The sequence below is a fragment of the Bradyrhizobium sp. MI1.3 genome (genome assembly GCF_055811695.1).
The window spans coordinates 97,708-153,661 of the sequence record NZ_JBVVPQ010000002.1 but is presented as its reverse complement, the minus strand read 5'-3'; the positions used below and the strand labels follow the sequence as shown (position 1 = coordinate 153,661).

55 protein-coding genes and 1 pseudogene (1 of these 56 cut by a window edge) are annotated in these 55,954 nt (G+C 64.5%); 29 read left to right on the top strand and 27 right to left on the bottom strand.

Features of this window, described 5'->3' with window-relative positions; genetic code table 11:
• From lptF to AC0L3A_RS01860, 9 genes are all read left to right on the top strand, one after another.
• Window positions 1-376, top strand: partial view of an LPS export ABC transporter permease LptF gene (gene lptF, locus AC0L3A_RS01900; protein ID WP_007591970.1) — the final stretch only. 794 nt of this gene lie to the left of the window's left edge; the window shows 376 of its 1,170 coding nt (coding positions 795-1,170); the start codon falls outside the window, past its left edge; it ends in the stop codon at window positions 374-376.
• On the top strand, window positions 373-1,470 hold the full coding sequence (gene lptG, locus AC0L3A_RS01895; RefSeq protein ID WP_007591971.1) for an LPS export ABC transporter permease LptG: 1,098 nt from the start codon (window positions 373-375) through the stop codon (window positions 1,468-1,470). The genes lptF and lptG overlap by 4 nt, the downstream gene beginning before the upstream one ends.
• Window positions 1,470-3,959 (top strand): LPS-assembly protein LptD, encoded by a 2,490-nt coding sequence (locus AC0L3A_RS01890; protein WP_473253506.1) that lies wholly within the window; start codon window positions 1,470-1,472, stop codon window positions 3,957-3,959. The genes lptG and AC0L3A_RS01890 overlap by 1 nt, the downstream gene beginning before the upstream one ends.
• A 69-nt stretch (window positions 3,960-4,028) precedes the next feature.
• Window positions 4,029-4,955: a peptidylprolyl isomerase gene (locus AC0L3A_RS01885; protein WP_473253505.1), complete on the top strand. Its 927-nt coding sequence runs from the start codon at window positions 4,029-4,031 to the stop codon at window positions 4,953-4,955.
• Window positions 4,955-5,971 carry a 4-hydroxythreonine-4-phosphate dehydrogenase PdxA gene (gene pdxA / locus AC0L3A_RS01880; protein WP_473253504.1) on the top strand — a complete coding sequence of 339 codons (1,017 nt, stop codon included), beginning with the start codon at window positions 4,955-4,957 and terminating at the stop codon, window positions 5,969-5,971. Before AC0L3A_RS01885 ends, pdxA begins: the two co-directional genes overlap by 1 nt.
• Window positions 5,968-6,828 (top strand): 16S rRNA (adenine(1518)-N(6)/adenine(1519)-N(6))-dimethyltransferase RsmA, encoded by an 861-nt coding sequence (rsmA, locus tag AC0L3A_RS01875; protein WP_473253503.1) that lies wholly within the window; start codon window positions 5,968-5,970, stop codon window positions 6,826-6,828. The genes pdxA and rsmA overlap by 4 nt, the downstream gene beginning before the upstream one ends.
• Before the next feature lie 16 nt (window positions 6,829-6,844).
• Window positions 6,845-7,903 (top strand): alcohol dehydrogenase, encoded by a 1,059-nt coding sequence (locus tag AC0L3A_RS01870; protein WP_473253502.1) that lies wholly within the window; start codon window positions 6,845-6,847, stop codon window positions 7,901-7,903.
• 268 nt (window positions 7,904-8,171) lie between these two features.
• Complete coding sequence (locus AC0L3A_RS01865; protein WP_007609339.1) at window positions 8,172-8,408, top strand: hypothetical protein; 237 nt, start codon at window positions 8,172-8,174, stop codon at window positions 8,406-8,408.
• A 366-nt stretch (window positions 8,409-8,774) separates the two neighbouring features.
• Window positions 8,775-9,497, top strand: coding sequence for a Crp/Fnr family transcriptional regulator (locus AC0L3A_RS01860; RefSeq protein ID WP_473253501.1), 723 nt, complete (start codon window positions 8,775-8,777; stop codon window positions 9,495-9,497).
• Window positions 9,498-9,500: 3 nt separating this feature from the next.
• Here AC0L3A_RS01860 and AC0L3A_RS01855 read toward each other — a convergent pair whose 3' ends face one another.
• Window positions 9,501-10,238 (bottom strand): Crp/Fnr family transcriptional regulator, encoded by a 738-nt coding sequence (locus AC0L3A_RS01855; RefSeq protein ID WP_473253500.1) that lies wholly within the window; start codon window positions 10,236-10,238, stop codon window positions 9,501-9,503.
• Between the two features lie 173 nt (window positions 10,239-10,411).
• On the opposite strand from AC0L3A_RS01855, the gene AC0L3A_RS01850 reads away from it, so the two are divergent.
• Complete coding sequence (locus AC0L3A_RS01850; protein ID WP_473253537.1) at window positions 10,412-10,651, top strand: hypothetical protein; 240 nt, start codon at window positions 10,412-10,414, stop codon at window positions 10,649-10,651.
• A gap of 17 nt (window positions 10,652-10,668) precedes the next feature.
• On the top strand, window positions 10,669-11,370 hold the full coding sequence (locus AC0L3A_RS01845) for a Crp/Fnr family transcriptional regulator (protein ID WP_007591990.1): 702 nt from the start codon (window positions 10,669-10,671) through the stop codon (window positions 11,368-11,370).
• 64 nt (window positions 11,371-11,434) lie between these two features.
• Here AC0L3A_RS01845 and AC0L3A_RS01840 read toward each other — a convergent pair whose 3' ends face one another.
• From AC0L3A_RS01840 to AC0L3A_RS01830, 3 genes are all read right to left on the bottom strand, one after another.
• A complete protein-coding gene (locus AC0L3A_RS01840; RefSeq protein WP_219683186.1) occupies window positions 11,435-12,049 on the bottom strand; it encodes a cupin in 615 nt (204 codons plus the stop codon).
• Between the two features lie 319 nt (window positions 12,050-12,368).
• Complete coding sequence (locus tag AC0L3A_RS01835) at window positions 12,369-12,779, bottom strand: hypothetical protein (RefSeq protein WP_473253499.1); 411 nt, start codon at window positions 12,777-12,779, stop codon at window positions 12,369-12,371.
• 111 nt (window positions 12,780-12,890) lie between these two features.
• Complete coding sequence (locus AC0L3A_RS01830) at window positions 12,891-13,427, bottom strand: REP-associated tyrosine transposase (RefSeq protein ID WP_473253498.1); 537 nt, start codon at window positions 13,425-13,427, stop codon at window positions 12,891-12,893.
• A gap of 942 nt (window positions 13,428-14,369) precedes the next feature.
• On the opposite strand from AC0L3A_RS01830, the gene AC0L3A_RS01825 reads away from it, so the two are divergent.
• From AC0L3A_RS01825 to AC0L3A_RS01815, 3 genes are all read left to right on the top strand, one after another.
• Entirely contained in the window at window positions 14,370-15,716 is a 1,347-nt protein-coding gene (locus AC0L3A_RS01825) for a caspase family protein (protein ID WP_007591998.1), read from the top strand.
• A gap of 28 nt (window positions 15,717-15,744) precedes the next feature.
• Entirely contained in the window at window positions 15,745-16,233 is a 489-nt protein-coding gene (locus tag AC0L3A_RS01820) for a hypothetical protein (RefSeq protein WP_473253496.1), read from the top strand.
• Between the two features lie 149 nt (window positions 16,234-16,382).
• Window positions 16,383-17,582, top strand: coding sequence for a hypothetical protein (locus tag AC0L3A_RS01815; RefSeq protein ID WP_473253494.1), 1,200 nt, complete (start codon window positions 16,383-16,385; stop codon window positions 17,580-17,582).
• Here AC0L3A_RS01815 and gmk read toward each other — a convergent pair.
• The 9 genes from gmk to AC0L3A_RS01770 form a co-directional block, all read right to left on the bottom strand.
• A complete protein-coding gene (gmk, locus tag AC0L3A_RS01810) occupies window positions 17,515-18,174 on the bottom strand; it encodes a guanylate kinase (protein ID WP_007592001.1) in 660 nt (219 codons plus the stop codon). The two genes, AC0L3A_RS01815 and gmk, sit on opposite strands and share 68 nt — an antisense overlap.
• Before the next feature lie 3 nt (window positions 18,175-18,177).
• Complete coding sequence (locus AC0L3A_RS01805) at window positions 18,178-19,065, bottom strand: YicC/YloC family endoribonuclease (protein ID WP_473253492.1); 888 nt, start codon at window positions 19,063-19,065, stop codon at window positions 18,178-18,180.
• A gap of 117 nt (window positions 19,066-19,182) precedes the next feature.
• Window positions 19,183-20,457, bottom strand: coding sequence for an endolytic transglycosylase MltG (mltG, locus tag AC0L3A_RS01800; protein ID WP_007592003.1), 1,275 nt, complete (start codon window positions 20,455-20,457; stop codon window positions 19,183-19,185).
• A 124-nt stretch (window positions 20,458-20,581) separates the two neighbouring features.
• On the bottom strand, window positions 20,582-21,847 hold the full coding sequence (gene fabF / locus AC0L3A_RS01795; RefSeq protein WP_219683193.1) for a beta-ketoacyl-ACP synthase II: 1,266 nt from the start codon (window positions 21,845-21,847) through the stop codon (window positions 20,582-20,584).
• A gap of 108 nt (window positions 21,848-21,955) precedes the next feature.
• Window positions 21,956-22,195 carry an acyl carrier protein gene (locus AC0L3A_RS01790; protein WP_006020277.1) on the bottom strand — a complete coding sequence of 80 codons (240 nt, stop codon included), beginning with the start codon at window positions 22,193-22,195 and terminating at the stop codon, window positions 21,956-21,958.
• A gap of 308 nt (window positions 22,196-22,503) precedes the next feature.
• Entirely contained in the window at window positions 22,504-23,241 is a 738-nt protein-coding gene (fabG, locus tag AC0L3A_RS01785) for a 3-oxoacyl-[acyl-carrier-protein] reductase (RefSeq protein ID WP_007592006.1), read from the bottom strand.
• A 102-nt stretch (window positions 23,242-23,343) separates the two neighbouring features.
• Window positions 23,344-24,303 (bottom strand): ACP S-malonyltransferase, encoded by a 960-nt coding sequence (gene fabD / locus AC0L3A_RS01780; protein WP_473253491.1) that lies wholly within the window; start codon window positions 24,301-24,303, stop codon window positions 23,344-23,346.
• 187 nt (window positions 24,304-24,490) lie between these two features.
• Window positions 24,491-25,516: a fatty acid desaturase family protein gene (locus tag AC0L3A_RS01775; protein ID WP_473253489.1), complete on the bottom strand. Its 1,026-nt coding sequence runs from the start codon at window positions 25,514-25,516 to the stop codon at window positions 24,491-24,493.
• A gap of 3 nt (window positions 25,517-25,519) precedes the next feature.
• Window positions 25,520-26,224, bottom strand: coding sequence for a TetR/AcrR family transcriptional regulator C-terminal domain-containing protein (locus AC0L3A_RS01770; RefSeq protein WP_473253488.1), 705 nt, complete (start codon window positions 26,222-26,224; stop codon window positions 25,520-25,522).
• 346 nt (window positions 26,225-26,570) lie between these two features.
• Between AC0L3A_RS01770 and rpsF the strand changes: the two genes are divergently transcribed.
• From rpsF to rplI, 4 genes are all read left to right on the top strand, one after another.
• On the top strand, window positions 26,571-27,086 hold the full coding sequence (gene rpsF / locus AC0L3A_RS01765; protein ID WP_007592015.1) for a 30S ribosomal protein S6: 516 nt from the start codon (window positions 26,571-26,573) through the stop codon (window positions 27,084-27,086).
• A gap of 5 nt (window positions 27,087-27,091) precedes the next feature.
• Window positions 27,092-27,331, top strand: a complete 240-nt coding sequence (rpsR, locus tag AC0L3A_RS01760; protein WP_007592020.1) for a 30S ribosomal protein S18 — start codon at window positions 27,092-27,094, stop codon at window positions 27,329-27,331.
• Between the two features lie 129 nt (window positions 27,332-27,460).
• Window positions 27,461-28,426 carry a DUF2232 domain-containing protein gene (locus AC0L3A_RS01755; protein ID WP_007592022.1) on the top strand — a complete coding sequence of 322 codons (966 nt, stop codon included), beginning with the start codon at window positions 27,461-27,463 and terminating at the stop codon, window positions 28,424-28,426.
• 63 nt (window positions 28,427-28,489) lie between these two features.
• A complete protein-coding gene (rplI, locus tag AC0L3A_RS01750; protein ID WP_007592024.1) occupies window positions 28,490-29,095 on the top strand; it encodes a 50S ribosomal protein L9 in 606 nt (201 codons plus the stop codon).
• Window positions 29,096-29,136: 41 nt separating this feature from the next.
• On the opposite strand, the pseudogene AC0L3A_RS01745 reads toward rplI, so the two are convergent.
• Window positions 29,137-29,388: pseudogene (locus tag AC0L3A_RS01745) on the bottom strand (hotdog family protein); the annotation flags it as partial.
• 70 nt (window positions 29,389-29,458) lie between these two features.
• Entirely contained in the window at window positions 29,459-30,466 is a 1,008-nt protein-coding gene (locus AC0L3A_RS01740) for a hypothetical protein (RefSeq protein ID WP_473253487.1), read from the bottom strand.
• 280 nt (window positions 30,467-30,746) lie between these two features.
• Between AC0L3A_RS01740 and AC0L3A_RS01735 the strand changes: the two genes are divergently transcribed.
• The 3 genes from AC0L3A_RS01735 to alr all read left to right on the top strand — a co-directional run bounded on the left by AC0L3A_RS01735 (window position 30,747) and on the right by alr (window position 35,593).
• A complete protein-coding gene (locus AC0L3A_RS01735) occupies window positions 30,747-31,997 on the top strand; it encodes a cyclopropane-fatty-acyl-phospholipid synthase family protein (RefSeq protein ID WP_354129085.1) in 1,251 nt (416 codons plus the stop codon).
• A gap of 755 nt (window positions 31,998-32,752) precedes the next feature.
• Window positions 32,753-34,261 (top strand): replicative DNA helicase, encoded by a 1,509-nt coding sequence (locus AC0L3A_RS01730; protein ID WP_219683201.1) that lies wholly within the window; start codon window positions 32,753-32,755, stop codon window positions 34,259-34,261.
• Between the two features lie 51 nt (window positions 34,262-34,312).
• Window positions 34,313-35,593 carry an alanine racemase gene (gene alr, locus AC0L3A_RS01725; protein WP_473253536.1) on the top strand — a complete coding sequence of 427 codons (1,281 nt, stop codon included), beginning with the start codon at window positions 34,313-34,315 and terminating at the stop codon, window positions 35,591-35,593.
• A gap of 12 nt (window positions 35,594-35,605) precedes the next feature.
• On the opposite strand, the gene AC0L3A_RS01720 is transcribed toward alr, so the two are convergent.
• The gene (locus tag AC0L3A_RS01720) at window positions 35,606-35,824 is read right to left on the bottom strand and encodes a hypothetical protein (protein WP_007592035.1); all 219 of its coding nucleotides are present in this window, start codon (window positions 35,822-35,824) and stop codon (window positions 35,606-35,608) included.
• 40 nt (window positions 35,825-35,864) lie between these two features.
• Between AC0L3A_RS01720 and AC0L3A_RS01715 the strand changes: the two genes are divergently transcribed.
• Window positions 35,865-36,635: an exodeoxyribonuclease III gene (locus AC0L3A_RS01715; protein ID WP_473253486.1), complete on the top strand. Its 771-nt coding sequence runs from the start codon at window positions 35,865-35,867 to the stop codon at window positions 36,633-36,635.
• A 1-nt stretch (window position 36,636) separates the two neighbouring features.
• Here the strand turns inward: AC0L3A_RS01715 and AC0L3A_RS01710 are convergent, their stop codons facing one another.
• From AC0L3A_RS01710 to AC0L3A_RS01695, 4 genes are all read right to left on the bottom strand, one after another.
• Window positions 36,637-37,452, bottom strand: a complete 816-nt coding sequence (locus AC0L3A_RS01710; protein WP_473253485.1) for a hypothetical protein — start codon at window positions 37,450-37,452, stop codon at window positions 36,637-36,639.
• 97 nt (window positions 37,453-37,549) lie between these two features.
• Entirely contained in the window at window positions 37,550-37,918 is a 369-nt protein-coding gene (locus tag AC0L3A_RS01705; protein WP_354129088.1) for a GFA family protein, read from the bottom strand.
• A gap of 301 nt (window positions 37,919-38,219) precedes the next feature.
• Window positions 38,220-38,915, bottom strand: a complete 696-nt coding sequence (locus AC0L3A_RS01700; RefSeq protein WP_007592043.1) for an alpha/beta fold hydrolase — start codon at window positions 38,913-38,915, stop codon at window positions 38,220-38,222.
• Between the two features lie 432 nt (window positions 38,916-39,347).
• Window positions 39,348-40,214, bottom strand: a complete 867-nt coding sequence (locus AC0L3A_RS01695; RefSeq protein ID WP_473253483.1) for a L,D-transpeptidase — start codon at window positions 40,212-40,214, stop codon at window positions 39,348-39,350.
• Window positions 40,215-40,407: 193 nt separating this feature from the next.
• On the opposite strand from AC0L3A_RS01695, the gene AC0L3A_RS01690 reads away from it, so the two are divergent.
• From AC0L3A_RS01690 to AC0L3A_RS01660, 7 genes are all read left to right on the top strand, one after another.
• Window positions 40,408-41,133, top strand: coding sequence for a sulfite exporter TauE/SafE family protein (locus AC0L3A_RS01690; RefSeq protein ID WP_473253482.1), 726 nt, complete (start codon window positions 40,408-40,410; stop codon window positions 41,131-41,133).
• Window positions 41,134-41,328: 195 nt separating this feature from the next.
• The gene (gene radA / locus AC0L3A_RS01685) at window positions 41,329-42,774 is read left to right on the top strand and encodes a DNA repair protein RadA (RefSeq protein WP_007592053.1); all 1,446 of its coding nucleotides are present in this window, start codon (window positions 41,329-41,331) and stop codon (window positions 42,772-42,774) included.
• 166 nt (window positions 42,775-42,940) lie between these two features.
• Window positions 42,941-43,570 (top strand): CvpA family protein, encoded by a 630-nt coding sequence (locus tag AC0L3A_RS01680; protein WP_007592055.1) that lies wholly within the window; start codon window positions 42,941-42,943, stop codon window positions 43,568-43,570.
• 28 nt (window positions 43,571-43,598) lie between these two features.
• Entirely contained in the window at window positions 43,599-45,104 is a 1,506-nt protein-coding gene (gene purF / locus AC0L3A_RS01675; protein WP_219683207.1) for an amidophosphoribosyltransferase, read from the top strand.
• Between the two features lie 145 nt (window positions 45,105-45,249).
• A complete protein-coding gene (locus AC0L3A_RS01670; RefSeq protein ID WP_473253481.1) occupies window positions 45,250-45,990 on the top strand; it encodes an SDR family NAD(P)-dependent oxidoreductase in 741 nt (246 codons plus the stop codon).
• A 78-nt stretch (window positions 45,991-46,068) separates the two neighbouring features.
• The gene (locus tag AC0L3A_RS01665; RefSeq protein ID WP_473253480.1) at window positions 46,069-47,217 is read left to right on the top strand and encodes an NHL repeat-containing protein; all 1,149 of its coding nucleotides are present in this window, start codon (window positions 46,069-46,071) and stop codon (window positions 47,215-47,217) included.
• A gap of 168 nt (window positions 47,218-47,385) precedes the next feature.
• A complete protein-coding gene (locus tag AC0L3A_RS01660; RefSeq protein ID WP_473253479.1) occupies window positions 47,386-48,612 on the top strand; it encodes an ABC transporter substrate-binding protein in 1,227 nt (408 codons plus the stop codon).
• 99 nt (window positions 48,613-48,711) lie between these two features.
• On the opposite strand, the gene AC0L3A_RS01655 is transcribed toward AC0L3A_RS01660, so the two are convergent.
• From AC0L3A_RS01655 to AC0L3A_RS01625, 7 genes are all read right to left on the bottom strand, one after another.
• Window positions 48,712-49,968 carry a TCR/Tet family MFS transporter gene (locus AC0L3A_RS01655; protein ID WP_473253478.1) on the bottom strand — a complete coding sequence of 419 codons (1,257 nt, stop codon included), beginning with the start codon at window positions 49,966-49,968 and terminating at the stop codon, window positions 48,712-48,714.
• On the bottom strand, window positions 49,965-51,347 hold the full coding sequence (gene der, locus AC0L3A_RS01650) for a ribosome biogenesis GTPase Der (protein WP_473253477.1): 1,383 nt from the start codon (window positions 51,345-51,347) through the stop codon (window positions 49,965-49,967). Before der ends, AC0L3A_RS01655 begins: the two co-directional genes overlap by 4 nt.
• A 104-nt stretch (window positions 51,348-51,451) precedes the next feature.
• Window positions 51,452-52,003: a hypothetical protein gene (locus AC0L3A_RS01645; protein WP_219683212.1), complete on the bottom strand. Its 552-nt coding sequence runs from the start codon at window positions 52,001-52,003 to the stop codon at window positions 51,452-51,454.
• Window positions 52,004-52,029: 26 nt separating this feature from the next.
• A complete protein-coding gene (locus AC0L3A_RS01640; RefSeq protein WP_473253476.1) occupies window positions 52,030-52,683 on the bottom strand; it encodes a tetratricopeptide repeat protein in 654 nt (217 codons plus the stop codon).
• A gap of 168 nt (window positions 52,684-52,851) precedes the next feature.
• Window positions 52,852-54,444, bottom strand: coding sequence for a class I adenylate-forming enzyme family protein (locus AC0L3A_RS01635; protein ID WP_473253474.1), 1,593 nt, complete (start codon window positions 54,442-54,444; stop codon window positions 52,852-52,854).
• Window positions 54,445-54,523: 79 nt separating this feature from the next.
• A complete protein-coding gene (locus tag AC0L3A_RS01630; protein ID WP_007609254.1) occupies window positions 54,524-55,108 on the bottom strand; it encodes an NnrU family protein in 585 nt (194 codons plus the stop codon).
• A 71-nt stretch (window positions 55,109-55,179) separates the two neighbouring features.
• Window positions 55,180-55,758: a hypothetical protein gene (locus tag AC0L3A_RS01625; RefSeq protein ID WP_007592076.1), complete on the bottom strand. Its 579-nt coding sequence runs from the start codon at window positions 55,756-55,758 to the stop codon at window positions 55,180-55,182.
• Between the last annotated feature and the right edge of the window lie 196 nt (window positions 55,759-55,954).

The window sequence follows — 55,954 nt, the reverse complement described above, 5'->3', positions numbered from 1 at the left end:
GCAGATTCCCGGCCAGTTCCGCTCGGCATTGCATGACAGCCTGCTGGCGCCGATCTATCCCTTCGCCTTTGCCGTGCTGACCTTCGCGTTTCTGGGTGCGCCTCGCACCACCCGCCAGAGCCGCAATTTCTCGATGGGCTCATCGATCTTCGCCGTGTTCGGCCTGCGCATGGCCGGCTTTGCCTGCTCGGTGATGGCGGTGAAATCGCCCGGCGCGGTGCTGGTCCAATATGCGATGGTCATTGGTGCCATCGGCATCGGGATGGCGATCATCATCGGCGGCCTTGTGGTCGAACCGCCGCCGCGCCTCATGGAGGCCATCAACAGGTCGAACGCACGCATCGCGCGGCTGTTCAGACGGCCGGCCACCGCATGAGCATGCTCACCAACACACTCGGGCGCTATTTCGCCGGCCGTTTCGTGGTCGCGGCGCTCGGCGTGTTCGCCAGCATTTTTTTGTTGCTGGTGCTGGTCGATTACATCGAGATGGTGCGCAAGACTTCGGGCCTCGCATCCGCCTCCGCGGTCATGGTGGCCGAGACCTCGCTGTTCCGCGTGCCGCAGCTGCTGGAGAAGCTGACGCCGTTCTGCATGCTGATCGGCGCCATGACCTGCTATCTCGCCCTCTCCCGCCGGCTCGAGCTCGTGGTCGCGCGCGCCGCCGGCGTCTCCGCATGGCAATTCATCTCGCCGGCGCTCGGCAGCGCGCTCCTGATCGGAGTGATCGCCACCGTCGCCTACAATCCGATGTCGGCCAATCTGCGCGAGCTCTCCAAGCGCATGGAAGCCGAGCTGTTCGGCTCGGCGCCCGGCGGCGGCATTCAGGACGCCTCCGGCTTCTGGCTCAATCAGGTCACCAATGACGGCCAGACCATCATCAACGCGGCGCGCAGCGAGCAGCAGGGTATCCGGCTCACGGGACTCACGCTATTCCGGTTTGACACAGAGCAGCACTTCAAGGAGCGCATCGAGGCGCGAGAGGCGACACTCGAGGCCGGCCGTTGGCTGTTCAAGGGCGTCCGCCGCTTCTCGTTGGATTCGCCCCCGGTCGATCAGGCCAGCCTGGAGATTCCGACGACGCTGACCGAGGCGCAGGTCCGCAACAGCTTTTCCACACCCGAGACTGTGTCCTTTTGGCAACTACCGAGCTACATCCGCTCTTCCGAAAGCTCGGGCTTCGCGACAGCCGGATACCGACTCCAGTATCAGAAGCTTCTGGCACAGCCGTTTTTGCTTGCGGCCATGGTGATGCTCGCGGCTTCCGTGTCGTTGCGCTTCTTCCGGATGGGCGGCGTGCAGAAGATGGTTTTGAGTGGCGTGGGCGCAGGCTTTCTGCTCTACGTTCTGTCGAAAGTGACTGAAGATTTGAGCAAGGCTGAGTTGATGCATCCGATCGCTGCGGCGTGGTTGCCCGTGGTGGTGGGCGGCCTCACCGGCTTTTTGGCCTTGCTGTATCAGGAGGACGGATAGTGACGGCCGTCCACCGAGGACCCGTGTCTCGTTTGACGCGGCGCACATTGGTGCGCGCGAACGGGTGTGGCTTGTCCATTCGCAGGTTCCTGCTTGCTGTCGCCGCCGTGGCATCGCTCGGTGGCCTGATGGACGTTGCCGCCGTGGCGCCGGCCTCCGCCCAGAGCTTCACCTACAATCCGCTGCCGCCGCGTGCGAAGCCGCCGAAGGCCGTCAACGACAACCAGATGCTGGTTCAGGCGACCGAGGTCGACTACGACTACAACAATTCGCGCGTCTCCGCGGTCGGTAACGTCCAGCTGTTCTACAACGGCACCAGCGTCGAGGCCGACAAGGTCATCTACGACCAGAAGACCAAGCGGCTCCATGCCGAAGGCAACATCCGGATGACGGATGCCGACGGCAAGATCACCTATGCCGAGATCCTGGACCTTTCCGACGACTACCGTGACGGCTTCGTCGATTCGCTGCGCGTTGACACGGCCGACCAGACCCGCATGGCGGCGAGCCGCTCCGATCGTTCCAGCGGCAACTACACAGTGTTCGAGAACGGCGTCTACACGGCCTGCGCGCCGTGCAAGGACGACCCGAAGAAGCCGCCGCTATGGCAGGTCAAGGGTGCGCGCATCATCCACGACCAGCAGGAGAAGATGCTGTATTTCGAGACGGCGCAGCTCGAATTCTTCGGCGTGCCGATCGCCTATATGCCCTATTTCTCGACGCCCGACCCGACCGTGAAGCGCAAGACCGGCTTCCTGATGCCGGGCTTCACGTCGAATACGCCGTTCGGCTACGGCGTCGAGGTTCCGTTCTACTGGGCGATCGCACCCGACATGGACGCGACCTTCAGCCCGCGCATCACGTCCAAGCAGGGCGTGCTGTTCCAGGCCGAATTCCGCCAGCGCCTGATGGACGGCGCCTATCAGATCCGCGTCTACGGCATCGACCAGCTCGACCGCAGCGCGCTCGCCGGCCAGCCCGGCGACAAGCAGTTCCGCGGCGCCGTCGACACCAAGGGTCAGTTCGCGCTGAACGACAAATGGGTCTGGGGTTGGGACGGTGTCCTGATGTCCGACTACTATTTCTTCTCGGACTATCGGTTGTCGCAATATCGCGATCCGCTGGGCTCGTTCCTGTATCTGCCGACGGATGCACTCTCGCAGCTTTACCTGACCGGTGTCGGCAATCGTAGCTTCTTCGACGCGCGCACGATGTACTGGCTGAGTTACTCGGGCAATCAGAGCCAGGTGCCGGTCGTCTACCCCGTGATCGACTACTCGAACGTGCTGAACTATCCGGTCTTCGGCGGCGAGTTCAGCTACAAGACCAATTTCGTGAACCTGTCGCGTGACACCGCGGTGTTCGATCCGATTACGACGCTCGCCAACACCAATGGCCTGTGCACGACGGTGTCGGCCGATCCGCTCGCGCGCACGCCGTCGCAGTGCCTGCTGCGCGGCTTCCCCGGCACCTACACCCGCCTGACGGCCGAAGCGCAGTGGCGCAAGTCCTTCACCGATCCATTCGGTGAAATCTGGACCCCGTTCGCCATTCTCCGCGCCGACGCGATCAACTCCTCGGTCTCCAACCAGCCGGGCGTGTCGAACTATCTTCCTGTCGGCGACACCCAGGCGTTCCGCCTGATGCCGACCGTGGGCCTCGAATACCGCTACCCCTTCATCAACGTTCAGCCTTGGGGCTCGACCACCATCGAGCCGATCGCGCAGATCATCATCCGGCCGAACGAGACCTATGCCGGCAAGCTCCCCAACGAGGACGCGCAGAGCATGGTGTTCGACGCCTCGAATCTGTTCAGCGTCGACAAGTTCTCCGGTTACGACCGTGTCGAGGGCGGCGGCCGCGCCAATGTCGGCGTGCAGTCCACCACGCAATTCGACAGGGGCGGCGCCATCAAGACGCTGTTCGGCCAGTCCTACCAGCTGTTCGGCATGAACTCCTTCGCGGTCCAGGACTCCATCAATACTGGCGTGGATTCCGGTCTGCAGAGGCCGCGCTCCGACTATGTGGCGAGCGCCGCCTATTCGCCCAACAGCACCTATACGTTCAGCGTTCGCTCGCGCATGGACGAGCAGACCTGGAACATCCAGCGCTTCGAGGCGGAAGGCCGCGCCAACTTCAACCGCTGGTCCGTCAGCATGCTGTACGGCAATTACGCGGCCCAGCCGGAACTCGGCTATCTGACCCGCCGCGAGGGCATCCTGACGTCGGGCTCGATCAAGGTCGCGGCCAACTGGGTGGTCACGGGCTCGGCGCGCTGGGACCTGGAGGCCAACAAGATCAATCAGTATGTGCTCGGTGCCGGCTACGTCGACGATTGCTTTGTGCTCGGCTTGAACTATGTAACTGCGTATAGCTATTCCGCAGGCGCGGCGCCGCCCGTGCTGAACCACGCGATCATGTTCCAGATCGGCCTGCGCACGCTGGCGAACACAGCGACGACCAGCAGTTCCGGCGGCGGTCTCCAGTGAACGGTTTGAAGGTGCCGGCCGCGTGTTCCCGATCGCAGGTTCACCGCGGCTGACATGCGAGCGACAAATATGACGATCCCATTGCCTGTCTTCCGCCTCTTCCTCGTCCTCGCCGCCCTGCTCCTGGCCGGCGCGCCGTCGCGCGCGCAGAACATCGTCGTGATGGTCAACGGCGATCCCATCACCGACTTCGACGTCGAGCAGCGCTCCAAGCTCGACCAGCTGACGACGCAGAAGACACCGGCCCGTCAGGAGGTCATCAACGAGCTGATCGACGACCGGGTGAAGATGAAGGAAGGCAAGAAATACGGGGTCGACCCCGGTGTCTCCGACATCAACCAGTCCTACGAGGGCATGGCGCAGCGCATGCGCATCTCGCCGGACCAGCTCACCAAGTCGCTCGAGGTCAAGGGCGTCCGCCCCGAAACCCTGAAGAACCGCATGAAGGCCGAGATGGTCTGGACCAGCCTCGTGCGCGGCCGCTTCAAGGAGAAGTTGTTGGTCGGCGAGAAGGACGTCGCGCAGGCCGTGCAGGCCCAGACCGGCGACAAGCTGCAGATCGAGGGGACCGAATACAAGATGCAGCCGATCGTGCTGCTCGTGCCGCGCGGCTCGTCGCCGGCGTTCCTGGAGACGCGGCATAAGGAAGCCGAGCAATATCGCTCGCGCGTCGGAAGCTGCGAAGAAGCCAATTCGTTGTTCCGCTCCACGCCGAACGCCACGATCCGCGACACCGTCACCAAGACCACGGCGGAATTGCCCGAGGCGTTGCGCAAGGTCCTCGACGACACGCCGATCGGCCACCTGACCGCTCCCGAGACGACCAAGGCGGGCGTCGAGATGGTGGTGCTGTGCTCGCGCAAGCCGACCATGATCGACACGCCGAAGAAGCGCGAGGTCCGCGAGAAGATGTATCAGGAGAAGTACGAGAAGACCCAGAAGGCCTATCTCGAGGAGCTCCGCAAAGCGGCGATGATCGAGTATCGCAACCGCTGATGGCCCAGCAGCCTGCCAAGCCTCTCGCCCTGACGCTGGGAGAACCTGCCGGCATCGGCCCCGACATCACCATCGCAGCCTGGCTCAAGCGCCGCGAACTGGACCTGCCCGCCTTCTATCTGCTCGGCGACGAGGCGCTGATCGCCCGCCGCGCCAATGCGCTCGGCGCCGACGTCAGGATAGCTTCGGTAAGCGCCGGCGAGGCCAAGGCCGCCTTCCCCGAGGCCCTGCCCGTGGTTGCGACCGGCGAGCCCGCGAGCGCCGAGCCCGGCAAGCCGGACGCATCGAGCGCGCCCGCCGCCCTCGCCTCGATCCGCCAGGCGGTCACGGATGTCCGCGAGGGCCGCGCCGGTGCCGTCGTCACCAATCCGATCGCCAAGAGCGTGCTCTATCGCGCCGGCTTCCGCCATCCCGGCCATACCGAATTCCTCGCCGAGCTCGCCGCGGAAGACGGCCGCGTGCCGCAGCCGGTGATGATGCTGTGGTCGCCGCGGCTCGCCGTGGTGCCCGTGACCATCCACGTCTCCTTGCGCGATGCACTGGCCCAGCTCACCAGCGAGCTGATCGTCTCGACCGTGCGCATCGTCGCGACCGAACTCAAATCCCGCTTCGGCATCGCGAATCCGCGCATCGCGATTTCCGGCCTCAATCCGCACGCGGGCGAGGACGGCTCGCTCGGCCACGAGGAGCAGACCGTGATCGCGCCGGCGATCAAGACGTTGCGCAGCGACGGGATCGAGGCGAAGGGACCGCTCCCCGCCGACACCATGTTCCACGAAGCCGCGCGAAACAGCTATGACTGCGCCGTCTGCATGTACCACGACCAGGCGCTGATCCCGATCAAGACGGTGGCCTTTGACGACGCGGTCAACGTCACGCTCGGCCTGCCCTTCATCCGTACCTCGCCCGACCACGGCACCGCCTTCGACATCGCCGGCACTGGCAAGGCCAATCCTGCAAGCCTGATCGCCGCCTTGAGGCTCGCGAGCCGGATGGCGGCAGCGAAAACCCGATGAGCGCGATCGACGACCTCCCGCCGCTTCGCGAGGTCATTCGCCAGCACGCCTTGTCGGCGCGCAAATCGCTCGGCCAGAACTTCCTCCTCGACCTCAATCTCACCGCGCGTATCGCGCGTGCGGCGGCTCCGCTCGAGGACTCCACCATCATCGAGATCGGCCCTGGCCCGGGCGGGCTGACGCGCGCCTTGCTCGCACTCGGCGCCAGACGCGTCATCGCCATCGAGCATGACGAGCGGGCAATCCCTGCCTTGCAGGAAATTTCCGCGCGCTATCCCGGCCGTCTCGAGATCGTGCATGGCGACGCCATGAGCTTCGACCCGCGCCCGCTGCTATCCGGCGAAAGAGCAAAAATCGTCGCGAACCTGCCCTACAACATCGCGACCCACCTCCTCGTCGGCTGGCTCACCACCGAGCCCTGGCCGCCCTGGTACGACATGATGGTCCTGATGTTCCAGCGCGAGGTCGGCGAGCGTATCGTGGCGCGCGAGGACGAGGAGGCCTTCGGCCGGCTCGGCGTGCTCGCCAACTGGCGCTGCGAGACCAAGATCCTGTTCGACATCGCGCCGTCCGCCTTCGTGCCGCCGCCGAAGGTCACGTCTTCCGTCGTGCGACTGATCCCGCGCGAAAACCCTCTCGCCTGCGATCGCAAGCTGCTCGAACAGGTCGCCGCCGCCGCGTTCGGCCAGCGCCGCAAGATGCTGCGACAAAGTCTGAAGTCGCTCGGCGCCGATCCCGCGCGGCTGGCCGCAGCTGCCGGCGTCGATGCGACGCGGCGCGCCGAGACCGTTCCGATTTCCGGCTTTGTTGCCATGGCCCGTGAATTGGCCAATATACGCAGCGAAACAGAGAGATAATTTCGGAGGAAGAAATATGGCGTTGATGCGTCGGCAGTCCCTCGTCAAGTTCGATGCGCCGCTCTGCGAGACCATCGTCGACACGCCGAAGCCGCAAGGACGCGAGGTGCTGGTGCGCATCGAGCGCTGCGGCCTCTGCCACTCCGATCTGCACATCCAGGACGGCTACGCCGATCTCGGCGGCGGCAAGAAGCTCGACACCACGCGCGGCATGACGCTGCCCTTCACGCTCGGCCACGAGATCGCAGGCGTGGTCGACGAAGTCGGCCCCGAAGTGTTCGCCGGTCTCGTCGGTAGCAAGAAGGCGGTGTTTCCGTGGATCGGTTGCGGCCAGTGTCGCGACTGCGCCAATGGCGACGAGAACCTCTGCGCCAGGCAGCGCTTTCTTGGCGTCTCCATCGACGGCGGCTTCGCCACCCACGTGCTGGTGCCTGACGCGAAATATCTGCTCGACTACGATCCCCTGCCCGTCAACCAAGCCGCGACGCTGATGTGCTCCGGCGTCACCGCCTATGGCGCGCTCAAGCGCCTGGTCGACCGACCGCGCCAGCGCAATCTCCTGCTGATCGGCCTCGGCGGTGTCGGCATGATGGGCCTTTCCTTCGCGGCGGCCATGTTCAAGCAGCCGATCACGGTCGCCGACCTCAGCGGTGCCGCGCGGGAAACCGCGCTGAAGAACGGCGCGGCGGCGGCCTACGATCCGGCCGAGCCCGACGTGATCAAGCGCATCCTCAAGGAAACCGATGGCGGCTTCGACGAGATCGTCGATTTCGCGGGCAACGAGAAGTCCATGGCTTTCGCGGTCGCCGTCGCCGCGCGCGGCGGCAAGATCGTGGTCTCCGGCCTGATGGGCGGCCAGTTCACGTTGCCGATGGTGCAATGGGTCTACAAGCGCATGACCATCGAGGGCTTCATGGTCGGCACGCTCACCGAGGCTCACGAGCTGATGGCGCTCGCCCGCGCCGGCAAGATCAAGCCGACGCCGATGCGCGAGGAGCCGATGGGCGACGTGCAGACCTGGATCGACGAGCTTCGCGCCGGCAAGGTCGTCGGCCGCATCGTGCTCAAGAATTAGCATGCGCGAGAAGCGCGAGGCGGCGGGGTCATCTCGCCGCCGGCTTCAATCATCGCGATTCACTCGAAATTGACGCAAGCCGGTGTTCCAAATTGGGGAACCTGATCTCTGCAGATTATGGTCCTCGCCCTCGTCAACAATCTCGGCGCGACGCTGAACAAGAAGTTCACCTCGATCAGCAGCTCGCTGAAGTAACGCGGGCACGCGCGCCAATTCACGGCATTCGTCTGTCCCGCGGAACGGCAATGGCCGCGCCGCGTTGGCAGCCATGTCCATTCGCTGCACCGTCGAGAACGCATTCTTCATCGCCTGGAGCTTCCTGGAGCAGAGCGGAGAGCTCGGCTCTCCGGACGAGACGGCGAACGTCCTGCTCGACGCCATTGAGGCCCAGCTCAGGACCGGTGAACGCCGGCAACTGATGCTCGCCAACAGGGCGATCGATGCCTATCGCGCCCACGCGGAAAAAAGCCGGCCCGCGCACGATTGCGAAGCACGCTTCGGGTGACGAACGTCGGGTGATGAACATCCTGGCCGCCCTCGGGCCCGCCGGCCCGGCGGCGTTTGAGATATAGGCCGGCGGTCCGTCGGGCAGAGCGCACGGGCTGCGGCGCTCCGCGACGAGCACGCTACGCTGATCCGCGCTCCTGCTGTGTGCACTCCTGCACAGAGCTCGTAAAGTTGAAGGCCGCTGGGTTCGGCTGCGCCATTTGCCTCGCGTGCCATGCGCCGCGCCAGAATTTTCCGGAATTCCGTAAGCCGGAGGCCATCTTTTCAACGCTTGAAAACGCCTTGTGTGCACTTTGGAACCGTCGGCTCCGTCATGGAAACGTAGGGTTCTGGCCGGCGCCGATTCCCGGCCAGAGCAAGACATGTGACCGGTCGGCCCCAGAACGATCTTCTCCAGCGGCTCAGCCGCACGGATTTCGAACTGTTCGCGCCGCACCTCCAGCCGGTCGAACTCGAGGCGAGCCACATCCTGTATCACGCCGGCGACGAGGTCGCGGCGGTCCATTTTCCTTGCCGCTCCACGCTCGTGTCATTCGCCGTGCCAGTCGAGGACGATCGCGAGGTTGAAAGCCTGCTGGTCGGGCGCGAGGGCGCGGTGGGCATTGCCGCCGGCCGCAGCGCCTCGCTGGTCTATTCGCGCATCGTCGTGAAGCTGGGCGGGACCCTGATGCGGTTGCCGCACCGCGCGCTAGAGCAGGCCCAGCAGAGGTCGGCCACGCTCCACCAGGTCTTCTCGCGCTATGGCGACTGCCAGTTCGCACAGCTGCTCCAGACCGCGGCCTGCAATGCCGCGCATTCGATCGAGCAGCGCGCCGCCAAGTGGATCATCTCCGCGCAGGAGCACGTCGGCGGCCCCGAGATCCCCCTCACCCATGAGCAGCTTGCCGGGATGCTTGGCGTGTCCCGCAGCTATGCCAGCCGCGTCATCCAGATGTTCAAGGCGAGGCAGATCCTCGCGACACGCCGTGGCGCCATCCTGATCCTCGATGCGCCGGCGCTCGAAGCCAGAGCCTGCTCCTGCAACGACTGGGTGAAGAAGCACTTTGACGAGGTGATGGGACGCACGGCCGCGGACGGTTCGCTTTAGGTCTCACGCATGCGGCGGCGATTGGCGCTTCAAGTGCAGATAGGTCGGACTGAAGCCTCCGAGCCGCTGCAGTTCGCGCCATTTCAGGACGATCAGCTCGCCGTCGCGCATGTCCATGGTCCCGCTCCGCCTGAGCTCGGAGAGCGTCCGGTTCACTGTCGCGATCGCCATGCCCAGCGTCTCGCCGAGCTGCGCCAGGCTGATCGGCAGACGGCAGCGATTGCCGCGGACGAGCTGCGCGGCCCGCGCGCGGTAGAACAGCTCGCAGAACAGGTGCGCCATGCGCGCGTGCATCGGCCGGGCGCTATTGTTGGTGATGGCCTCGCGAAAGATAGCGGCATCGAGCAGCGTCTCGCGCCAGACCGACAGTGCGAAGGTCGGTCGTCGCCGAAAGGCAATGAACAATTCGCGATGCGGGATGAACGCCACCGAGGCAGGCCCGAGCGCACACAGCCCATGGTCCATCTGGTCGATGAACAGTCCCTGGGAGTCCGGCAGGTCTCCAGACAAATGGAACGCGAGATATTGCCGCCTGCCGCTGTCGAGCAGATGGTAGCGGGCGATCATGCCGGAGACGACCAGCGCCGAATGCTCGGGTTCGTCGCCCTGACGGATGAAATCCTCATTCGGCGCGAACTCGCGCTGCACAAAAGTCAGCCCGCGAATTTCGGCGACATCCTCCTGTGCAAGCGCGGTGTGCTCGCCGAGGTTCCGGATCAGCACGTCATGGGCTTTTTCCATGTGTCCCGTTCCATGCGTCCCGCCAAAAATCCTGCCGGTTCGATCAAATGATACATCTGGCCCGAATCCAGCGGACTAGAACGCGAGACGGAAGCACAGGTTGCTACCGGTTTGCGACGGTACAGGGTCGCAGCCCCACCATCCCTCGATTGCTGACTGCCCCCGCCCTTCGCATGAGCCCTACGACGATCCTGAAACGCATTCGCCACCTGTTCGCTACGGATTCGGGCGAGCACCTGGACAGTATCAGCGCTGCCTTCCTGCAAGGCAGGTTGAACCAGCCGGCGCGGCCGATGTCGGATCAGGAGCTTGCGCACGCCATCCGCGAGTTCCAGGCGGTTCCCGTGTCCGATTGGACCATCGCAAAACTCTCCCAACACCTGCTCGAACCGGCCGTGCCGCGTGACGACTGAAACCCCTCCTCCTCACCATGCCGCACCCGAAGTTCATCGCGCATCTCCAGGCGATTGAAGGCCTCTCAGAAGACGAACGCCGCCAGATCGCGGGTCTGCCGTCCACGCTGCGCCAGGTCTCCGACGGCGAGATCGTGCTGCGCCAGGGTGAAGATGCCTCCCGCTGCGTTTTCATCGTCAGCGGCTTCCTCTACCAGGCTCGCATCGTCGGCGATCGCAGCCAGATCCTCGCCTTCCACGTTCCCGGCGACATGCCGTGCCTGCACACGCTGCTGGTGTCGCCGATGGATGCGGACCTCGTCGGTCTTGGACCCTCGATCGTCGGCTACGTCGCACACAGCCAACTCAAGCAGCTGCTCGACAGCTCCATTCACCTGACCCGCGCGTTCTGGCGCGAGACGCTGATCGATGCGGCGATCTCGCGACAATGGATCGCGCGCCTCGGCGCACAGGCGGCGTTGCCGAAGGTGGCGCATCTGATCTGCGAACTCGCCGCAAGGCTGGAGGTCGTGGGCCTCGTCAAGAACGGCCGCTTCCAAATGCCGATGACGCAGCGGCATGTCGCCGATGCCTGCGGACTGTCGATCGTCCACGTCAATCGCACCATCCAGGAGCTGAGAGGGCGCCGATTGATTGCCTGGGAGGGAAGCGAGATCGAGCTGTTGCAACCCGACGAACTCCGCGCGCTCGCGGATTTCACGCCGGATTATCTGACCTGACCGAGACGGCCGGCGTTCCAACGAACGACACCTCGAACCGGCACAGCGAAAGCGATCCCCCGCGTCACGATCGCGATGGCTTTATCCGCCATGATTTGAGCAACGGGCCGCCGGCACCCAGCACGGGATCGGTCTTCGGCTTACGGACCTTGGCGATGCGTTTGCTGGCGTCAGGACGCTCTCGCGTGTCGGTGCACTCGTCATACGTCCCCTCCTGCGGATACGCTCCGACGACCAGGAAGTCCCGGCTGGACTCGATCAGCCGGTGTCCGGTCCCTGCGGGAAGAACCAGAACGTCTCCGGCCTTCACGCTCAGGATTCGCCCCTTGATCCCGCCGCACTCGATCCTAGCCGTGCCGCGTGCCACGCCCATCACTTCGTGGATCTGCGAATGGTAGTGGACAAAGTCATACACCGTATCGCGCCAGGAGCGGCCCCAGCCATGACTATCGAACAGCGTGTCGACGATGACCTCTGGAGCAAAACGCCGGGTCTTCAGATTCACCGCGCCGCGATAGAGCAACACTGGAAAATGCGGGTTATTCGGCACGATGCCATCGTCCTGGAAGCGGATGGCTGTCGGCTTCCGAGCCCGCACGAGCGCCCGCAGCGTTGCCGCGTCGGGGTGATCCTCGACGAGCTTCTTGGCGAGATTTTTGATCTGGTCCTTGATCGGCATGGCGTCTCCTCAGCCGCAATTAAACGGCGGCCGAGGTGATAAGTTTCTCAAGCTGGGGCCGGGTGGGACTCATCTCCGTTGGCAACGGAGATTCAGAGCCGTAGGATGGGTTGAGCCCTTGCGAAACCCATCGCTAACGAATAGCCACCAGCCCGAGACGCCGCACCAGAACATCCAGACACTCTCGTCAGCAAGATTGCCGGCAAAGAAAGAAGCGTCCAGCCGGGGCGAAGTTGCGACGGTGCGGTATTGACGCTACGTCACCACGCGCGAGGATGATGCGTTTCGCAAAGGCTCAATCCACCCGGCGGCCTCTCGCTTATTCTCTGGGGAATAGCCCACCGAACAGTGAAGTGCCCGGATGCTGCGCTTTCATGATCTCTTTTTGGAGGTCGACAAGCTCAAGAACAAACGCCCTTATCTCGGCAGACAGACCATCAATTTCAGATGGAGAAATTGGTTTGGCTTCATAAGGTATCCCACCGGTCCTGGGCACGGGAGTTCGCAGCATAATATAAACTTGGTCATTAAAGCTTCTTCCAATCGGATTGTGCAAAAGCTGATTGCGGCCCTCAGCAAGGGCTGCATATGTCTTGAGGGCGTGAGTAAGACGGTCCCGCAAATCCTGCGTCATGAAGGGCGAGATTTTGGCGAGTTTCTTTAGAACGGCGCTCTGAGTACTCGTTGATTTGAAAAAACTGAAGACCGTCACAGCGATAGTTTGGAGCATCGCCCGATGGCGGATGCCATCATAGGATCGTCGTCGACGGGATGCATCGTATTAAGTCCCTGCTATCAGCGCATAGAAAGGGTTTTGCTCCGCGATACCCATCATTTGCTTCTATCCTCTTTCACCATAGTCGTGGATGCCGTCGGAATGGTCGCCCGCCCAGTCCACCGGGTAATTTCCAAGTTTCACATGGCGATGAAACGACGACAATGCCCAATCGCTCACCCGCGTGACGAGACCATGCTTGACCGGGTTGATGTGGACATAGTCGACATGCCGAGCGAAGTCGCCCTCGTCCCGAATGGTATGCTCCCAATAGCGGCGCTGCCAGATACCGCGCTCACCCTTGGCGGCACGGCTCGAAGATATGCGCTCGCCGCGCGCGACGCCGCGTGAAAATGTCGATTTAATCAACCGCCAGCGCGTGGCGTAGTTGGCATCGCCTTCAGGCAGTGTCCAGACCGCATGGAGATGATCGGGCAGCACAACGATGCCATCAATCGTAAATGGATGACGCTGGCGCGTTTCGCGAAACGCGGCGCGCAATATCTCGACATGATCCGTCAGTAAGGAATGCCTCCGCTCCGCCAGATTGACGGTGAAGAAGAAGCTGCCTCCGGGGGTAAAGTTGCGACGATAACCCGTCATATGGAGAATGATTAAAGGAGGAAAAGATGGGTTTCGCAAGGGCTCTACCCATCCTACGGACTCACGCAAGCCGGAATGACAGGCGGAGATCGGGGCGCCCCTCGCGATCCGTCGGGCAAAACACCCCGTCAAGCCATCGGCGCAAAAACATTTCGCTTTTCCGAATTTCGGATTTGTGGCATACAGCCCGCATCCTGGCCCTGCCAAAGGGGCGTTCGCGACCGTCACGACATGCGGGCCGGGTGGCGGTGGACGCGGCAGCGACGGCGCGGGCGGCGTGATGACCGGGCGGGCAACCGTGAGTCCTCACGCGACGCGTACGACACGGCGCTGGAGAGCGGGCTTGTCGGTCATCGGGGGTGAGCACACGCAAGCCCTCGACGATTTCGGCGGGACCGTCCGCGGACGGAGAAGTCGTGTGGTCCTGACGCCCGGGGTCTGTGCGTCAAGCCTCGCGGTGATGTGGCGGCCCAACCGGGCGCGCGCATCAGCGATCGGCGGGGCGACGGGGGCAATAGTGCATCGCTCCCCGGGGAGAGCACGAAGGACACCGTTAAAACCATCCGCGCAGGGAAGGCCGGGCGATCGGCCACCCAATCGGTCCACCCCGTGTGCATTCCTGTAGCGCACGGACCAAACGGGTGCCGCCGGCGCCCGGCCTTCCCTGCGCCCTTTGGCTTCCATTGGGCGATGAACGGCAGCAAGGCTCGGGCAGAACCTGCCGCGGGAACGCGCGGCCATGGCCCCTCGCCTGCGAAATATGCAACGCGGCCTATCCGCGTCATGGCCGGGCTTGTCCCGGCCATCCACGCCTTGCCACGCGGCACGAAGAACGTGGATGGCCGGGACGAGCCCGGGCATGACGGACAGTACGCATGTGGCGCCGCTTTTCGCCGGCGCGCCGGACTGTTAGACTGGCGTCATTATTTTTGGGGAATTTTGATGCGCGCGAGGATTTTCAATCGCGTCCCGGGGCTGGCGACGCTGGTCGCAGCCCTGCTCGTCGTCGCCACGCAACCTGCATCGGCCGAGAAGCGCATCGCGCTCGTGGTCGGCAACTCCGCCTACAAGAACATCACGCCGCTCGACAATCCATCCAAGGACGCGAGCCTGATGGCGGACACGCTTGGCTTGCTCGGCTTCACGCTGGTCGGAGGCCGCGCCCAGCTCGATCTCGACAAGGGCGCTATGGATCTGGCGGTGCAGAGCTTTGGCCGGCAGGTGCAGGGCGCCGACGTCGCGCTGTTCTATTATGCCGGTCACGGCGTGCAGGTCTCGGGCGCCAACTATCTCGTGCCGGTCGGCGCCAATCCGACCCGCGAGGCCGACGTCGACTTCCAGATGACCGATGTCAATCTCGTGCTGCGCCAGATGCAGGGATCGGGCACGCGCCTCAACCTCGTGATCCTCGACGCCTGCCGCAACAACCCGTTCGGCTCGCGCGGCCTGCGCGCCTCCGATGGCGGCCTCGCGCAGATGCGCGCGCCCGAGGGCACGCTGATCTCCTACGCAACGCAGCCCGGCAATGTCGCCCAGGACGGCAGCGATGGCCACAGCCCCTACACAAAAGCATTGGCCGCGACGGTCCGGACCGCGGGCCTCGACGTGTTCCAGACCTTCAACCAGGTCGGCCTCGCGGTGAAGCGCGCCACCTCCGGCGCGCAGCAGCCCTGGGTGTCGTCCTCGCCGATCGACGGCACCTTCTATTTCGTAGCCCCGACGCAAACCGCCCCGCCGCAGGTCGCAGCGATGCAGCCAGATCCTTTGCCGGCGGATCGGCTGCGCGCCGATCCAGACCGCGTCCCCTTGCGCGATGCCGCCCTGCTGAGCGAGCTCAGCGAGCGGCTCTACGAGCTCAATTTCGATCCTGACAGCCCTGACGGAATGACCCGCGCGATCACAAAGCTCCAGCAGCGGATTTCCATGGCGCCGACGGGCGAAGCGACCGAAGGCCTGCTGCTGCGGATGCGCAAGATGGAGGACCTGAAACCATGGGGCTCGATCGTCTACGGGCCCGACGGCAGCAAATGGGGCATCTCCTGGAACCACGCCTCGCGGCGCGCGGCGGTGGCGGATGCGCGCGGCAATTGCGCCGGCGCCAAATGTCCGATCGAGCTGTCCTTCTATGGCAACCGCTGCGGCGCGTTCGCGATCTCCGACAAATCCTGGTCGCTGGTCCAGCGCGACAGCGTGCAGCGCGCGAAAGACGCCGCGCTTGACGAATGCGGCAAGGCTGGCAAAGCTTGCCGCATTATCGGTTCCGTCTGTGCCGACGGCTCCGGCCGTTGATACGATTTTTCATTTTGGATTTTTGCTCATGCGCAATGCCGTCATCCCTGCGATTGCCCTGGCCCTCTTCCTGTCCGTCACCGTCGCTCCACCGTCCGCCGTCGCGCAGTCCGGCAGCGCCGGCGGCTCGATCGGCAATGACGAGAAGTCGCTGTCCGGCTCGCGATCGGATCGTTCCGCCGAGCCGGCGCCCTCGGCGCGCCGCAGCAAGCCGGCCGAGGAGCCGCGCAGTTTCTCGCGACGCGGTGGTGGAGGTGGCGGGAGTTTCGACGGCGCCTGGATGGTCGTCAGCGTCGGCTGCGGCGGCACCACGTCCGGCGCGGTCGTGGTCTCCTCGGGCAAGGTCATAGGCCAAGGCGTCACGGGTACCGTCAGCGCGAGCGGCGCGGTCAGCACGTTCGGTCAAGGCGATGGCGTGACCTTCACCGGCTCCGGCCGCCTCGCTGCCCGCAGCGGTTCCGGATCCTTCCGTCGCTCCGACGGCTGCGGCGGAACCTGGACTTCGACCAAGCAGTAGCGCGAAAAAGTCTGATTTCGCGGGGGAACCAACGCCGCGCAGGCCCGATTCAGGCCACATCCTCTCCGGATTTGCGGCTCATTGCCACCCAAGTCTTTGACGAGAAAGGGAAGGTAACGAGTTGCGTCATGCGTAATCGGGAGACCAGGATGGGCAACCGCACCGCGAAATTCTTATCGGCCCTCGTAGGCAGCATCATTGCCGGTGCGCCATTGGCCGCCGTGTCGCAGAATGCATCGACGCCACCGAGCACGGCAAATGCCGCGAACGACTGCCTTGGCTCGCCAAAGGGCGCCGCCCCGCAGGGCCAGCATTGGCATTATCGCCTTGAGCGCGCGACCAAGCGGCAGTGCTGGTATCTGCGCGCCGAAGGCGGCAAGGCCACTCAAACCGCACAGGCTGCGCCCGATACGACTACAGCGGATTCAGCCCTGCCGCAGCAGCACTCCGTCCAGGACGCGCGCGCCGAATATCTGACGCCGCAGAGCATCGCCACTGTGAAGACGCCTGCACAGGCCGGACCGGCGCCGACGCAGCAAGCTGCGAACCCCTCCGCTGACGCCAACGCACAGCAGCCCGCCGTCGCCGGGCGCTGGCCCGACGCCTCCACGGCGTCCGCCGCGCCCACAGAGCAGCCGTCGCCTGCACCTGTCGCGGTCGCCGCGCAGCCGACCGCGAAGCCGGCGAAGTCCCCTGCTCCGATGGCTCTGGCTGCGGCAGACAGCACCACCGACAAGCAGACCGGCTCGCTCCAGATGCTGCTGCTGGTGATCGGAGGCGCGCTGGCGCTTGCCGGCATCCTCGCCAGCGTCATCTACCGCTTCGCCGGTGGACGTATCCGCGTCCAGGCCGGCGACCAGCGCCGCGTCAACTGGGACAATTTTGAGCCGCACGATCACGACGATGGCCGTGCACCCTGGCTCAACGCAGCGTCCGCCGACGCGCCGCACGCTCGGCAGCCGCGCCCGGTGGATTTCGATGCCCTGCGTCCGCAGACAGTCCAGCTCAAGACCGCGCAGCTCGCCGCGATCGATCGCGAGATTGATGTGATCGACAAGCGCGTCCCGCAAGCGCACCAAGATGCCGCAGAGCTCGACGATGCCGATGTCTTCAACGGAGAATTCCAGATCGAGGCCGCACCGCAGCTCGCGGCCAACGACGTCGATGACGAAGAGCCGGCCGATCGCGATGACGATGCGGGAGTCGAGGACGGCATCGACATCGACGTGATCACGACGATGCTGGAACGGCTCGCGAAGGACGGGCCGAGGCTGACGCAGCCTAGCCTTGAAGCTGGTCTTGCAGACCTCGCACGAAGCCCACGAGGCCGGTCTGCCGCTCGCGCTTGAGGCGTTCGGCCTTCAGGATCGACTGGACCTCGGCGAAGGCGTCGTCGACGTCATGGTTGATGACGATGTAGTCGTACTCGGCCCAGTGGCTCATCTCGTGGCTGGCGCGGCTCATGCGCTTGCGGATCACCTCGTCGGAATCCTGCGCGCGCGAATGCAGCCGCTTCTCGAGATCGGCAGCCGAGGGCGGCAGGATGAACACGCTGACGACGTCGGCGCGTGCTTTTTCTCGGAGCTGCTGCGTGCCCTGCCAGTCGATGTCGAACAGCACGTCCTGCCCAGCTGACAGCGCCGCCTCAACCGGCGCACGCGGCGTGCCGTAGCTGTTGTCGAACACGGTCGCCCATTCCAGCAGCTGGTCGGCCTTCACCATCGCGTGGAAGGTGGCCTTGTCGACGAACGAATAATCCCTGCCGTCGACCTCGCCCGGCCGCATCGCCCGCGTGGTTGCCGACACCGACATTCGAAGGCCGGGCATGCGGTCGATCAACATACGCGATAGCGTCGTCTTGCCCGCGCCCGACGGCGAGGACAGCACGAACATCAATCCGCGCCGCTCGACACCATCAGTTACGTGACCGCCAATCGTCATCGATCACTCCAGATTCTGGACCTGCTCGCGGAACTGCTCGACCACGTTCTTCATGGCGAGCCCCGTATTGGTGAGCTCGATGTCGTTCGACTTCGAGCAACAGGTGTTGACCTCGCGGTGAAACTCCTGCGCCAGGAAGTCGAGCTTGCGCCCGACCGGGCCGCCCTTGCCGATCAGCTCGCGCGCCTGCGCGATGTGCGAGGCGATGCGGTCGAGCTCCTCGCGGATGTCGGCCCTGGTCGCGATCAGGATCGCTTCCTGCATCAGGCGGTCAGAATCGAAACGGTCGGAGGTGTCGAGCAGGGTTGCGATCTGCTCGGCGAGCCTGGCCTTGATCGCCTCGGGCTTGCGACCGGGCGCAGCCTCGGCCTTCTTCGCCAGCTGCTCGACCTCGTCCACGCGCTGGATCAGGATCTGCCCGAGCGAGGTGCCCTCACGCTTGCGCATCTCGACGAGTTCGGCGAGCGCCTTGTCGAAGGCATCCGCGGCGGCGGCGCGCGCGGCCTTGTCCTCTTCCTCGTCGCCCTCGGGCTCGGCGACCTCAATGACACCCTTGATGGCCAAAAGCCCGTCGACGCTCGGCGCGACCGCATCGACCTTGCCGGCGATCACGGCGGCGGCCTTGAGGACGGCGTTGAGCACGTCCTCGTTGACGCGGACGCTGGCGGCCGCATTGGCGCGCTTCACGGTCAGATTGGCGTAGACGGTGCCTCGCGAGAGCAGCTCGGCGGCGCGTTTCTTGGCATGAGCCTCGAGCTCGTCGAACCCCTGCGGCAGCCGTACCCTGAGATCAAAGCCCTTGGCGTTGACCGACTTCAATTCCCATTCGAACGTATACGGCCCATTCGCGCCGTGGCTTCGGGCAAAGCCGGTCATGGACGACAACGCCATCAGGTCAATTTCTCCAGAAGCACGGGATTCGCGCGGCCATCAAGCCACGCGAATCTTAAGACTATTTTGCAGGAAAATGTAATCCGCAAAGTCCCGCGGGGCAGGTCTGCGCGCAGCCTAGCGCTGGACCACCGGGGGCGAGGGCTGCACCGCGCCTTGGCGGGCCGGCGGCGGACCCGCGGGGCGAGCGGCCGGCGGCTTTTTCTGCTGGTTGGGCCGCGCCGGCGTGGTCGCCGTCGGCGTATCGGCGGCACCGGGCGCGGCGGCGGCCGGCGGCTGCGCGTCCTCGGCCGGCTCGACCGTGTCGTTCTGGATCTGCTTTTCCATCGCGCGCAGCTTGGCTACATTCTTCTGGTGCGCGTCGTAGGTCTCGGTGAAGGAATGCCCGCCGGTGCCGTCCGCGACGAAATAGAGGTCGCGGGTGCGGGCCGGGTTGGCGGCAGCCTCGAGCGAGGCGCGGCCGGGGTTCGAGATCGGGCCCGGCGGCAGGCCCTCGATCACATAGGTGTTGTAGGGCGAAGGCTGCGTGATCTCGCTGCGCTTGATCGGACGGCCGAGCGTGCCCTTGCCGCCGACGAGGCCATAGATGATCGTGGGATCGGACTGCAGCTTGATTCTCTGCTTCAGGCGATTGACGAACACCGCGGCGACGCGGCTGCGCTCGTCCGGCTTGCCGGTCTCTTTCTCTACGATCGAGGCCAGCGTCACCAATTGCTCCGGACTCTTGACCGGAATGTCCTGACTGCGGCGCTCCCAGATCTCGGTCAGTACGCGCTTGTGCGCCTGCTGCATGCGCTGGATCACCTGATCGCGCGGGGTGCCACGCGGGAACTTGTAGGTCTCGGGCAGCAGCGTGCCCTCGCGCGGCAGCTCACGCACGCTGCCGGTGAAGATATCGTTGTCGGACAGGCGCGCCACGATCTGCTCGGAGGTCAGGCCCTCCGGGATTGTCACGGCATGCTGTACCACCTTGCCCTCGACCATGGTGGCAATGACGTCGCGCAAGGATGCGTTCTTCTGGAACGAGTATTCACCGGGCTTGAGGTCCGAGCTCGCCTTTAGCGCAGCGACGCTGGCAATGAACGCCCACGGATTGACGTCGGTCACGCCTTCCCGGTTCAGCGTCTCGGCGATGTCGCGCTTGCCGGCGCGCTGCGGGATGTTGACGATCTTGTCTTCCTTCAGCGGTCCCGGCGCCTCGAGCACCTGCCGGCCGTAATAGTACACGCCGCCCGCGCCGATCATCGCAATCAGCAGCAGGGTGATGATGGCGTTGCCGACGATCACGAACGGATTGCGCGCGCGGTCCGATCGCCTCGGCGGCGGCGGGACCTGCTCGGGCTCGAGCGCTGCCCGCGGACTCCGGGGCGAAATGGGCGGCCTTTCACTCATCGAAGCAACCTGAATCCTGCCGGTTCAATCGCGACCTGACAATCGCTTGCCGAGCCAATGCACGCGCCCGCTTCCATGACTATCGCCGAATACGGCAAAACGGTGGATTCGTCGCAACGACAAACTAATGGACCAGACGCCGGAAGATGACCGATGCGTTGGTACCGCCAAAACCAAAAGAATTCGACAACGCGACGTTGACCTCGCGCTTCTTCGCCTGATGCGGCACGAGATCAATCGCAGTTTCGACCGACGGATTGTCCAGGTTGATGGTCGGCGGCACGACATTATCGCGAATCGCGAGAATGGCGAAGATCGCCTCGATCGCGCCGGCCGCGCCCAAGAGGTGACCGGTCGACGACTTGGTCGAAGACATCGCGACCTTCGAAGCGGCATTGCCGAGCAGGCGTTCAACCGCACCGAGCTCGATCTCGTCACCGAGCGGTGTCGAGGTGCCGTGCGCGTTGATGTAGTCGAGATCGGACGCGGTGAGGCCGGCGCGCTTGAGCGCCGCCGCCATGCTGCGGAAGCCGCCGTCGCCGTCGGGTGACGGCGAGGTGATGTGGTAGGCATCGCCCGAGAGACCGTAGCCGATCACCTCGGCATAGATCTTCGCGCCGCGGCGCTTGGCATGTTCGAGCTCTTCAAGGACGAGGACGCCGGCGCCCTCGCCCATCACGAAGCCGTCCCGGTCCTTGTCGTAGGGACGCGAGGCCTTCTCAGGCGTTTCGTTGAAGGCTGTCGAGAGCGCACGCGCGGCGTTGAAGCCGGCAATGCCGATGCGGCCGATCGGCGATTCCGCGCCGCCGGCAACCATGACGTCGGCATCGCCGAGCGCGATCAGGCGGGCGGCATCGCCGACCGCGTGAGCACCCGTCGAGCAGGCCGTGACCACCGAATGGTTCGGCCCCTTCAGTCCGTGCTTGATCGAGACATAGCCGGAGGCGAGATTGATTAGGCGCCCCGGAATGAAGAACGGCGAGACCCGGCGTGGCCCGCGCTCCTTCAGCAGGACCGCAGTCTCGGCGATGCCGTTGAGGCCGCCGATGCCGGATCCGATCATCGTGCCGGTAGCGCATTTGTCCTCTTCGGTCTCGGGGTGCCAGTTGGCATCGTCGAGTGCCTGGCCGGCCGCGGCCATGCCGAAGATGATGAAGTCGTCGACCTTGCGCTGGTCCTTCGGCTCCATCCAGATGTCGGGATTGAAAGTGTCGTTGGTGCCGTCGCCGCGCACGACCGTGCAGCCGATCTTGGTTTGAAGATCCGAGACATCGAAGCTCTCGATCCTGCGTGCGCCGCTTTGGCCGTCGAGGATGCGTTTCCAGGTCGGCTCGACACCGCAGCCGAGTGGCGAAACCATGCCAAGACCCGTGACGACAACCCGTCTCATATCCGAAAACTCCGCATCGAAATATTCACGGCCAATAACAAGAAACCGGCTGACCGCTGTTGGGCGGTCCGTCCGGTTTCAATGTTGTCCCCGCGAAAATGAAGAGCCTTAGCTCTTCGCGTTCTTCTCGAGAAACTTGGTGGCATCGCCGACGGTAAGAATCGTTTCCGCGGCATCGTCCGGAATCTCGCAACCGAATTCCTCTTCGAACGCCATCACCAGCTCGACGGTGTCCAGACTGTCGGCGCCGAGGTCGTCGATGAAGCTCGCAGCATCGACAACCTTCTCGGGTTCAACACCAAGGTGTTCGACCACGATCTTCTTAACCCGCTCGCCAATCTCACTCATTGCATAACCTCGTGTTGTTCCCTGTAGACCCGACCCCCCGGGACGATACGAGCCGTCGTGGTCGTTGACTGCCTTCGCTTACGAACTTTGATTTGGCCCCATCCTAACCGATGCAGGCCCGGCGAATGACGGCCAAGGCTCCGCATCGCCAATATACAGGGTTTCAAAAACCTGCAATGGCGTTCTTTGCCCATCCGTTGAAGGTCCGGTTATCATACTTCAATTGCGTTGACTACAAGCCTCATTTCGCTCCGGAAACGGCCGTTTGCCGCATTCGGCTGCCCAAGGGGGCGGTGCGGCATGAGGCGTCAGATCATGGCCATGCCGCCGTTGACGTGGATGGTTTGGCCGGTGACATAGGCCGCTTCGTTCGAACTCAGGTAGACGGCGGCCGCCGCGATGTCCTCTGGCGTCCCCAGGCGATTGGCCGGAACCTTGGTCAGAATCGTTTCGCGCTGCTTGTCGTTGAGCGCATCGGTCATCGGTGTCTTGATGAAGCCGGGCGCGATGCAGTTTGCGGTGACGCCGCGCTTGGCGTATTCGGCACCCAGCGTCTTGATCATGCCGATCAGGCCCGCCTTCGATGCGGTATAATTGCCCTGCCCCGGGTTACCGGTGACGCCGACCACCGAGGTGATGGCGATGATGCGGCCGAAGCGCTTGCGCATCATCAATTTGGTGGCGGCGCGGGCAAGCCGGAAGGTCGAGGTCAAATTGATGTTGATGACCTCCTCCCAGTCCTCGTCACGGAGCTGCACGAAGAGATTGTCGCGCGTGATGCCGGCATTGGCGACGAGGATGTCGACCTGTCCCATCGCCGCTTCCGCAGCGGGCACCAGCGCCTCGACCTCGTCGGCCTTGGAGAGATTGCAGGGCAGCACATGGGTGCGCTCGCCGAGCTTGCCGGCAAGCTCATCCAGCACTTCCTTGCGCGTCCCCGATATCGCGACGGTGGCGCCCTGCGCGTGAAGCGCTTGTGCGATCGCGCCGCCGATGCCGCCGGTTGCGCCGGTGACAAGCGCCTTTTTGCCAGTCAGATCGAACATCGATAACTCCTCCAAGGCACGATCCGGAAACGTGCGCAGCGATTTTCCGAAAGGATCGTGCGTCAACTAAAGAACTCAAGCGCGACGACGAATCATCGCGCCTCAGGCCTGCTTCGCAGCGGCCAATGCATCCTTTGCGGCGGCAATGTCGTTGGGACCACCGACCGCAACGCCGAGGGCACCGTCCGCAATACGCTTGACGAGGCCGGTCAGCACCTTGCCGGCACCGATCTCGAAGAAACGGGTAACGCCCTGCCCCGCCATATAGGCAACCGACTCGCGCCAGCGCACGGTGCCGGTGACCTGCTCGACCAGGCGGCGGCGGATCTCGTCGGGATCGACGATCGCGCTCGCCAGCACGTTCGACACCAGCGGGGCCGCCGGGGGCTTGATCGTGACCTTGGCCAGCGCCTCCGCCATCGCGTCGGCAGCCGGCTGCATCAGCTTGCAATGGAACGGGGCGGACACCGGCAGCAACATCGCGCGCTTGGCGCCCTTGGTTTTGGCGATCTCGACGGCGCGGTCGACCGCGGCCTTGTCGCCGGAGACGACCACTTGCCCGCCGCCATTGTCGTTGGCGGCCTGGCAGACCTGCCCCTGAGCGGCCTCGTCCGCCACCGCCACGGCGGCCTCGTAGTCGAGGCCGAGCAGAGCGGCCATCGCACCGACGCCCACCGGCACGGCTTTTTGCATTGCGAGACCGCGGATGCGAAGCAGCCGCGCGGTGTCGGAAATCGTCAGGCTGCCGGCCGCGGCCAACGCCGAATATTCACCGAGCGAGTGGCCGGCGACGAAGGCCGCATCCCGCCCCACGGAAAACCCGGCTTCGACCTCCAGCACGCGCAGGGTGGCGACGGACACCGCCATGAGGGCCGGCTGGGCGTTTTGGGTGAGCTGGAGGGTTTCGGCCGGACCATCCCAGATAGTCGCCGTCAGCTTCTCCCCCAGCGCGGCATCGACCTCGTCGAACACGGCGCGCGCCGCCGGAAAGGCATCCGCTAGGGCCTTGCCCATGCCGACCGCCTGGGAACCCTGCCCCGGAAATGTGAATGCTGCCGTCATCGGCGCTCCCTGCTTGTCGGACGTGATCCCTGCGAGAACCGGCAGCCGATGACGCACGGCCTTAGGCCATGGTTCCGGATCATGCTCCAAAGGGGGCCGTAGACACTGTCCGGGGCCGGAATGTCAAGCCAAGATAGGAACTTCGATCAGCACTCACCTAGCAGCCTTCGACTGGAGAGACGGGTCCCTAGAATCCGCCGGCCGTCTGGTTGGCGTCGACCTCGGACCCCGCCTGCGCGCGGCGCGCGCTGTTGACCAATTGCCCCGGCCGGTCATCGCGGTTCGGCTTCGCGGTCGCAAGCCGCAGCACGGCTGCGTAACTCGGTTGCACCTCCATGCGGCCCGCATGCCGGCTCTCGCTCAGCAGGCGGTGCACCTTGGGCAGATTGTAGCAGGGCACGTAGAACAGGAGATGATGTTCGAGGTGGTAGTTCACGTAATACGGCGCGATGAACAGACGTTCGAAGAAATTGGCGTACGTGGTGCGGGTATTGCGCAAGGGATCGCTGCTGTCGGGCACGACCGCGTGCTCGGCAATGTTGCGGATGCGGGTGATGACCATCATCCAGGTCAGGAGCGGCACCAGCCATAGCAGCGGATAGGCCCACCACACGCCGGCGGCCGTGAGCGCGGCGAACATCGCGCCATTGACCAGACATTGCGGGCCGAGCTTCTCCCAAAAATGCGCCGCGCGCTGTCGCAACGGCCAGTCCTTCGGCCCCAGCGCATTGAGCAACTGCGCCTTGCGCTGCTGGTAGCCGGTCTGCCCGGTGAGATCGCGAATGAACTTGCGGCGATAGCTGAGCTTCGTGATCGGAAACGGCGCCGACAGCACGAGATCGGGATCATTCTCCTGCTGCGTGCGCGCATGATGCTGAAGGTGATAGCGCCGGTAGCTGCGCGTCTCCGCAAACAGAGGATAGGCACAGAACCACTGACTCAAGGTCAGATTGGTTTTCTCGTCGGCGGACAGGCAGCCATGCGCGCCGTCATGCATGAGGATCGCGAGCCCGAGCTGGCGCGAGCCGATGATGGCGACCGCGACAATATAGGTGATCGGATTGGGCCACCACGCGACCAAGGCGATTGCGGCGAGGATGAGCGCCCAGGCGTGCGCGATCAGCGCGACGCCTTTCCAGGTCACGCGCCGGCGCACGTCGGCAAGTTGATCGTCGGTCAGGAAATCGCGGGCACGCATGCGAAGCGCAGTCATGGCCTAACTCTCCTCATTCGAATTGCTCGATGCGTCGCGCGCGTCGACGAGGCGCAAGCGCGCAGCGTCATGATTGGATTTCGCTTGCTCGCCCAGCACGCGCAGCATCTCGGCGCACAGCGCCTCGGGCGAACGGCCCATGGCGTAGCCTTCGAGGATGATTCCGATGGCGACGGCCCAGAACCGCCGCGAGCTCTCATCGGACGCGCGCAGGGAGCGCCAGCCGTGCCGCGCGACCTGGCTCGCATAGGCCCGCGCACCTTCACTGTGCAGGCGCTCGATGGTGCGCTCGACCAGCGGCGCGAGATCCTGGCGCCGCCGCGTCAGCGTCAGCGCCTCGGCGAAGAAGGCGACCGAATCGCTAGCTGTGACGGTCTCGGCCAGCGCGTGCGTATAGTCCTGCGGCGTGCGCGCCTTCAGCGCCGCCTGCTCGGTCGCCCGCGCCAGGTACAGCAGTTCGCGGCAGGCGCATTCGACGAACAGCGCCTCTTTGGTGCGGAAATAATAGGTGATCTGGCTCGGGAATGCGTTCGCAGCGGCTGCGATGTCGGTGATCGCCGTACCCGACAGCCCCCGCTCCCGAAACAGCGGGCTCGCGGCATCCAGCAGCAGCGAGCGCATTTTGCGGCCGGCCGACCGCGTGGCGCGGGCGGCGTGCTTGGGGTCGCCTGCCGCCTCTAGCGGCTCATGGGCCGGCTTTTCTGCCATTGGGGTTCGCTCCCTTTAGACTTATTTGTATGACATACAAACAAATAAATCAAGCCGGTATGGTGGTCCGCGGTGGTTCCAGCCGCCCGCATCGGGACCATCCGCGCCGAAACCGCCGCCTGCAACCTTGCCAAGCCAGCCGAAATCCGTATAACGCGCCCATCCGCAGACCCCGGCCGGGAGCTGAACGGACGGTCTCAGCAAATCATTCGTGATTTTGGTGTGGCAGGGCCAGTCGGCCCGTCGTCCCGTGTTTCCGCCTTCTGAGCTTAATCCCAGAGTCCTTTCCGAAGGCCTCTTAAGGGCTTGACGCCGGGCGATGCGCCAACATGAGGAAAGGACTTCCATGGCTCTCTATGAGCATGTTTTTCTCGCGCGCCAAGACGCGAGCACGCAGCAGGTCGAAGAGCTGACTGCGCAGATGACCGGCATCGTCGAAGGTCTCGGCGGCAAGGTCACCAAGACTGAGAATTGGGGCGTACGCTCCCTCACCTACCGCATGAACAAGAACCGCAAGGCGCATTTCGTGCTGCTCAACATCGACGCGCCGTCCGCGGCGATCGCCGAGATCGAGCGCCAGGAGCGCATCAGCGAAGACGTGATCCGCTATCTCAGCGTTCGCGTCGAGGAGCTCGAGGAAGGCCCGTCCGCGATGATGCGCAAGGCCGATCGTGACCGCGAGCGTGACGACCGTGGCGGCGGCTTCCGTGGCGATCGCGAAGGCGGTGGCTTCCGTGGCGACCGCGAGGGTGGTTTCCGTGGTGGCGATCGTGAAGGTGGCGGCTTCCGCGGTGACCGCGGTCCGCGCCGTCCGCGCGAAGACGTTGAAACCACCACCACCACCACGACGGATGGGGAGTAAGAACAATGGCTGAAGCTGGTGCACGCCGCCCGTTTTTCCGTCGCCGCAAGAGCTGCCCGTTCACGGGCGCGAATGCTCCGAAGATCGACTACAAGGACTCCAAGCTGCTGATGCGCTACGTCTCCGAGCGCGGCAAGATCGTGCCGAGCCGCATCACCGCGGTGTCCGCGAAGAAGCAGCGTGAGCTTGCCCGCGCCATCAAGCGCGCGCGGTTCCTGGGCCTGCTGCCCTACGTCATTCGCTAAGACGAATACGGCCGGCGACGACATCGCCGCCGGCCGTACGACCTAGTTTCTCATAAGGCTTCCGGATCGTCCGGTCGCCGATGGTTGGGGCGAGATGCCTCTAACCGCTCGAAGGGAGCGGGACAGCTGATGATGGCCTTTGGACTGATAGCCCTGATCGCCGGCGCTGCGTCGGCCCTGATGTTCGCCTCGATCGCTTCGGGCGCGCTGATCTCGCTCGTCCTGTTCTATCTCGCACCGCTGCCGCTGATGGTCGCTTCGATCGGCTGGGGACCGCTTTGCGCGAGCCTCGGCGGCATCGCCGCCGCGGTTGGCCTCGGCGCCCTGTTCGGCCTGCCCTACTGCATCGCCTTTGCCCTCACCGTCGCATTGCCGGCCTGGTGGCTCGGCCATCTCGTCCTGCTCAGCCGGCAGGTCGGACCCGCCGCGCCGGAGGCCGCCACTGAGCCAGCGCTCGAGTGGTATCCGGTCGGCCGCATCCTGCTGTGGATCGCAGGCTTCGCCACACTGACCACGATCGCCGCCCTGCTCACGATCGGCACAGACGCCGAGACCATCACGGGCACGCTGCGCCGTGGCCTGATGCGCCTCCTCCGAGCCGCCGACCCGCAGAGCTCCGGCGAGACCGACCAATTCGTCGGCGCACTGGTGCGGATCTTGCCGGCCGGCGCCACCATCGTCGCGATGATGACGCTGACCCTCAACCTCTGGCTCAGCACCAAGGTGACGGCGACGTCCGGCCGGCTGCGGCGCCCCTGGCCGGACCTGATGACGGCGGAGCTGCCGCCGATGACGCTCGTGGCGCTCTGCATCGCGCTCGCCTTCTGCTTCACCGGCGGACTGCTTGCGATCGTGGCGCAGATCGCGACGGCGGCGCTAATGATGGGATACGCACTGACCGGCTTTGCCGTGTTGCATACGCTGACGCTGGCGCTGAAGAGCCGCACCTTCTGGCTCGGCTCGACCTACGCCGTCGTGGTCGTGTTCGGATGGCCAGTCATCGCGATGGTGATCCTCGGCCTCGCCGATGCCGTGTTCGGCCTCCGCGAACGCTTCCTTCGTACGCGCCAGCCGCCGCCGCTGCCGACCTCTTGAGTTCAAGCCCGAAAGTTCAAGTTCGAAATTCCAACTCACTCAACACATCAAAGGAGAACGAATATGGAAGTCATTTTGCTGGAACGCGTCAACAAGCTCGGTCACATGGGCGAAGTCGTGAAGGTTCGCGACGGCTATGCCCGCAATTTCCTGCTCAAGCGCGGCAAGGCGCTGCGCGCCACCGCCGACAACCGTGCCAAGTACGACGGCATGAAGGCCGAGCTCGAGGCTCGCAACCTTGAGTCCAAGGGCGAGGCGTCCAAGGTCGCCGAGAAGATCCAGGGCAAGAACATCATCGTGATCCGTCAGGCTTCGGAAGCCGGCCAACTGTTCGGCTCGGTCAACGTGCGCGACATCGTCGTGGCGTTCGAAGCCGACGGCGTTTCACTGTCCCGCCCGCAGGTTCAGCTCGACGCGCCGATCAAGACCATCGGCAAGCACACCATCACGGTCGCCATCCACCCCGAGGTCGAGATCGAGATCAGTGTCACCGTGGCGCGCAGCCAGGACGAGGCCGAGCGCATCAACCGCGGCGAGGACATCTCGAGCCGTAACGAAGACCGGGATGCTGCGGCCGAAGCGATCGCAGCCGCCGGCGAGTTCTTCGACCCCGAAGCCCAGCAGGACGACGCCGAGCCGGCACCGGCTGCTGAAGAGACCGAGAAGTAAGCCTCGCGCTCGTTCGCGCAGGCTTTCGAAGCCCGGTCGCCTCAGGCGGCCGGGCTTTTCGTTGTGGCAGCAACGTCCTCGCTCAGCATCGCGATCGACGTGAGCGCCATTGCCGTGTGCTTCTCGACGCCGTCGCTGACGTAGAAAACGCCGGCGGCGACCACGGAGACCTGACGCCCCGGCTTGATCACCCTCGCCCGGCAGATCAGTTTCTTGCGGACCGCGGGCGACAACAGATTGAGCTTGTATTCGGCCGTCAGCGCCGGCTGGCCGCGCGAGATCGCTGCTGCGATCAATCGTTGCGGTCAAGACGACGAAGGCCGCCCGAGCGCGCGGCCTTCACATGGCTAAAAATGTGGTCGCCTATCGCGAAATCGGCGGCGTCGGCGGACCGGACGATTCGGCTGGCGCCGGTGGCGCCGCAGCGGTCGCGGGCGCCGGCTCCTGCGACTTCGCTGGCGGTTCGGACCTCGCGGCGGGCTTGGGAGCAGCCTCTTCTGCCGCCTTGGGCGCAGCTGGCTCGGCGGGCTTCTCGGCGGACGGTGCTGCCGGCGTCACCTGCGGCACCGGGTCGGGCCGCAACGCCGGAGCTTCGCTGCCGCGCGGCTCCACCTTGGCGCTTTCCGGCTTGGCCTCGGCGGGCTTCTCGGACGGCTTGCTGCCTTCGGGTTTGCTGCCTTCGGATTTAGCCTCGCCGGAATCCACCTTCGCAGTCTCGGGCTTTGTCTCGGGCTTGGACTCGACGTTCGGCTCGCTCTTCTTGTCGTCTGCTGTCGGCGCCGCGGCATCGACCTTCGGCGCCTCATCACTTCCCGGCTTGCCGCGCTTGCCGAGACGCTTCGCCTTGCGCCCTTCGGGTGCAGCCTGGCCCTCGGGCTTCGCGCCGTCCTTCGTTCCTTCTTCGGCCGGCCGCGCAGCGCGCTTCTGACGCGCGCCCTCGGCCGCGGGAGCGGCGCCCTCGCCTTCCGGCTTGGCGGATTCCTGGGAACGCTGCCGGCGGCCCTGATGTTCAGGGGACTGCGCGGGATTGGTAGCGGCTTCCTTGTCCTTGGCGCCGTCCTTCTTGTCCTTGCCGTCCTTGGCCTGGTAGCGGGTGTCGGTGGCTCCGTTGGAGACCAGGTAAGAGGCAAGCACGCCGGCCATGTCGGGGCTGGTCGTGTAATGCTGACGCAGGAAGCCCGGCAAGGAGCCCGGCGCCACCGTCTTCAACAGGCCGCGCGGGCTCTTGTGACATGCATTGCAGGTCTGCGCGAAAAGCTGGGATGGGGCCTTGCCGGCCTCGAGGTTCGTCGCCTGCGCGAGAACGGTGTCGGTCGCGCCGAAGCCGATCAGAAGCAAGACCATCGCGAGGCTGAGCGCTCGGCTCGACATTCCCATCATCTCCATTGAATTCCGAGAGGTGCAGCCGGCAGGCGGCGCCGCAGCGGGTCACCTTTTATCCGATTGAGCCGCGAATGGAAGCAGGCTCCGCGCGCAAGGATGTGATTAAGCGGTTTTGGAATATCCGCTTTGAGCACAGCGCAATAGCGGGCCCGGGACACCTCCCTAGATCTAGATGCAAACGCATAGGAACCGCTGAGATGCCCGGGCGTAGGGTGTAAAGGCCGGGTTAGTCGCATCTCTTCGGGTTCGCTCGAGAGGATGGGTGCCGATGGATCGATTGTTGCGTCAATTCCTGTCTCAATTCATCCGCCGCGGGTCGATGACGGTGACCACGGCGAAGGGCTCGAAGTTCACCGTCGGCGATGGCTCGGGCAAACCGGTCGCAGTCCGCTTCGTCACCGCGGACGCAGAGCGGAAGATCCTCGTCAATCCCGAGCTCGGGCTTGGCGAGGCCTACATGGACGGCGAGTTCGTCGTCGAGCACGGCACCATAGCTGATGCCCTCGCGATCCTGCTCGATCAACCCGACCTATTGCCGCACTGGGCAAAACCCTGGTGGCACCTGCGCTATCTGGTGCGGCACCTGAAGCAGTTCAATCCGCGCCCGCGCTCCCGCAGCAACGTCGCACACCATTACGATCTCGATGCGAGGCTCTATTCGCTCTTCCTCGACGCCGACAAGCAATATAGCTGCGCCTATTTCGAGACGCCGGAGAGCACGCTCGACGATGCGCAGCTCGCCAAGAAACGGCACATCGCCGCAAAGCTGCTCGTCAGGGACGGCCAGCGCGTCCTCGACATCGGCTCGGGCTGGGGCGGACTTGGGCTCTATCTCGCCGAGATCGCAGGTGCTGACGTCACCGGCGTCACGTTGTCGACCGAGCAGTTGCAGATCGCCAATGCGCGCGCAGCCGAAAAGGGCCTGACCAGATCGGCCAAATTCCTGCTTCAGGACTATCGCGACATCGCCGGCCCGTTCGACCGCATCGTCTCGGTCGGCATGTTGGAGCATGTCGGCGCCCGCTTCTACGACACCTACTTCCGGCGCTGCGCCGAGTTGCTGGACAAGGACGGCGTCATGCTGCTGCACTCGATCGGCCGTTCGCAGGGCCCGGATTCCACCAATCCCTGGATCGCCAAATACATCTTTCCCGGCGGCTACATCCCCGCCCTCTCGGAGGTGCTGCCGGCGATCGAGCGGGCAGGCCTGCTGGTCTGCGACATCGAGATTCTGCGTCTGCATTACGCCGAAACGCTGAAGGCATGGCGCGAGCGCTTCATGGCGCGGCGCGAAGAAGCCGTGCAGCTGTATGACGAGCGCTTCGCGCTGATGTGGGAATTCTATCTGGCAGCCAGCGAGATGACGTTCCGCAAGCAGCATATGATGAACTTCCAGATTCAACTCACCCGGCGTCAAGGCGTCGTGCCGACGACACGCAACTACATCGCGCGTGAAGAAGCCCGACTGCGGGCCGTCGAAGCCGGTGCCACGCCGAGGCTGAAGCTGGCTGGTGAATAAGTCCTAGTGGCGCAGGGTCGAAATCGGTGCGGACCGGTAAGAGGCCGTTAAGGCCAATTGCATCCGCAGTGCCTTCAGGATTTCGGGGGCGACCGGTTCCCGACGGACTTCCGGCCGCTCAGCGTGCTCCATGGCCGCGATCAGCCCCGACAGCCAAAGTCGGCTGCCTGCTTCGCTTCGCCAATTCCGGGGCTGCCGTTCTGGCCGCATCGCTTGCCTCGTTCCCTGGTGGCAGATCGGGAGACAACCCCCCGCCCGCTAACCTGTTCCGGCTGTACCCCCGAAAGAATCCGGGGAGATGTGATCTGCTTCACATAAGTCTCGTCGGCCCTGGCTTAGACCGTCGCCATGAGCGACGAGACCAAAACCTCATTCGACGTGCAGGACGACCTCCGCACCGATTACGCCCTGATTGCTACCGGCGTCGGGGCGGCTCTGGTTGCGCTGGTCTACCTCCTGCTGGTCTGAACCGAGCCGAAAGCGCCCAGCGTGCGTCATCCGCGCGCGTCTCGATATGTCGGCCCGCCCACCCATCAGGTTCACTTCATCCGGCGTTTTCCGCGGCACGGTAGCGGCCGCTTTAGGCGGCGACCTGGTTCCACGAAAATCCGTCAAGCGCGGCGCGTGGTGCGGCGGGCAATCATCCACCATTTTAATGATCGGTTGATAGCGGCCAGCTTTCGCTTCCGCTTTGGTCTGAGGCGGCGCTTTATCCCGGCCCCGCATCCGCCCCAGAAAATTGCTATCGCTCGCCCATGGCCCTGACTGATTCGAACGTTCTCAAACTCGCGCCCGAAGCCGGAACCCCCGCCTATCGAAGCGCGCCGCATAATATTGAAGCGGAACAGAGCCTTCTGGGCGCGATCCTGGTCAACAACGACGCGTTTTACCGCGTCTCCGATTTCCTAGAGCCGAAGCATTACTTCGAGCCGCTGCACCAGACCATCTTCGAGACTGCCTCGAGCCTGATCCGGATGGGCAAGATCGCGACGCCCGTCACACTGAAGACCTTCCTGCCCGCCGACACCGATATCGGCGGCATGACCATCGGGCAATATCTGGCGCGTCTCGCCGCCGAAGCGACCACCATCATCAATGCGCAGGATTATGGGCGCACCATCTACGATCTGGCATTGCGGCGCGACCTGATCGGCATCGGCGAGGACATGGTCAATGTCGCCTATGACGCCCCGGTCGACTTCGCGCCGCGGGCGCAGATCGAGGACGCCGAGCGCCGCCTCTACGAACTCGCCGAATCCGGCCGCTATGACGGAGGCTTCCAGAAATTTTCGCAGGCGCTGACGCTTGCGGTCGATCTGGCCGCAAAAGCGTTCCAGCGCGACGGAAAGCTGTCGGGCATCTCGACCGGCCTGCGCGACCTCGACACCAAGATGGGCGGATTGCAGCACTCCGACCTCATCATCGTCGCCGGCCGTCCCGGCATGGGCAAGACGTCGCTTGCAACCAATATCGCCTACAACGTCGCCCGGGCCTATGTCGGTGAACTCCAGGCCGACGGCACCATGAAGGCAGCCCATGGCGGCGTCATCGGCTTCTTCTCCTGCGAAATGTCGGCCGACCAGCTCGCCACGCGTATCGTGGCCGAGCGCACCGGCATCCCCTCCTCGTCGATCCGCCGCGGCGGCATCTCGGAGGCCGATTTCGAGAAGATCCGCGAAGTCTCGATCGAGCTGCAGTCGCTGCCGTTCTATGTCGACGAGACCGGCGGCCTCTCGATTGCGCAGCTCATGGCGCGCGCCCGCCGGCTGAAGCGGCAGAAGGGCCTCGACCTCATCGTCATCGACTACATCCAGCTCTTGTCGGGTTCGGGCAAGCGCAGCGAAAACCGCGTGCAGGAAATCACCGAGATCACGACCAGTCTGAAAGCGCTCGCCAAGGAACTGAGCGTGCCCGTGATTGCGCTCTCGCAGCTCTCGCGCCAAGTCGAGTCGCGCGACGACAAGCGGCCGCAGCTGTCGGACCTGCGCGAATCCGGCTCGATCGAGCAGGACGCCGACGTCGTACTGTTCGTCTACCGCGAGGAATATTATCTCGGAAACAAGGAGCCGCGCCCGGGCACACCCGAGCACGAAAAATGGCGCCTGGACATGGATCTTGCGCATGGCAAGGCCGAAGTCATCATCGGCAAGCAGCGCCACGGCCCGACCGGCACCGTCGATCTGGCCTTCGAAGCGTCGATCACACGGTTCGGCGACCTTGCGCCGGACAGCCAGGTGCCGGACCGCAGCGGCGGCGACTACTGAGTTCCCTGGGTTGAACCTGACCGTCCTCTTGCGTAAAACGGCGCCATGACAATGGCGTCCGACCCGAAAATCATCCCGCAATCCGGCCTTCTCTCCGCGGAGGCCAATCAGGCTGCCGCGCTCGCGACCTTTGGCGGCGTACTCACCGTCGATCTCGACGCCATCATCGCCAATTGGCGCAAGCTCGAGAAGACGGCGGTGCCGGCCGAATGCTCGGCGGTGATCAAGGCAGACGCCTATGGCTGCGGCGCCGAGCAGGTCGCGCGTGCCCTGAACAAGGCCGGCTGCAAGACCTTCTTCGTCGCCACCATCGAGGAAGCGCGCAAGGTGCGCGCGGCGGTGCCAGAGCCCACGATCTACGTGCTCGGTGGCTATTTCCAGAACACCGGCGAGCACTACGCCCAGATCAATTGCCGCCCCGTGATCGGCGATCTCAACGAACTTGCCGAATGGGACGTGTTCTGTCGCCGCACCGGCTGGACCGGTGGCGCCGCCATCCACATCGACACCGGCATGAACCGGCTCGGCCTGACGCTTGCGGAAGCGCAGGCCATCATCCCCCGCATCAACGCCGGCGATCACGGCATCACGCTGGTAATGAGCCATCTGGTTGCGGCCGAGCAACTCAACAGCCCGGTGAATGCCAAGCAACTCGCGGCCTTCCGCGGCATCGCCAGCGAATTCTCCGGCGTGCCGGCGGCGCTCGCCAATTCGTCCGGCGTCTTCCTCGGCGCGCCCTTCCAGTTCGACATGGTGCGGCCGGGCGCCGCGCTCTACGGCGTCAACCCGACGCCGGAAGCCGACAATCCGATGCAGCCGGTGGTCGATCTCAAGGCCCGCATCGTGCAGATCCGCAATGTCGAGCGTGGCGAGAGCGTCGGCTATGGCGGCACCTGGACCGCACGGCGGCCGACGAAACTCGCGATCATCGCGGTCGGTTATGCCGACGGCTATTTCCGCGCCGCAAGCTCCAATGACGGCACCCGCGGCGCCGAGGTCATCGTCGCCGGCAAGCGCTGTCCGGTCGCCGGCCGCGTCTCGATGGACCTGATCGCGATCGACATCACCGATCTGCCGCCGAATGCGGCGCGGCGCGGCCACATGGTGACGCTGCTCGGCGAGGGCATCACCGTCGACGAGCTCGCGCATCATTTCGGAACGATCGGCTACGAGGTGCTGACCAGCCTCGGTCGCCGCTACGCCCGCATCTACAAAGGCGGGAATGTGGTGGAGCCGCTGGCCAAGCCGGCTCCCGCGCAGGGGGTCGAGCAGCAGACGCCCGCTCCGCCGCCGATCGAGCAGCCCGCAAGCCCGCCGCCGCTGCCGGGCTGAGCGGCGCGCCGCTTACTTCTTCTTCCTGCTGTCCAGCGCCGTCTTGCAAGTTGCGCTGAGCTGATCGCGCTTGCCGTTGAGGCAGGCGACGATGCCACCGCCCGGCGCAAGGCCGGCGCAGAACTTGTCATAGTCCGCCTTGCACGCGCCGCGCGGATCGGATGATTGTGCCGAGGCGACCCCGGAGAACGCAACGGCGACGGCGATAACGGCAAAGCTCAACTTGGACATTGTTTCTCCGGAAGCGGAAGGCAGGAGCCGGTAGCTCTACATGAAGATCGCGACGTTCAACATCAACAACATCAATCGCCGCCTGCCCAATCTGTTGGCATGGATGCGAACGGCGAAGCCCGATGTCGTCGCACTTCAGGAGTTGAAGGCAAGTGATGGCGAATTTCCGGCGGCCGCGATCGAAAAGTCAGGTTACGGCGCTGTGTGGTGTGGACAGAAGACCTGGAACGGCGTCGCCATTCTGGCCCGCAATGCCGAGCCCGTTCTCACCCGCGATCGCTTGCCGGGAAAGCCTGCCGATCACGAAGCGCGATACATCGAGGCCGCGGTACGCGGTGTCATCGTCACCAGCATCTACCTGCCGAACGGCAATCCGCAGCCGGGACCGAAATTCGACTACAAGCTCGACTGGTTCGCGCGACTCAAGCGCCACGCCAAAACGTTGATCAAGCAGGACCTGCCCGTGGTGCTCGCCGGCGACTACAACGTTGCGCCTGATGAGATCGACATCTATCCGACGCGCTCGTGGGACAAGGATGCCTTGATCCAGCCGAAGAGCCGTGCGGCTTTTGCCTCGCTGCTGGCACAAGGCTGGTGTGACGCGATCCGCGAACTGCACCCGGAGCAGCGCATCTACACCTTCTGGGATTACAAGCGAAACCGCTGGCCGCGCGATGCGGGCCTGCGGCTCGATCATCTCCTGCTCAGCCCTGCCCTCGCCTCACGCCTCGCAAAAGCCGGCGTGGACAAGAAGGTTCGCGGCGAGGAAGGCGCGAGCGACCACGCACCGGCGTGGGTCGTGCTGCGCTAGGTCAAAGCCCGTAATACTCCTGCACTGTGTCCCACGCTGCTTTTTGCAGCAGCTCCACCGTCGGTGCGTCCACTCCCATCGTGTAGGAATTGCCGACCGGCGAGCGGCCGGTCAGCGCGGCGAACGTCACGCAGGTCGCCAGATACGTGCCTACGGGGCTCGGGTGCCGCTTGTCCGGCGCATACAGATTTAGCTCGGGCTGCAGCTTGCGCACGCGCGCGAAAGCAAGTCCTGCGGGGATCACCAGCGCATCATTGGCATTGCCGGCGATCGTGTAGGCCTCGGCCAACGCTTCCGTCATCTCAGGCTTGTCGGCGTAAGCCCAGGACATGAACAGGACCGGCCGCATGCCATGGGCGCGGACGATCTCGCCGTCCTTCTTCGCGAAGGTCGCGAACGCGTCCTTCAATTGCGGATGGATCGGGCACTGGCTGCAATCCATCATCACGACGGCGTCGTACTGCCTGCCCGGCTTGTTGAAGACGACGTTATTCTGCTCGTCGAACGAATAGGCGCCGAGGCCGCCCGCCCGCAGCAGGTTCTCCATGTCGTGCCAATCGAGGCCGGAGCCGCCGATCGTTGCCATGGTGTTGCGATAGGCCGCCTTGTTTTCAGGATACGCAGCCCGCTCCATGAAGGAGAGATGCCCGGGCATGCCGTTGTTGTAGTAAAAGAAGCTGTTGCCGACGAACAGCGCGGTCTTGGGGAAATCCGGTCCTGATGTCGTGACCTTGGGCTTGGTCTGCGCCTGGGCATGGAAGCCGACTACAACGGCCAGACACATCGCGAGCATCACTCGCGCGAAAAGACGCATCATCGGCTTCCTCCCCTTTTCTGTCGGGCGGAAACAGATCAGCTTTTCAAGAGTGCCTCAAGAGCACTGACGAGCAGCAGACATGCGCGAGAGCGCATGCTCACCATAAATTCTTGCCGTCAATCATGGTCACCGGTACGGCCTCCAGATCGAATTCGTCGAACAGGTGCGCGTTGACGGCGACCCTCGGATTGTCGAAATCGGGCTTGCCGGTCGACCAGTCCGGCGACTCCGAATAGGTACCGCAGCCGCAGCTTGCGCAGAAATGGTGTTTGACCGTGCGGCTGCCCCAGAGATAGGTCGCGACGTTCTCCGCGGGCGACAGCAGCCGAAACTGCGCCGGCGTGTAATAGGCCCACAACGCGCCGCGCTTGGCGCAGAGCGAGCAGGTGCAACGGGTCACGCTCGCGGGCGCCTCCGTCACCTCGAACACCGTCTCACCGCAATGACAGCTTCCCTCGACCCGCATGACCCGCTCTCCGTTTTGTCAGGAGATGGTCGTAGCCGGACCCTGCTGCCAACATGCTGTCAGCAGCGCGCAGCCGGCCTTGCTCCACGTGCTGCGAGCACCGACTTGCCGCGCCAACTCAACAAAAACATGAAAAACAACCCCATGCACAGTAGCCGACCGCTGGCAAATCAAAGGGTTACGCATAGTCCGAAACCGGGCAAAACACCGGCGGGATGTCTCCGGAGGCAGTCGTCGCCCACCGGACAGGAGAGGTCGCCCGCAAACGACCTCTCCTTCGCATTCAGCGCAGTGACTGCGATCAGCCCTTTTGAACGGCGGCCGCCGCCTTGCGTATGACGTCGATCACCACATCAGGCTGGGACAGCATTGGCACATGGCTGCTCGCGACCTCGGTAACAGTCGCTCCCATTCGCTTTGAGACCCAACGTTGCAGATCGGGATGCACCGTGTGGTCTTTCGTGGCCAGGACGTACCAGCTTGGCTTCGATCTCCACGCGACCTTGTCCGCGCTGAGCTTTTGCTGCTGGAACAGATCATAGACGGGCGCATAATGGGTCGCCCAAACCAGCTTCTGGTCTGCGTCGGAGAGATCGCCTGCGAAGAACTCGGTGCCACTCGGAAGCATCCAGGCACGCCCATCCGCCACCTCGACGCGAGAGAAAATGTCCGAGGGATATTTGTCGAGCTGATCCTGTACGGTTTCGCCGGCATCCGGAGCGACCGCTGCAATGTACACCAGCCCGACCACGCGCTCATCCGTGCCTGCGCCTGTAATGGTCGCCCCGCCGTAAGAATGACCGACCAGGAGGACAGGACTACCGACACGATTGAGTGTGCGCTTAACCGTCGCCAGATCCTCCTCGTAAGAGTCCAAACCATATTGAACGGCAATCACCTCATGCCCATCGGCCTGCAATGCAGGGATGACCTTACTGAAGCACGAGCCGTCGGCCCAAATGCCGTGGCAGAAAACGATTGTTGGTTTGGCGTTCATGGGAACTTGCCTTCCTGATCACAATTGAAGAGCGGCAGGATAATAAGGAGGCAAGGTGCGTCTTCCGAAATGGCACGGAAGGTTTGGTCCTTCCAAAATAGCTATGGATTGATGTCCGAAACGTCTCCTTCGCGTCAACAGGGCTTCGTTTGATATGAAAGGGCAGCCCGTCGATGCGCCTCTTGGGAAGTCGAAGCCATGAAATTGCGATGGCAAATTGCAATCCTTGGTGCGGCTCTAACCGGCGCAGCATTGAGCTACGCTTATACTCATACCGCAATCAGGGTGACTGAGCCGTGCCGGAGAAGTCCTCTGGGAGAGGTCGTCTGTCCTCCGCCCTACAAGCCGTAATGCTTATGCCTACCGGATGACCTCGTAGGCGACTTGCAGTGCCTCCTTGTTCTCCGTTGCAGGATGAGGACCGAGGATGAATTACTGAGCCTCGGCGATCCTCGGTCCAGATGACGGCATCTGCGCGTGAGTTGCCGATGGCCGGTTCGACGGCGATGCCGGGTCCGGTAATCGGAAAGCGGCGTCGGCCGGTGCTCCCTGGGGTGGTCGGCGGGCAACGGTTGTCGGAAGCACGATCACTTTCGCGCCGACTTTCACGCGATCATAGAGGTCAACGACGTCCTCATTGGTCAGTCGGATACAGCCGGACGAGACCCGCTTCCCGATCGTATCGGGCTTGTTGGTGCCGTGAATTCGATATTCGGTGTCGCCCAGATACATCGCCCGCGCGCCGAGCGGGTTGCCGGGGCCACCTGCCATGAATCGCGGCAGATAGGGCTGACGCGAAACCATCTCAACTGGCGGATGCCAATCGGGCCATTCTGCCTTGCGAGCCACAGTCTGCTCACCGGACCATGTGAAACCTTCGCGGCCCACACCGATGCCGTAGCGCAGTGCTTGTGCGTCGTTCAGAACGAAATAGAGGAATGTGTTCTTGGTATCGATGATCACGGTGCCCGGCGTCTGGCGGCTGGCGTAGTCAACCACCTGCCGAACGAATGCTCCGGGAACGTCGGCCGCTTTGGGCGGTTCGACCAGAGGCGCCGGGGCCGGAAGCGGAGCCGGCGTCGGAGCCGGAGCTGATGCATGAACCGGCGTTGCGACGTAAACCGGAGTTGACGACGCTTGGGCTTCGTGCGCGGACGGCTTTCGTGTCGCTTGCACGTTCGTCGGTCGAGACAGCAAACCGTACCCCAACGCGGCAACGGCCACGGCGCCGATTGCAACTCTCGCGGCCATCGGGATTGCGAACGTCTGCGCCTTTCCGCGTTTGGCCCGCTTACCCATACTCGTCCCCCAGGTCACTATGCCCACGAGAGGTACCCAGTAAGATTTAAGAAACTTCGAAGCGATTTCGCTCAGACTGAAACCGTCGGCGATGGTTAACGCCGGGCTCGTTCGGCAAGATAGGGTTCCCTCACCTCGCGGTTCACCCGCGCCGCTGGCCGCGGCTAAACTCTCCCGATTCGTGGAGACCGTTTTGGCTTTTCTCTTCGTCCTCATCGTCGGCCTCGTCGCAGGCACCATTTCGGGCATCGTCGGCACGGGCTCGTCGATCATGCTGATGCCGGTGCTGGTCTATGCCTACGGGCCAAAGGAGGCGGTGCCGATCATGGCGGTGGCCGCCGTCATGGCCAACTTCTCTCGAATCCTGGCTTGGTGGCGCGAGGTCGACTGGCGGGCCTGCGCGGCCTATTCGGTGACAGGCATTCCGGCCGCCGTGCTCGGCGCGCGGACGCTGCTGGCGCTGCCCTCGCACGCCGTCGATCTCGCCATCGGCGTCTTCCTGATCGCGATGGTGCCGGTGCGACACTGGCTGGCGCGGCACGATCTCAAGGCCAATCTCTGGCATCTGGCGATCGGCGGGGCCGTCATCGGTTACCTCACCGGCATCGTCGTCTCCACCGGTCCGCTCAGCGTCCCGCTATTCCTGTTCTACGGCTTGTCCCGGGGCGCTTTCCTCGCCACCGAAGCGGCTTCTTCGCTCGGGCTCTATGTCGCAAAATCCGTGACCTTCGAACGGTTCGGCGCGCTGACCGGCGAGGTGTTCGTCAAAGGCCTGGTCGCTGGATCTTCGTTGATGGCGGGCGCCTTCATTGCCAAACGCTTCGTGCTGCGCCTGAAGCCGGAGATGTTCCGCGTGGTGATGGACGCGATCATGATCGCCGCCGGCCTCTCCATGCTCTGGAACGCGGCGCAGCCGTAGCCGCGCTGCGCTCAGACGGCAAACTCGGGTGCGATCGACGGGCTGTCCACGAGGACACGGCTGTGGTGGGCCGGCTGTCAGGCGTGCCGAGCCGCGATATGCGGGGTGCGCCCGGGCTCACTCTCTCGACCGTCATTCCGTGCTATCAGCAAACCTGAAACGCCCGACTCGCTGTCCCCCTAACTCGCTGTCCCCATGGCCAAGAACACACTTTCCTTCGTCTGCCAGAACTGCGGCGCGGCCTACAACCGCTGGCAGGGCAAGTGCGAGTCTTGCGGCGAGTGGAATACGCTGGCCGAGGAGGACACGACCGGCAGCGTGCCGGTGTCGATCCGCTCCAAGCGCAAGGGGCGGACGTTCGCGCTGGAGAGCCTGTCCGGAAAAACCCAGGACGCCCCGCGCCTGTCCTCGGGCATGACGGAGCTCGATCGCGTGACCGGCGGCGGCTTCGTCCGCGGCTCGGTGCTGCTGGTCGGCGGCGATCCCGGCATCGGCAAGTCGACGCTGCTGACGCAGGCCACAAGCCTGCTCGCGCGCGCCGGGCACCGCGTCGTCTACATCTCCGGCGAAGAGGCGGTCGCGCAGGTTCGGCTGCGCGCCGAACGGCTCGGGCTGTCGGACGCGCCGGTTCAGCTCGCAGCCGAGACGTCGGTCGAGGACATCGTCTCGACGCTGTCCGAGGGCGCGGTGCCCCGGCTGATCGTGATCGATTCGATCCAGACCATGTGGACCGACACGGTGGAATCGGCGCCCGGTACGGTGACGCAGGTGCGCGCCTCGGCGCAGGCGCTGATTCGTTTTGCCAAAAGGACCGGCGCGGCCATCATCCTGGTCGGCCATGTCACCAAGGACGGCCAGATCGCAGGCCCCCGCGTGGTCGAGCACATGGTCGATGCGGTGCTGTCGTTCGAGGGCGAAGGCTCGCAGCAATTCCGCATCCTGCGTGCCGTGAAGAACCGTTTCGGTCCGACCGACGAGATCGGCGTGTTCGAGATGACGGGGCTCGGCCTGCGCGAAGTCACCAACCCCTCCGAGCTGTTTTTGTCCGAGCGCGATCTCGGCACGCCCGGCACCGCAGTCTTCGCGGGCATCGAGGGCACGAGGCCCGTTCTGGTCGAATTGCAGGCGCTGGTGGCGCCAACCTCGCTCGGCACCCCGCGACGGGCCGTGGTCGGCTGGGATCCGAGCCGTTTGTCGATGGTGCTGGCGGTGCTGGAAGCCCATTGCGGGGTCAAGCTGTCGGGCCACGACGTCTATCTGAACGTCGCGGGCGGCCTGCGCATCCACGAGCCCGCGGCTGATCTGGCCGCTGCGGCGGCGCTGGTGTCTTCCCTGGTTAATGCGCAGTTACCCACCGATGCGGTCTATTTCGGCGAGATCTCGCTGTCCGGCGTGGTGCGCCCCGTGGCGCAGACCCCGGCCCGGCTGAAAGAAGCGGCAAAACTCGGCTTTCAGCGTGCCGTGCTGCCCGAATCGGCCCGGGGTGAAGCCGCCGGCGATGCCGGCCTGTCGCTGAACGCGATCAACAGCCTGACGACGCTGGTCGCCGAGATCGCCGCGCGCGGCTCCCGGCGAGGCGACTCGAGCGCACCGGCAGAGAAAAATGCCACACCGGCAAGATTCCGCCGCGGAGAGGGTTAGCCGGTGGTGACGTGCCCCGCCCTCGCCGCTATACAGCCGTCACAAAAGCAGCATGGGATTGCGTGGTTGCGGCCTTGCCGGGAACGTCGTCTGGCCCTCACTTAGGGCGGGCGGCCAAACACCGATTCGCTGAGCACCTTGAAGTACGAGCGGACCAGACCAGCCGATGCCAGTAACCATCCTCGACCTGATTCTGCTCGGTGTGATGCTGATTTCGGGCCTGCTTGCCATGGTTCGCGGCTTCATGCGCGAAATCCTGTCGATCGCGGCCTGGGGCACGGCGGCGATCGTCACCCTTTATTCATTCTCGAAGCTGCTGCCGACCGCAAAGACCTATTTCAACAACGATACCGTCGCGAGCGTGGTCGTGGTCGCCGGCGTGTTCGTGGGCACTCTGGTCGTGGTCTCCGTGATCACAGTCCGGATCTCCGACATGATCCTGGATTCGCGCATCGGCGCACTGGACCGCACCCTCGGCTTTCTGTTCGGGCTGGCACGCGGGCTTTTGATCGTCGTGGTCGCCTTCCTGTTCTTCACCTGGCTGGTGCCGGACAAGCAGCGCCCGGACTGGGTCACAGGGGCCAAATCCCGCGTGGTGTTGCAGGGAACCGGGGATTGGCTGATGGCCCTCTTGCCTGACGACCCCGAGAACACCATCTTGAAGAGATTCAAGAAAAACAAACCAGATGAAGAGCAAACTGATTCCGAGCAGCAGCCTTCGGGCAGTGGCGACGGATACAGCAAACCGGCTCGTGACAGTCTTAAAAAGCTGATCGAGAAACCCGCGGCGCGTTGATTAGGCCCTAACGAGAGGCTCGGACGAGATGCGAAATCCTGACCAGGACGCCCTACTTGATCTCGGCCCGGCCGCGCTGGAACTTCAAGACGATCTGGAGGGGGATACGCTGCGCGAGGAATGCGGCGTCTTCGGCATCTACGGCCACCCCAATGCCGCCGCCATCACGGCGCTCGGCCTCCACGCCCTTCAGCACCGTGGTCAGGAAGCAGCCGGCATCGTCTCCTATGACGGTGGCCGCTTTCATTCCGAACGCCGCCTCGGCCTCGTCGGTGACACCTTCTCCCGCCGCGAGGTGATCGACCGCCTCCCCGGCACAATGGCAGTCGGCCATGTCCGCTATTCCACCACCGGCGCCACCATCCTGCGCAACGTGCAGCCGCTGTTCGCCGAGCTCAACGCCGGCGGCCTTGCGGTCGCCCACAACGGCAATCTCACCAACGGCCTGACGTTGCGTCGCGAGCTCGTGAAAAGCGGCGCGATGATGCAGTCGACCACCGACACCGAAGTGATCCTGCATTTGGTCGCGCGCTCCAGGCGCAGCCGCTTCATTGAGCGCTATGTCGACGCGCTACGCGAGATCGAGGGCGCCTATGCGCTGGTCTCGCTGACCAACAAAAAGCTGGTCGGCGCGCGCGACCCGCGCGGCATCCGTCCGCTGGTGCTTGGCGATCTCGACGGCTGCCCGATCCTGACGTCCGAGACCTGCGCCCTCGACATCATCGGCGCGCGCTTTGTGCGGGACATCGAACCCGGTGAAGTCATCGTGTTCGACGAGAGCGGCCAGGACATTCACAAGCCGTTCCCACCGATTGCGCCGCGGCCCTGCATCTTCGAGTACATCTACTTCTCACGTCCGGATTCCATCGTCCACGGCCGCTCCGTCTATGAGGTGCGCAAGGCTTTCGGCGCGCAGCTCGCCAAGGAGAGCCACGTGCCGGTCGACGTCGTGGTGCCGGTGCCGGATTCCGGCGTGCCCGCCGCGGTCGGCTACAGCCAGCATTCCGGCGTGCCGTTCGAGCTCGGCATCATCCGCAACCACTATGTCGGCCGCACCTTCATCCAGCCGACCCAGGCGATCCGCGAGTCCGGCGTGCGCATGAAGCATTCGGCCAACCGCGCCGCGATCGAAGGCAAGCGCATCATCCTGATCGACGATTCGCTGGTGCGCGGCACCACCTCGAAGAAGATCGTTCGCATGATGCGCGATGCCGGCGCCAAGGAAGTGCATTTCCGCCTCGCCTCGCCGCCGATCCTCTATCCCGACTATTACGGCATCGACCTGCCGGACCGCGGCGGTCTTCTTGCGGCGACGCATTCGCTGGAAGAAATGCGCGAGATCATCGGCGCCGACTCGCTCGCCTTCCTGTCGATCGACGGCATGTATCGCGCCATGGGCGAGCCCGGCCGCGACCCCGCCAATCCGAAGTTCTCGGATCATTGCTTCACCGGGGCCTATCCGACCCACCTCACCGACCAGACCCAGACCGAGCAGCAGCCGCGGCAATTGTCGCTGCTGGCGGAGGCGAGCTGACGGCCATCGTCCTGGCGAAAGCCAGGACCCATTACCACAGGCCTCTCTGGTTCGAAGAAGGTGTGACAATCATCTTCCCTAGCCATAAACGTCACGGCGTATGGGTCCTGGCTTTCGCCAGGACGACGCTGGATAGAACCTCTTGATGACAAATCCCCTCGCCAATCGCATCGCTCTCGTCACCGGCGCCTCGCGCGGCATCGGCTTTGCCACCGCCAAGGCGCTGGCCAAGGCCGGCGCGCATATCGTCGCCGTGGCGCGCACGCAGGGCGGGCTCGAAGAGCTCGACGACGAGATCCGCAAGGACGGCGGCACCGCAACGCTGGTGCCGCTCAACCTCACCGATTCCGACGGCATCGCGCGGCTCGGCGCCGGCCTGCATGAGCGTTACGGCAAGCTCGACATCCTCGTCGGCAATGCCGGCGTGCTCGGCCCCTCCTCGCCGATCGGCCATATCGAGCTGAAGGCCTTCACCGACGTGATGGCGGTCAACGTCTCCGCGAACTTCCAGCTGATCCGCTGCATGGAGCCGCTGCTCAAGCAGTCCGACGCCGGCCGCGCGGTGTTCGTCACGTCCGGCGCTGCCAACAAGGCGACCGCCTATGTCAGTCCCTACGCGGCGTCCAAGGCGGCGCTGGAAACGCTGGCGCGCGCCTGGGCACAGGAGACCGCGAATACGAAACTGCGCGTCAATTTGTTCAATCCGGGCCCCGTCCGCACCCGCATGCGCGCGACGCTGATGCCGGGCGAAGATCCGGCGACGCTCGATACAGCCGAGCAGGTCGCCGAATTCATCGTGCCGATGTGCGCGCCGGACTGGACCGAAACCGGCAAGTTCTACGACTACAAAACCCGCAGCCTGATGAGCTTCCGCTCGCCGGCCTGATTGACTTGACGGCCTCCCCGCGATTGACTGCCCGCGCTCAAGCGGCAGCAAGCCGCAAGCCAATAAAGGGAGGTCGCCATGACGCCATGGCAGAATCGCGCAGGCTCCACGCGTGCGCTCGCAAATGTCTCTCGCGTCCTCTCTGTCCTGATCGCGGCCGTCGCGTTTGCGCTTCCGGGCGCGGCAACCGCCGGCGACGTCCCGACCTTCGCGGTCGATGCTTCCTGGCCAAAGCCGTTGCCGAACAACTGGATCCTCGGCCAGGTCGGCGGCATCACCGTCGACTGGCAGGGCCACATCTGGGTGATCCATCGCCCCCGCTCCCTCACCGACGACGAGAAAGGCGCGAGCCTCACTCCGCCGCGTTCGAAATGCTGCGTGTCGGCGCCGCCGGTGCTCGAATTCGACAGCGACGGCAATCTGCTGCGATCGTGGGGCGGCGCGGGCGAAGGCTATGAATGGGTCGGCCGCGAGCACGGCATCGAGGTCGACGAGCGCGGCTTCGTCTGGGTCGGCGGCAATGCCGACAACGACAACGCGATCCTGAAATTCACGCTCGACGGCAAGTTCGTCGCCCAGATCGGCAAGATCGCGCCGAGCCTCGGCAGCAACGACACGACACAGCTCGGCAAACCCGCCGAGACCGCGATCGACAAGGCCGCCAACGAAATCTACGTCGCCGACGGCTACGGCAACCGCCGCGTCATCGTGTTCGACGCAACGACCCTCGCCTACAAGCGGCACTGGGGCGCCTACGGCAACAAGCCTGATGACACCAAGCAGGCGGCGTACGATCCCAAGACGCCGGTGTCCCAGCAGTTCGGCAATCCCGTCCACTGCGTGAAGCTCGCCAATGACGGGCTCGTCTACGTCTGCGACCGCATCAACAACCGCATCCAGGTCTTCAAGACGGACGGCACCTTCGTAAAGGAGTTCTTCTTCGAGAAGAACACGCTCGGCAACGGCGCGGTGTGGGACATCGCGATCTGGCCCGATCCGAAGCAGACCTGGCTGCTCAGCGCGGACGGCGAGAACAACGAGATCAGGGTGATCAGGCGCGAGGACGGCAGCGTGGTCGGCAGCTTCGGGCACAACGGCCGCAATGCCGGACAATTCCACTGGGTGCATGCCATGGCGATCGACCCCAAGGGTAACGTCTATACCGCCGAGGTCGACACCGGAAAACGGATCCAGAAATTCAGGCTGACATCGGACGCGCTCAAATAGCGCCTCAACGCATTTTGCCCAAAAATTAACGGACGGATGACGCTGGGGACGCGGCGTCATCCGGCTTTAGGCGCATTGCCGACGCCCTTGAGACACGGTAGAGCCATCAGCCGGAACAAGGCTCCCCAAGAGAGCCGTCCGCATGTTTGACAATGGAGGAAAGCTTTTATGACGACGACGTTCGCGCGCCGCTCCGCGGCTCTTCTGGCCTGTGCCGCCTTCGGTTTTGCCACATCCGCCTTCGCCCAGGAAAAATCCGTCACGATCGGCGTGCTCAACGACATGTCCAGCCTCTATGCCGACATCGGCGGCCCCGGCGCCGTGGCGGCGGTCAACATGGCGGTGGAAGATTCCGGCCTTCGCGCCAAGGGCTGGAAGATCGATGTGATCAGCGGCGACCACCAGAACAAGCCGGACGTCGGCGTCAACATCGCGCGGCAGTGGATCGACACCCAGAAGGTCGATGTGATCGCCGACACCCCGAACTCCGGCGTGGCGCTGGCCGTCAGCAACGTCGTCAAGGAAAAGAACGCGGTCCTGCTCAACAATGGCGGCGCCAGTGCCGACCTCACCGGCAAGGCCTGCAACGCCAACACCATTTCCTATACTTACGACACCTACATGCTCGCCAACGGTACCGGCAAGGCGCTGACCAAGGCCGGCGGCGACAGCTGGTTCTTCCTGACCGCCGACTACGCCTTCGGTGCCGCGCTCGAGCGTGACACCAGCGCGGTCGTCACCGCGAACGGCGGCAAGGTGCTCGGCGGCGTCAAGCATCCGCTCAACACGTCGGATTTCTCCTCCTTCCTGCTGCAGGCGCAGAATTCGAAGGCGAAGATCATCGGTCTCGCCAATGCCGGCGGCGACACCACCAACTCGATCAAGCAGGCGGCCGAGTTCGGCATCGTCGAAGGCGGCCAGAAGCTCGCGGCGCTGTTGCTGTTCATCAACGACGTCCACTCGCTCGGCCTGAAGACCGCGCACGGCCTGACCTTCACCGAATCCTTCTATTGGGACCTCAACGAAGGCACGCGCGCCTTCTCGAAGCGCTTCCAGGAGAAGGTGGCCAACAAGGCGATGCCCTCGATGACGCAGGCCGGCAATTACGCGGCCGTGCTGCATCTTCTGAAGGCGATGGACGCCCTCGGCGGCAATCCGCACGACGGCGCCAAAGTTGTCGCCAAGATGAAGGAGATCCCGACCGACGATCCGCTGTTCGGCAAGGGCCCGCTGCGCGAGGACGGACGCCGGATCATTCCCGCCTTCCTGTTCGAGGTGAAGAAGCCGGAAGAATCCAAGGGACCGTGGGATTACTACAAACTGATCGCGACCATCCCGGCGGAAGATGCGGCCAAGCCGCTCAAGGACAGCGAGTGCCCGCTGGTGAAGAAGTAAGAGCATAGGTGCCGTAGGGTGGGCAAAGGCGCGAAAGCGCCGTGCCCACCATCTCTCGACAACCGAACAAGGCGGTGGGCACGCTTCGCTTTGCTCACCCTACGCAACCGTTTTGGCTGCTCCCAGCGCCCGCACCGCGATCGCCACGCACGCCACCATCAACACCGCCGCGAGCAGGAACGGCGCGCCGGGCAGCTGCCACGGCGCGCTGGCGCCGATGAAGTATGAAAACGTCAGCGTGAACAGGAACGGACCGACGAGCTGCGACACGCTCTGCACGCTCGCGGTCGCGCCCTGCAACTGGCCCTGCTGATCGGGCGCGACCAGCCGCGTCATCAGCGATTGCATGGCGGCACCCGAAATGCCCCACAGCGACATCACGGGAATGCCGATCCAGAACAGCGGCCCGGTCGGCGCCGCGCCGAAGATCACGAAGCCGACCGCGCCACAGCACAGGCCGAGCAACAAGGCGTTGCGCTCGCCCAGCACGCGCACGATCGGACCGATCGCGAGCCCCTGCACCACCATGGCGCAGACGCCGACCATCGCCAGCGTCAACCCCACGGTTTTCGAATCCCAGCCGTAGCGATAGGTGGCGTAGAGCACGAAGGTCGAGGGCAGCACGACATGCGCAACCTGCGCGATGAAGTTGACGACGGACAACGCAGCGAGCACCGCGTTGGAACGCAGCAGGCGGAGCGCACCGAGCGGATTGGCGCTCCTCCAGCGGAACGGCGCGCGCTTGTCCGGCGCCAGCGATTCCGGCAGGACGAAGAGCCCATAGAGCGCATTGGCCAAGCTCAGGGCCGCCGAGGCCCAGAACGGCAGGCGCGGATCGATATCGCCGAGCAGACCACCCAGCGCCGGGCCCAGCACGAAGCCGGCGCCGAACGCAGCTCCAATCCTGCCGAACACCGCTGCGCGCCGCTCCGGCGGCGTAATGTCGGCGATATAGGCAAAGGCGGTCGAGATGCTCGCCGAGGTGATGCCTGAGATCACCCGGCCGACGAACAGCCAGACCAGCGACGGCGCCAGCGCCATCAGCACATAGTCGGCCGCGAGCCCGAAATTCGACAGCAGCACCACCGGCCGCCGCCCGAAGCGATCCGACAGCGCGCCGAGCACCGGCGAGAACACGAATTGCATCAGCGCCCAGGCGGTGCCGAACAGGCCGAAGATGCGGGCCGCGTGCGCCGTGTCGTTGTCGACGAAGCTCTCGATCAGTTTTGGCAGGATCGGCATGATCACGCCGAGCGCGAGCATGTCGAGCAGGATGGTGACGAAGATGAAGGCGACCGCACCGCGCCGGACTGGCGCAGCGCCCTGCGCCATCGCCTCGCCGGCCTCGTTGCTCACGATGGCCGCTTGCGCTTGTGGGCGAACGGATTGGCCTTCTCGCGCAAGGTGATGCGCACCGGCGTGCCCGGCAGCTCGAAGGCCTCACGCAGCGAATTGGTGAGGTAGCGCAGATAGGATTGCGGCACCGCGTCCGCACGCGAGCAGAACAGCACGAAGCTCGGCGGACGGGCCTTGGTCTGCGTGATGTAATTCAGCTTGAGGCGTCGGCCGGACACCGCCGGCGGCGGATTGGCCTGCACCGCCTCCTCGAACCAGCGGTTCAGTGCCGCGGTCGACACACGCCTGTTCCAAAGCGCATAGGCATCCTGGATCGCCTGCATCAATCGATCGATGCCCTCGCCCATCAAGCCGGAGACGGCGACGATCGGCACGCCCTTGATCTGCGGCAGCAAATGATCGGCATCGCGGCGCAGGTTCGAGATCGCGCCGCCACCCTTGCTCTCCATCAGGTCCCATTTGTTGACGGCGAGCACGACGGCGCGACCTTCGCGCTCGATCAGGTCGGCGATGCGAAGATCCTGCTCCTCGAAGCGGTTCTGCGCATCCATCATCATCACGACGACTTCGGCAAAGCGCACCGCGCGCAGTGCGTCGGCGACCGAGAGCTTCTCGAGCTTCTCCTCGATCCGCGAGCGCCGGCGCAGACCCGCGGTGTCGAACACGCGAAACTCGCGGCCCTTCCAGTTGATTTCGACCGCGATGGAATCGCGCGTGGTGCCGGCTTCCGGGCTCGTCAGCAGACGCTCCTCGCCGAGCAGATGATTGATCATCGTCGACTTGCCGGCGTTGGGCCGGCCGACGATCGCGACCCGGATCGGACGCGTGGCCGCCTCTTCCTCCGTCAGCGGCTCGTCGTCCTCGACGTCATCCTCCTCGACGGGCTCCGGCATCAGCTCTCGAAGGGCATCATAGAGCTCACCGAGGCCCTCGCCGTGCTCGGCCGAGATCTGGATGGGATCGCCGAGGCCGAGCGCGAAGGCCTCCATCGCGCCGGCATCGCCATGCTTGCCTTCGCTCTTGTTGGCGACCAGCAGCACCGGCTTGTTGGCCTTGCGGGCAAAATCGGCGAAGGCGCGATCGTTGGGCGTGAGGCCCATGCGGGCATCGATCACGAAGAACAGCACGTCGGCCTGTGCGATCGCGGCCTCCGTCTGCTCCTGCATGCGGGCGGTCAGCGAGCCCTTGGCCCCCTCGTCGAGGCCGGCGGTGTCGATGATCATGAAGTCGAGATCGCCGAGCCTCGCCTCGCCCTCGCGGCGGTCGCGGGTGACGCCCGGCAGGTCATCGACAAGCGCGAGCTTCTGCCCGACCAGGCGGTTGAACAGCGTCGACTTGCCGACATTGGGCCGGCCGATAATGGCAATTTTAAAGGACATGGGTCATTCGTGCGCTGCCGGAGCCGCGCCTGTCAATGAAATGAAGACAATTGTTTGAGCATGATCTTTTCGGAAAACCGCTTCACACTTTTCCGGATCATGCTCTAGCGCGAGAAGCTGCCGCTGGGCATCGGCGCCGGGAAGGCGCCCTGCGTTTGCTGCTGGGTGGTCTGGGTCGGTTGCGCCTGCTGGACGGGCTGATCGGGCGGCGGCGCGGTGGTGCGCTTGCGCACGATCTTCTGCCTGGGCGCCGGAGTGGCCGCGGGCGGCGCGGCCTCGGGCTGGGCCTCGCCATCGACTTCGCCGGCGGGCGCCTCAGCCGGCGCAACGGCAGCGCTGGCGGGCTGCCTGGTCTTTTTCGCCTTGGCACCCTTCGCCGGCTTGGCCGGCTCGGGCGGAGGCTCGGTGGGCAGAGCCGCGACGGCGGGGCCGTTCGGATCGGGCTGTTGCTGCGCGCCCTTGTACATTTCCTTCGGAACGCCCTGCTCGAGGCCCGGCACGCCTTCCGGGAACACCGGCTTGCGGTCGCCCGGCAGCTTCTTCTTGGTATCGAGGAAGTCGAGCATGTCGCTCGGATCGAAGCTGGAGCAACCGCCCAGCACGCCCGTGAAGGCGATCAGGACGAAGGCTGCGATCAAGCGTGACGTACGGCGCATATCGGTATCTCGTCTCAGCTCTCGGCTCAGCTCTTCGCTAGGGGCGGCAGCAGGGCCTGCAGCGCCTCGGCGCGTGAGCGCAGGCCGGGCGGCGTTTCGCCATCCTCGGCAATCGCGTCGAGCCATTTGCGGGCGGCAGTCATATCGTTGTTGCGCCAGGCCGACAGCGCCAGCATCTCGCGGGCAGTATGACGGAAGGTCGATTTGGGCGCGGTGGAGGCGTCCAGCCGCTGCTGCATGTCGGCATAACCGGCGCTGTCGAGCAGGAGACCGGCGGCGCGGATCTTCGCCAGATCCTGCCACTCGCCGCCTACGCTGCGGTCGGCGGCGATGTCGTCATACAGCTTGGCGCCTGCCTTGGGATCGCGGGCCGCCGCCTCGGCCGCAGCACGCAGCCGCGCCAGGGTGCGATAGCCCGATGGAGCCTTGGCGGCGAGCTCGGTGAAGGCCGCCTCGGCCTCCGCATGCTTGTCCTGCTCGGACAGCTCGGCGGCCTTTTCGAAGGCGGCGCCGGCCTCGGCGGCCTTCTTGGCCTCCACATACTGGTAAGCGCGCCAGCCACCCACGGCGGCGACGATCAGCACCATCAGGGCGATGAAGACGATCGAATACTTGTCCCACAGCTTCTTGAGCTGTTCGCGACGTACTTCCTCGTCGACTTCGTCAAATAATTCAGACACTTATGCTAATCCCATGCCCGTCCGGGTGCGCGCGCCAAGGCGTTCGCGTCAGGAATCCCGTCCCCACGTGGCGGCGAGGTACCCTAACGATATGGCGGTGGCAAGGCAAAGCGAGCCCGATCAAGGCGTTAACCACCCGGGACAGCCCGGAGAGACCGCCTCCCCGGGTCAGGATCCCAACAGCTCCCGCAGCTGCCGCTTCAGCACCTTGCCATTGGCATTGCGCGGCAGCGGCTCCGCTGTGATCATCATGCTCTCCGGGACCTTGTAGTCGGACAGCCGCTCCGCGCACCAGGCGCGCAAGGCCTCGCTGTCCACCGGCGCACGCGCCACCACCACGGCGTGAACGCGTTCGCCCAGCACCGGGCACGTCTTGGCGACGATCGCGCTCTCGACCACGGCCGGGTGGCCGGCCAGCACGGATTCGACCTCGGCCGAATAGATCTTCAGGCCGCCGCGATTGATCATGTCCTTCTGCCGGTCGAACACCCGGACAAATCCCTCCGCGTCGACCGAGCCGAGATCGCCGGAATGCCAGAACCCGCTGGTGAAGCTTTCGGTCGTGGCTTTTGGATTGTTCCAATAGCCCTTGATCACGGAGGCACTCTGGATCCAGAGCTCGCCGATTTCCCCAGGCGGCAGCTCACGCCCGTCCGCGCCCATTGCCAGAATGCGCGCACCGGGACACGGCAGGCCAACGCTGTCGATGTGGGTTGCCGTCAACTCGCCCGGCATGATCGTGGACGGCGATGTCGTCTCGGTCGCGCCGTAGCAGTTCGCCAGCTCGAGGCCCGGAATGATCGCCTTGAGCTTCTCGATGGTGGCAACCGGCATCGGCGCGCCACCAAAGCCTCCGATGCGCCAGCTCGACAGATCGTAGCTCTCGAAATCGGGCTGGAGCAGGCAGAGATTGTACATCGCCGGCACCATCACCGTGTAGGTGACGCGCTCGCGCGCGGCGAGCTTGAGATATTCGCCGGCCTTGAACTCCGGCATGATGATCAGCGCGCCACCGCAGCAGATCATCGTCGTGATGTTGGCGACGACGCCGGTGACGTGACCGAGCGGCACTGCCGCGATCGAACGGTCGGCCGCCGTCAATTGCAGGCAGGACACGAAGATCATCGAGGAATGGACGATGTTGCAATGGGCCAGCATCGCGCCCTTCGGCTTGCCTGTCGTACCCGAGGTGTAGAGGATCATCGCGGTGTCCTCCTCGCTCGTCTCGACCGGCGCCGGGGCCGGCGCGCTGTCGACGAGCACCGCGAAATGCGACCGAGCGGGATCGTCGTCGACGGCGATGCGGTGGATTATTTCGGGCACATCCCGCACGTCCGGCAGCCGCTCCGCGAGGGCCGCCTCGTGGATCAGGATTTTGGCGCCGCAGTCGGCGAGCACATAGGCGATTTCCGGCTTCTGCTGCCGTGTGCTGAGCAGCACCGTGACGAGCCCCTCATGCGCGGCAGCAAACAGCAGCAGCGGGAATTCGACCCGGTTGCCGAGCAGGATCGCGACACGATCGCCGCGCTGCAATCTGAGCTTGCGAAATCCCGCTGCGATCCGCGCAGCCTGCTCCGCGGCCTGCCGCCAGCTCAGCCGGACATGGCCTGAGATCAGCGCTTCGCCGTCGGGATTGCGGGCGCACGCGTCCGCAATCATCGCCCACAGGCTCGACGGCCGATCGCAAAATGCCGGTACGACTCGATCGCCGAAGCGCGCCTCGAACCGCATTGGCGGGATCTGAGAATGCGACCAGTCCATCGGAATGACCTTGGCTTGTTGCTCTTGTTACCTTGTCACTTTCCGCGCAGGGCATGCGGTCCTGTCTTGTGCTGATCGGCTAGCCGCCCATCACGGGAACACCGATCACGACCGGATGGAACGCAAACGCCAGCGCCAGATAAGCGACGATTCCGACCACCACAGCGATCAGATCGTTGGTGACGCCGCCCACCGGAATCGGCGGACCGCCGCCATCGGTGCGACGCTTCAGCGTGATGCGATCATACACCGCCCAGCCGAGAAAGGAGCCGAACAGGATGATGGAGCCGAGATCGCCATTGGCCAGAAGATGCGCCGCCGCCCACAGCTTGATGCCGGCCAGCATCGGATGCTTCAGCGTCGCATAGATGCGGCCGCGCAGATAGGACGCAACCACCAGGATGACCGCGGGCAACATCAGCGCGAGCGTGATGTGCTTCAGCGCCTTCGGCGGATACCAGACGTCGATCCAGCCCGTCGCACGGTAATGCGCGAAGCCCCAGATGATCAGCGCGAGCCCCGCGAGCGAGGCAAGCGAATAGAGGATTTTGTAGGTCCCCTCGCCCAGTCTCGCGATGGCCTGCGCGCGCGCCTCGCGTTTCGTCGTGAACACATGCGCTGCAAAAAACAGCGCAAGCCCCAGGATCATAACCAGCAGACCCACGAGATTCTCCCCTCAACCAGCGCCCCAGCCCATGGCGTATCATCGATTGGCCGCGGGTCGCAACTGATGCGCTACTTGCCGATCTCGCGATTGTCGACATATCGGATCGCGATTGGCCGCCCGGCGAGGGCACCGCCAAGACCGCCGGTGAATTTCAGCGGCAGGCAGGCGTTCAACGATGAATTGATCGCATTGAGGTAGGAGGTTCTCGTCTCGGCGGGGACGCCTGCGGTCGCAAAGGTCAGGCGCGGCGGGCCGATCAGGCCGCCCGATTTGTTGAAGCTGAAACGCACGGCGATTTGCATGCCTGCTCGGGCATTGTCCGTTGGCGGCGACCAGCAAGTGCGCAGCTCGGCGAAGAGATCGCCGATCGTATCGAGATCGTGATCAGGCTTTTGATATTTGCCGCGATCCGCCTCCGACGGTACGCTTTGGATCGTGAGCTGGAGGTTCTGGCCGTAGGGATAGTCGATCTCGGGAATGCAGGGACCAGGCTCGAGCGGGCTGCAGTAGGACGGCGTGCAGGGCCTGCCGTCGAGGACGCTGCAGGGCTCGTGCGAAAACGGAATTGGGTTGATTTGCCTGGGCCGCGCGTCCGCGGCGATCGTCGAGATCGCCAGCAGGAAGAAAACAAGGATGCCGCGCCACATGACCAGAACGTGGCATCGCCGGAGAAGCCGTCAAGCCTGCAAGCGTTCACATGCTCGCGCGTACACGCGGTGTCGTGGGGGGGGGGGGGGGGGCGCCCCCCCAAAAAAAAAAAAAAAAAAAAAAAAAAAGAAAAAAAAAACCCCCAAAAAAAAAAAAGAAGAATTTTGAGGCAATAAAAAAAAAGTTTGGTTATAA

Bases quoted from the DNA above. Each gene is read 5' to 3' on its own strand.
- lptG (WP_007591971.1), top strand. From the start codon at position 373: ATGAGCATGCTCACCAACACACTCGGGCGCTATTTCGCCGGCCGTTTC.
- AC0L3A_RS01885 (WP_473253505.1), top strand. From the start codon at position 4,029: ATGACGATCCCATTGCCTGTCTTCCGCCTCTTCCTCGTCCTCGCCGCC.
- pdxA (WP_473253504.1), top strand. From the start codon at position 4,955: ATGGCCCAGCAGCCTGCCAAGCCTCTCGCCCTGACGCTGGGAGAACCT.
- rsmA (WP_473253503.1), top strand. From the start codon at position 5,968: ATGAGCGCGATCGACGACCTCCCGCCGCTTCGCGAGGTCATTCGCCAG.
- AC0L3A_RS01870 (WP_473253502.1), top strand. From the start codon at position 6,845: ATGGCGTTGATGCGTCGGCAGTCCCTCGTCAAGTTCGATGCGCCGCTC.
- AC0L3A_RS01865 (WP_007609339.1), top strand. From the start codon at position 8,172: ATGTCCATTCGCTGCACCGTCGAGAACGCATTCTTCATCGCCTGGAGC.
- AC0L3A_RS01855 (WP_473253500.1), bottom strand. From the start codon at position 10,238: ATGGAAAAAGCCCATGACGTGCTGATCCGGAACCTCGGCGAGCACACC.
- AC0L3A_RS01850 (WP_473253537.1), top strand. From the start codon at position 10,412: ATGAGCCCTACGACGATCCTGAAACGCATTCGCCACCTGTTCGCTACG.
- AC0L3A_RS01845 (WP_007591990.1), top strand. From the start codon at position 10,669: ATGCCGCACCCGAAGTTCATCGCGCATCTCCAGGCGATTGAAGGCCTC.
- AC0L3A_RS01840 (WP_219683186.1), bottom strand. From the start codon at position 12,049: ATGCCGATCAAGGACCAGATCAAAAATCTCGCCAAGAAGCTCGTCGAG.
- AC0L3A_RS01835 (WP_473253499.1), bottom strand. From the start codon at position 12,779: ATGCTCCAAACTATCGCTGTGACGGTCTTCAGTTTTTTCAAATCAACG.
- AC0L3A_RS01830 (WP_473253498.1), bottom strand. From the start codon at position 13,427: ATGACGGGTTATCGTCGCAACTTTACCCCCGGAGGCAGCTTCTTCTTC.
- AC0L3A_RS01825 (WP_007591998.1), top strand. From the start codon at position 14,370: ATGCGCGCGAGGATTTTCAATCGCGTCCCGGGGCTGGCGACGCTGGTC.
- AC0L3A_RS01820 (WP_473253496.1), top strand. From the start codon at position 15,745: ATGCGCAATGCCGTCATCCCTGCGATTGCCCTGGCCCTCTTCCTGTCC.
- AC0L3A_RS01815 (WP_473253494.1), top strand. From the start codon at position 16,383: ATGGGCAACCGCACCGCGAAATTCTTATCGGCCCTCGTAGGCAGCATC.
- gmk (WP_007592001.1), bottom strand. From the start codon at position 18,174: ATGACGATTGGCGGTCACGTAACTGATGGTGTCGAGCGGCGCGGATTG.
- AC0L3A_RS01805 (WP_473253492.1), bottom strand. From the start codon at position 19,065: ATGGCGTTGTCGTCCATGACCGGCTTTGCCCGAAGCCACGGCGCGAAT.
- mltG (WP_007592003.1), bottom strand. From the start codon at position 20,457: ATGAGTGAAAGGCCGCCCATTTCGCCCCGGAGTCCGCGGGCAGCGCTC.
- fabF (WP_219683193.1), bottom strand. From the start codon at position 21,847: ATGAGACGGGTTGTCGTCACGGGTCTTGGCATGGTTTCGCCACTCGGC.
- AC0L3A_RS01790 (WP_006020277.1), bottom strand. From the start codon at position 22,195: ATGAGTGAGATTGGCGAGCGGGTTAAGAAGATCGTGGTCGAACACCTT.
- fabG (WP_007592006.1), bottom strand. From the start codon at position 23,241: ATGTTCGATCTGACTGGCAAAAAGGCGCTTGTCACCGGCGCAACCGGC.
- fabD (WP_473253491.1), bottom strand. From the start codon at position 24,303: ATGACGGCAGCATTCACATTTCCGGGGCAGGGTTCCCAGGCGGTCGGC.
- AC0L3A_RS01775 (WP_473253489.1), bottom strand. From the start codon at position 25,516: ATGACTGCGCTTCGCATGCGTGCCCGCGATTTCCTGACCGACGATCAA.
- AC0L3A_RS01770 (WP_473253488.1), bottom strand. From the start codon at position 26,224: ATGGCAGAAAAGCCGGCCCATGAGCCGCTAGAGGCGGCAGGCGACCCC.
- rpsF (WP_007592015.1), top strand. From the start codon at position 26,571: ATGGCTCTCTATGAGCATGTTTTTCTCGCGCGCCAAGACGCGAGCACG.
- rpsR (WP_007592020.1), top strand. From the start codon at position 27,092: ATGGCTGAAGCTGGTGCACGCCGCCCGTTTTTCCGTCGCCGCAAGAGC.
- AC0L3A_RS01755 (WP_007592022.1), top strand. From the start codon at position 27,461: ATGATGGCCTTTGGACTGATAGCCCTGATCGCCGGCGCTGCGTCGGCC.
- rplI (WP_007592024.1), top strand. From the start codon at position 28,490: ATGGAAGTCATTTTGCTGGAACGCGTCAACAAGCTCGGTCACATGGGC.
- AC0L3A_RS01740 (WP_473253487.1), bottom strand. From the start codon at position 30,466: ATGTCGAGCCGAGCGCTCAGCCTCGCGATGGTCTTGCTTCTGATCGGC.
- AC0L3A_RS01735 (WP_354129085.1), top strand. From the start codon at position 30,747: ATGGATCGATTGTTGCGTCAATTCCTGTCTCAATTCATCCGCCGCGGG.
- AC0L3A_RS01730 (WP_219683201.1), top strand. From the start codon at position 32,753: ATGGCCCTGACTGATTCGAACGTTCTCAAACTCGCGCCCGAAGCCGGA.
- alr (WP_473253536.1), top strand. From the start codon at position 34,313: ATGGCGTCCGACCCGAAAATCATCCCGCAATCCGGCCTTCTCTCCGCG.
- AC0L3A_RS01720 (WP_007592035.1), bottom strand. From the start codon at position 35,824: ATGTCCAAGTTGAGCTTTGCCGTTATCGCCGTCGCCGTTGCGTTCTCC.
- AC0L3A_RS01715 (WP_473253486.1), top strand. From the start codon at position 35,865: ATGAAGATCGCGACGTTCAACATCAACAACATCAATCGCCGCCTGCCC.
- AC0L3A_RS01710 (WP_473253485.1), bottom strand. From the start codon at position 37,452: ATGATGCGTCTTTTCGCGCGAGTGATGCTCGCGATGTGTCTGGCCGTT.
- AC0L3A_RS01705 (WP_354129088.1), bottom strand. From the start codon at position 37,918: ATGCGGGTCGAGGGAAGCTGTCATTGCGGTGAGACGGTGTTCGAGGTG.
- AC0L3A_RS01700 (WP_007592043.1), bottom strand. From the start codon at position 38,915: ATGAACGCCAAACCAACAATCGTTTTCTGCCACGGCATTTGGGCCGAC.
- AC0L3A_RS01695 (WP_473253483.1), bottom strand. From the start codon at position 40,214: ATGGGTAAGCGGGCCAAACGCGGAAAGGCGCAGACGTTCGCAATCCCG.
- radA (WP_007592053.1), top strand. From the start codon at position 41,329: ATGGCCAAGAACACACTTTCCTTCGTCTGCCAGAACTGCGGCGCGGCC.
- AC0L3A_RS01680 (WP_007592055.1), top strand. From the start codon at position 42,941: ATGCCAGTAACCATCCTCGACCTGATTCTGCTCGGTGTGATGCTGATT.
- purF (WP_219683207.1), top strand. From the start codon at position 43,599: ATGCGAAATCCTGACCAGGACGCCCTACTTGATCTCGGCCCGGCCGCG.
- AC0L3A_RS01670 (WP_473253481.1), top strand. From the start codon at position 45,250: ATGACAAATCCCCTCGCCAATCGCATCGCTCTCGTCACCGGCGCCTCG.
- AC0L3A_RS01665 (WP_473253480.1), top strand. From the start codon at position 46,069: ATGACGCCATGGCAGAATCGCGCAGGCTCCACGCGTGCGCTCGCAAAT.
- AC0L3A_RS01660 (WP_473253479.1), top strand. From the start codon at position 47,386: ATGACGACGACGTTCGCGCGCCGCTCCGCGGCTCTTCTGGCCTGTGCC.
- der (WP_473253477.1), bottom strand. From the start codon at position 51,347: ATGTCCTTTAAAATTGCCATTATCGGCCGGCCCAATGTCGGCAAGTCG.
- AC0L3A_RS01645 (WP_219683212.1), bottom strand. From the start codon at position 52,003: ATGCGCCGTACGTCACGCTTGATCGCAGCCTTCGTCCTGATCGCCTTC.
- AC0L3A_RS01635 (WP_473253474.1), bottom strand. From the start codon at position 54,444: ATGGACTGGTCGCATTCTCAGATCCCGCCAATGCGGTTCGAGGCGCGC.
- AC0L3A_RS01625 (WP_007592076.1), bottom strand. From the start codon at position 55,758: ATGTGGCGCGGCATCCTTGTTTTCTTCCTGCTGGCGATCTCGACGATC.